Annotated in this window: 54 protein-coding genes, 4 tRNA genes and 2 rRNA genes (2 of these 60 running past the window's edge); 31 read left to right on the top strand and 29 right to left on the bottom strand. The window is 42.3% G+C overall.

The genetic code is table 11. The annotated features are described in order from the left end of the window. The 4 genes from ACP14V_RS11765 to ACP14V_RS11750 all read left to right on the top strand — a co-directional run. Window positions 1–377, top strand: partial view of a competence/damage-inducible protein A gene (locus ACP14V_RS11765; RefSeq protein ID WP_272610967.1) — the 3' portion only. It extends 871 nt beyond the left edge of the window; the window shows 377 of its 1,248 coding nt (coding positions 872–1,248); its start codon lies beyond the left edge, outside the window; the stop codon is at window positions 375–377. 73 nt (window positions 378–450) lie between these two features. Next, window positions 451–678, top strand: a complete 228-nt coding sequence (rpmB, locus tag ACP14V_RS11760) for a 50S ribosomal protein L28 (RefSeq protein ID WP_116219403.1) — start codon at window positions 451–453, stop codon at window positions 676–678. A gap of 27 nt (window positions 679–705) precedes the next feature. Continuing rightward, window positions 706–888, top strand: coding sequence for a 50S ribosomal protein L33 (rpmG, locus tag ACP14V_RS11755; RefSeq protein ID WP_031444791.1), 183 nt, complete (start codon window positions 706–708; stop codon window positions 886–888). A 40-nt stretch (window positions 889–928) separates the two neighbouring features. After that, window positions 929–1,081 carry a DUF4295 domain-containing protein gene (locus ACP14V_RS11750; protein ID WP_116219404.1) on the top strand — a complete coding sequence of 51 codons (153 nt, stop codon included), beginning with the start codon at window positions 929–931 and terminating at the stop codon, window positions 1,079–1,081. Between the two features lie 79 nt (window positions 1,082–1,160). Here ACP14V_RS11750 and ACP14V_RS11745 read toward each other — a convergent pair whose 3' ends face one another. Beyond that, a complete protein-coding gene (locus ACP14V_RS11745; protein ID WP_272610968.1) occupies window positions 1,161–3,044 on the bottom strand; it encodes an immunoglobulin domain-containing protein in 1,884 nt (627 codons plus the stop codon). A 228-nt stretch (window positions 3,045–3,272) separates the two neighbouring features. Between ACP14V_RS11745 and ftsY the strand changes: the two genes are divergently transcribed. The 3 genes from ftsY (at window position 3,273) to rimO (ending at window position 6,497) form a co-directional block, all read left to right on the top strand. Next, window positions 3,273–4,229 (top strand): signal recognition particle-docking protein FtsY, encoded by a 957-nt coding sequence (gene ftsY / locus ACP14V_RS11740; protein ID WP_272610969.1) that lies wholly within the window; start codon window positions 3,273–3,275, stop codon window positions 4,227–4,229. A 10-nt stretch (window positions 4,230–4,239) separates the two neighbouring features. Next, the gene (locus ACP14V_RS11735; RefSeq protein ID WP_424987382.1) at window positions 4,240–5,109 is read left to right on the top strand and encodes a DUF2911 domain-containing protein; all 870 of its coding nucleotides are present in this window, start codon (window positions 4,240–4,242) and stop codon (window positions 5,107–5,109) included. Between the two features lie 77 nt (window positions 5,110–5,186). Beyond that, window positions 5,187–6,497: a 30S ribosomal protein S12 methylthiotransferase RimO gene (gene rimO, locus ACP14V_RS11730; RefSeq protein ID WP_272610971.1), complete on the top strand. Its 1,311-nt coding sequence runs from the start codon at window positions 5,187–5,189 to the stop codon at window positions 6,495–6,497. Here the strand turns inward: rimO and ACP14V_RS11725 are convergent, their stop codons facing one another. From ACP14V_RS11725 to ACP14V_RS11710, 4 genes are read right to left on the bottom strand one after another with little or no spacing between them, the layout of a single operon-like run. Then, window positions 6,498–7,007: an SRPBCC family protein gene (locus tag ACP14V_RS11725; RefSeq protein ID WP_272610972.1), complete on the bottom strand. Its 510-nt coding sequence runs from the start codon at window positions 7,005–7,007 to the stop codon at window positions 6,498–6,500. Next, entirely contained in the window at window positions 7,004–8,161 is a 1,158-nt protein-coding gene (locus tag ACP14V_RS11720) for a serine hydrolase (protein WP_272610973.1), read from the bottom strand. The genes ACP14V_RS11725 and ACP14V_RS11720 overlap by 4 nt, the downstream gene beginning before the upstream one ends. Before the next feature lie 12 nt (window positions 8,162–8,173). Further along, a complete protein-coding gene (locus ACP14V_RS11715; RefSeq protein WP_136567257.1) occupies window positions 8,174–8,428 on the bottom strand; it encodes a hypothetical protein in 255 nt (84 codons plus the stop codon). A gap of 1 nt (window position 8,429) precedes the next feature. Next, window positions 8,430–8,882: an SRPBCC family protein gene (locus tag ACP14V_RS11710; RefSeq protein WP_272610974.1), complete on the bottom strand. Its 453-nt coding sequence runs from the start codon at window positions 8,880–8,882 to the stop codon at window positions 8,430–8,432. A gap of 63 nt (window positions 8,883–8,945) precedes the next feature. Here ACP14V_RS11710 and ACP14V_RS11705 point away from each other — a divergent pair, with 63 nt between their 5' ends. The 6 genes from ACP14V_RS11705 (at window position 8,946) to ACP14V_RS11680 (ending at window position 15,805) form a co-directional block, all read left to right on the top strand. Continuing rightward, window positions 8,946–9,869, top strand: coding sequence for a peptidyl-prolyl cis-trans isomerase (locus tag ACP14V_RS11705; protein WP_272610975.1), 924 nt, complete (start codon window positions 8,946–8,948; stop codon window positions 9,867–9,869). Beyond that, window positions 9,862–11,268, top strand: coding sequence for a peptidylprolyl isomerase (locus ACP14V_RS11700; protein ID WP_272610976.1), 1,407 nt, complete (start codon window positions 9,862–9,864; stop codon window positions 11,266–11,268). Before ACP14V_RS11705 ends, ACP14V_RS11700 begins: the two co-directional genes overlap by 8 nt. Window positions 11,269–11,272: 4 nt before the next feature. After that, window positions 11,273–12,226, top strand: coding sequence for an AAA family ATPase (locus ACP14V_RS11695; RefSeq protein ID WP_136567261.1), 954 nt, complete (start codon window positions 11,273–11,275; stop codon window positions 12,224–12,226). 103 nt (window positions 12,227–12,329) lie between these two features. Beyond that, window positions 12,330–14,597 carry an aconitate hydratase gene (locus ACP14V_RS11690; protein ID WP_136567262.1) on the top strand — a complete coding sequence of 756 codons (2,268 nt, stop codon included), beginning with the start codon at window positions 12,330–12,332 and terminating at the stop codon, window positions 14,595–14,597. Between the two features lie 80 nt (window positions 14,598–14,677). After that, window positions 14,678–15,238, top strand: coding sequence for a TlpA family protein disulfide reductase (locus ACP14V_RS11685; RefSeq protein ID WP_272610978.1), 561 nt, complete (start codon window positions 14,678–14,680; stop codon window positions 15,236–15,238). Between the two features lie 6 nt (window positions 15,239–15,244). Beyond that, the gene (locus ACP14V_RS11680; RefSeq protein ID WP_272610979.1) at window positions 15,245–15,805 is read left to right on the top strand and encodes a TlpA family protein disulfide reductase; all 561 of its coding nucleotides are present in this window, start codon (window positions 15,245–15,247) and stop codon (window positions 15,803–15,805) included. Here ACP14V_RS11680 and ACP14V_RS11675 read toward each other — a convergent pair. The 8 genes from ACP14V_RS11675 to ACP14V_RS11640 form a co-directional block, all read right to left on the bottom strand. Beyond that, window positions 15,792–16,256, bottom strand: a complete 465-nt coding sequence (locus ACP14V_RS11675; RefSeq protein WP_136567265.1) for a sterol desaturase family protein — start codon at window positions 16,254–16,256, stop codon at window positions 15,792–15,794. The genes ACP14V_RS11680 and ACP14V_RS11675 overlap by 14 nt on opposite strands. Continuing rightward, window positions 16,257–17,096, bottom strand: a complete 840-nt coding sequence (locus ACP14V_RS11670; protein ID WP_272610980.1) for a phytoene/squalene synthase family protein — start codon at window positions 17,094–17,096, stop codon at window positions 16,257–16,259. A 2-nt stretch (window positions 17,097–17,098) separates the two neighbouring features. Next, complete coding sequence (locus tag ACP14V_RS11665) at window positions 17,099–18,553, bottom strand: phytoene desaturase family protein (protein WP_272610981.1); 1,455 nt, start codon at window positions 18,551–18,553, stop codon at window positions 17,099–17,101. A 13-nt stretch (window positions 18,554–18,566) separates the two neighbouring features. Then, complete coding sequence (locus ACP14V_RS11660) at window positions 18,567–19,466, bottom strand: MerR family transcriptional regulator (RefSeq protein WP_272610982.1); 900 nt, start codon at window positions 19,464–19,466, stop codon at window positions 18,567–18,569. 161 nt (window positions 19,467–19,627) lie between these two features. Beyond that, window positions 19,628–19,711 (bottom strand) — tRNA-Leu (locus ACP14V_RS11655). A gap of 113 nt (window positions 19,712–19,824) precedes the next feature. Beyond that, a complete protein-coding gene (locus ACP14V_RS11650) occupies window positions 19,825–21,135 on the bottom strand; it encodes a TolC family protein (RefSeq protein ID WP_272610983.1) in 1,311 nt (436 codons plus the stop codon). A gap of 1 nt (window position 21,136) precedes the next feature. After that, window positions 21,137–24,220: an efflux RND transporter permease subunit gene (locus ACP14V_RS11645; RefSeq protein WP_272610984.1), complete on the bottom strand. Its 3,084-nt coding sequence runs from the start codon at window positions 24,218–24,220 to the stop codon at window positions 21,137–21,139. Continuing rightward, complete coding sequence (locus ACP14V_RS11640; protein WP_272610985.1) at window positions 24,217–25,293, bottom strand: efflux RND transporter periplasmic adaptor subunit; 1,077 nt, start codon at window positions 25,291–25,293, stop codon at window positions 24,217–24,219. Before ACP14V_RS11640 ends, ACP14V_RS11645 begins: the two co-directional genes overlap by 4 nt. Before the next feature lie 359 nt (window positions 25,294–25,652). Between ACP14V_RS11640 and ACP14V_RS11635 the strand changes: the two genes are divergently transcribed. Continuing rightward, window positions 25,653–27,716: a TonB-dependent receptor family protein gene (locus ACP14V_RS11635; RefSeq protein WP_272610986.1), complete on the top strand. Its 2,064-nt coding sequence runs from the start codon at window positions 25,653–25,655 to the stop codon at window positions 27,714–27,716. Between the two features lie 3 nt (window positions 27,717–27,719). Here the strand turns inward: ACP14V_RS11635 and ACP14V_RS11630 are convergent, their stop codons facing one another. After that, window positions 27,720–28,715: a hypothetical protein gene (locus ACP14V_RS11630; RefSeq protein WP_272610987.1), complete on the bottom strand. Its 996-nt coding sequence runs from the start codon at window positions 28,713–28,715 to the stop codon at window positions 27,720–27,722. Window positions 28,716–28,986: 271 nt separating this feature from the next. Between ACP14V_RS11630 and ACP14V_RS11625 the strand changes: the two genes are divergently transcribed. The 3 genes from ACP14V_RS11625 to ACP14V_RS11615 are packed head-to-tail and all read left to right on the top strand — an operon-like array spanning window position 28,987 to window position 32,635. Further along, the gene (locus tag ACP14V_RS11625; protein ID WP_272610988.1) at window positions 28,987–30,372 is read left to right on the top strand and encodes a glycoside hydrolase family 18 protein; all 1,386 of its coding nucleotides are present in this window, start codon (window positions 28,987–28,989) and stop codon (window positions 30,370–30,372) included. Beyond that, window positions 30,369–31,289 carry a ThuA domain-containing protein gene (locus tag ACP14V_RS11620; RefSeq protein WP_272610989.1) on the top strand — a complete coding sequence of 307 codons (921 nt, stop codon included), beginning with the start codon at window positions 30,369–30,371 and terminating at the stop codon, window positions 31,287–31,289. Before ACP14V_RS11625 ends, ACP14V_RS11620 begins: the two co-directional genes overlap by 4 nt. Window positions 31,290–31,312: 23 nt before the next feature. After that, entirely contained in the window at window positions 31,313–32,635 is a 1,323-nt protein-coding gene (locus ACP14V_RS11615; protein ID WP_272610990.1) for an amidohydrolase family protein, read from the top strand. Between the two features lie 23 nt (window positions 32,636–32,658). Here ACP14V_RS11615 and ACP14V_RS11610 read toward each other — a convergent pair whose 3' ends face one another. Then, the gene (locus ACP14V_RS11610; RefSeq protein ID WP_272610991.1) at window positions 32,659–33,267 is read right to left on the bottom strand and encodes an LpxA family transferase; all 609 of its coding nucleotides are present in this window, start codon (window positions 33,265–33,267) and stop codon (window positions 32,659–32,661) included. Window positions 33,268–33,579: 312 nt separating this feature from the next. Here ACP14V_RS11610 and pnuC point away from each other — a divergent pair, with 312 nt between their 5' ends. Both pnuC and ACP14V_RS11600 read left to right on the top strand, forming a co-directional pair. Further along, on the top strand, window positions 33,580–34,179 hold the full coding sequence (gene pnuC, locus ACP14V_RS11605) for a nicotinamide riboside transporter PnuC (RefSeq protein ID WP_272610992.1): 600 nt from the start codon (window positions 33,580–33,582) through the stop codon (window positions 34,177–34,179). Further along, window positions 34,148–35,176: an acyl-CoA dehydrogenase gene (locus ACP14V_RS11600; RefSeq protein ID WP_272610993.1), complete on the top strand. Its 1,029-nt coding sequence runs from the start codon at window positions 34,148–34,150 to the stop codon at window positions 35,174–35,176. Before pnuC ends, ACP14V_RS11600 begins: the two co-directional genes overlap by 32 nt. Window positions 35,177–35,294: 118 nt before the next feature. Here ACP14V_RS11600 and ACP14V_RS11595 read toward each other — a convergent pair. Next, window positions 35,295–35,367, bottom strand: a tRNA-Lys gene (locus ACP14V_RS11595). A 120-nt stretch (window positions 35,368–35,487) separates the two neighbouring features. Between ACP14V_RS11595 and ACP14V_RS11590 the strand changes: the two genes are divergently transcribed. After that, window positions 35,488–36,003, top strand: a complete 516-nt coding sequence (locus tag ACP14V_RS11590) for a shikimate kinase (protein WP_272610994.1) — start codon at window positions 35,488–35,490, stop codon at window positions 36,001–36,003. Here ACP14V_RS11590 and ACP14V_RS11585 read toward each other — a convergent pair. Together ACP14V_RS11585 and ACP14V_RS11580 are read right to left on the bottom strand one after the other, a co-directional pair. Next, window positions 35,995–36,492, bottom strand: coding sequence for a phosphoribosyltransferase family protein (locus tag ACP14V_RS11585; RefSeq protein ID WP_136567285.1), 498 nt, complete (start codon window positions 36,490–36,492; stop codon window positions 35,995–35,997). The genes ACP14V_RS11590 and ACP14V_RS11585 overlap by 9 nt on opposite strands. A gap of 36 nt (window positions 36,493–36,528) precedes the next feature. Continuing rightward, entirely contained in the window at window positions 36,529–36,900 is a 372-nt protein-coding gene (locus ACP14V_RS11580; protein ID WP_136567286.1) for an RNA-binding S4 domain-containing protein, read from the bottom strand. A gap of 78 nt (window positions 36,901–36,978) precedes the next feature. Here ACP14V_RS11580 and ACP14V_RS11575 point away from each other — a divergent pair, with 78 nt between their 5' ends. Beyond that, complete coding sequence (locus ACP14V_RS11575; protein ID WP_272610995.1) at window positions 36,979–37,926, top strand: FKBP-type peptidyl-prolyl cis-trans isomerase; 948 nt, start codon at window positions 36,979–36,981, stop codon at window positions 37,924–37,926. 68 nt (window positions 37,927–37,994) lie between these two features. Here ACP14V_RS11575 and ACP14V_RS11570 read toward each other — a convergent pair whose 3' ends face one another. Genes ACP14V_RS11570 through ACP14V_RS11560 form a run of 3 tightly spaced genes read right to left on the bottom strand, consistent with a single transcriptional unit; the run spans window position 37,995 to window position 40,477 of the window. After that, complete coding sequence (locus ACP14V_RS11570) at window positions 37,995–38,606, bottom strand: outer membrane beta-barrel protein (protein ID WP_136567288.1); 612 nt, start codon at window positions 38,604–38,606, stop codon at window positions 37,995–37,997. A gap of 53 nt (window positions 38,607–38,659) precedes the next feature. Then, window positions 38,660–39,613 carry a transketolase family protein gene (locus ACP14V_RS11565; protein ID WP_136567289.1) on the bottom strand — a complete coding sequence of 318 codons (954 nt, stop codon included), beginning with the start codon at window positions 39,611–39,613 and terminating at the stop codon, window positions 38,660–38,662. Window positions 39,614–39,631: 18 nt separating this feature from the next. Then, on the bottom strand, window positions 39,632–40,477 hold the full coding sequence (locus ACP14V_RS11560; RefSeq protein WP_272610996.1) for a transketolase: 846 nt from the start codon (window positions 40,475–40,477) through the stop codon (window positions 39,632–39,634). A 153-nt stretch (window positions 40,478–40,630) separates the two neighbouring features. Between ACP14V_RS11560 and tgt the strand changes: the two genes are divergently transcribed. From tgt to ACP14V_RS11535, 5 genes are all read left to right on the top strand, one after another. After that, complete coding sequence (gene tgt / locus ACP14V_RS11555) at window positions 40,631–41,761, top strand: tRNA guanosine(34) transglycosylase Tgt (protein ID WP_272610997.1); 1,131 nt, start codon at window positions 40,631–40,633, stop codon at window positions 41,759–41,761. Further along, window positions 41,761–42,843, top strand: coding sequence for an LptF/LptG family permease (locus ACP14V_RS11550; protein WP_136567292.1), 1,083 nt, complete (start codon window positions 41,761–41,763; stop codon window positions 42,841–42,843). The genes tgt and ACP14V_RS11550 overlap by 1 nt, the downstream gene beginning before the upstream one ends. 108 nt (window positions 42,844–42,951) lie before the next feature. Then, the gene (locus ACP14V_RS11545; protein WP_272610998.1) at window positions 42,952–43,905 is read left to right on the top strand and encodes an acetyl-CoA carboxylase carboxyltransferase subunit alpha; all 954 of its coding nucleotides are present in this window, start codon (window positions 42,952–42,954) and stop codon (window positions 43,903–43,905) included. Window positions 43,906–44,072: 167 nt separating this feature from the next. After that, window positions 44,073–45,620 carry a replicative DNA helicase gene (gene dnaB, locus ACP14V_RS11540; protein ID WP_136567294.1) on the top strand — a complete coding sequence of 516 codons (1,548 nt, stop codon included), beginning with the start codon at window positions 44,073–44,075 and terminating at the stop codon, window positions 45,618–45,620. Next, complete coding sequence (locus ACP14V_RS11535) at window positions 45,604–46,911, top strand: asparagine synthetase B (RefSeq protein WP_136567295.1); 1,308 nt, start codon at window positions 45,604–45,606, stop codon at window positions 46,909–46,911. The genes dnaB and ACP14V_RS11535 overlap by 17 nt, the downstream gene beginning before the upstream one ends. On the opposite strand, the gene ACP14V_RS11530 is transcribed toward ACP14V_RS11535, so the two are convergent. The 3 genes from ACP14V_RS11530 to ACP14V_RS11520 form a co-directional block, all read right to left on the bottom strand. Continuing rightward, window positions 46,908–47,795: a dienelactone hydrolase family protein gene (locus ACP14V_RS11530; protein WP_272610999.1), complete on the bottom strand. Its 888-nt coding sequence runs from the start codon at window positions 47,793–47,795 to the stop codon at window positions 46,908–46,910. The two genes, ACP14V_RS11535 and ACP14V_RS11530, sit on opposite strands and share 4 nt — an antisense overlap. A 78-nt stretch (window positions 47,796–47,873) precedes the next feature. Next, entirely contained in the window at window positions 47,874–48,383 is a 510-nt protein-coding gene (locus ACP14V_RS11525) for a YybH family protein (RefSeq protein WP_272611000.1), read from the bottom strand. A gap of 106 nt (window positions 48,384–48,489) precedes the next feature. Continuing rightward, window positions 48,490–49,281, bottom strand: a complete 792-nt coding sequence (locus ACP14V_RS11520) for an HAD family hydrolase (RefSeq protein WP_272611001.1) — start codon at window positions 49,279–49,281, stop codon at window positions 48,490–48,492. A gap of 99 nt (window positions 49,282–49,380) precedes the next feature. On the opposite strand from ACP14V_RS11520, the gene ACP14V_RS11515 reads away from it, so the two are divergent. Then, the gene (locus ACP14V_RS11515) at window positions 49,381–49,803 is read left to right on the top strand and encodes a secondary thiamine-phosphate synthase enzyme YjbQ (protein WP_272611002.1); all 423 of its coding nucleotides are present in this window, start codon (window positions 49,381–49,383) and stop codon (window positions 49,801–49,803) included. Here the strand turns inward: ACP14V_RS11515 and ACP14V_RS11510 are convergent. From ACP14V_RS11510 to thrS, 5 genes are all read right to left on the bottom strand, one after another. After that, complete coding sequence (locus ACP14V_RS11510) at window positions 49,800–50,456, bottom strand: SGNH/GDSL hydrolase family protein (protein WP_272611003.1); 657 nt, start codon at window positions 50,454–50,456, stop codon at window positions 49,800–49,802. The two genes, ACP14V_RS11515 and ACP14V_RS11510, sit on opposite strands and share 4 nt — an antisense overlap. A gap of 87 nt (window positions 50,457–50,543) precedes the next feature. Continuing rightward, the gene (gene rplT / locus ACP14V_RS11505) at window positions 50,544–50,888 is read right to left on the bottom strand and encodes a 50S ribosomal protein L20 (RefSeq protein ID WP_136567301.1); all 345 of its coding nucleotides are present in this window, start codon (window positions 50,886–50,888) and stop codon (window positions 50,544–50,546) included. A gap of 148 nt (window positions 50,889–51,036) precedes the next feature. Continuing rightward, window positions 51,037–51,234, bottom strand: a complete 198-nt coding sequence (rpmI, locus tag ACP14V_RS11500; protein WP_073181711.1) for a 50S ribosomal protein L35 — start codon at window positions 51,232–51,234, stop codon at window positions 51,037–51,039. 51 nt (window positions 51,235–51,285) lie between these two features. Continuing rightward, window positions 51,286–51,837 carry a translation initiation factor IF-3 gene (gene infC / locus ACP14V_RS11495; RefSeq protein ID WP_262709767.1) on the bottom strand — a complete coding sequence of 184 codons (552 nt, stop codon included), beginning with the start codon at window positions 51,835–51,837 and terminating at the stop codon, window positions 51,286–51,288. 36 nt (window positions 51,838–51,873) lie between these two features. Beyond that, window positions 51,874–53,814, bottom strand: coding sequence for a threonine--tRNA ligase (gene thrS, locus ACP14V_RS11490; protein WP_272611004.1), 1,941 nt, complete (start codon window positions 53,812–53,814; stop codon window positions 51,874–51,876). 664 nt (window positions 53,815–54,478) lie between these two features. Here thrS and ACP14V_RS11485 point away from each other — a divergent pair. From ACP14V_RS11485 to ACP14V_RS11470, 4 genes are all read left to right on the top strand, one after another. After that, window positions 54,479–56,004: ribosomal RNA gene (locus ACP14V_RS11485) — 16S ribosomal RNA — on the top strand. 112 nt (window positions 56,005–56,116) lie between these two features. Further along, window positions 56,117–56,190: transfer RNA gene (locus tag ACP14V_RS11480), tRNA-Ile, on the top strand. 157 nt (window positions 56,191–56,347) lie between these two features. Continuing rightward, window positions 56,348–56,424: transfer RNA gene (locus tag ACP14V_RS11475), tRNA-Ala, on the top strand. Window positions 56,425–56,602: 178 nt separating this feature from the next. Beyond that, window positions 56,603–56,710 (top strand): 23S ribosomal RNA (locus ACP14V_RS11470); it runs 2,708 nt beyond the window's last position. The 16S and 23S rRNA genes sit together here with 2 tRNA genes alongside, the layout of an rRNA operon.

The raw sequence follows: 56,710 nt of genomic DNA, 5'->3' as shown, positions 1-56,710 counted from the left end.
TCACCTCAATTCCTGGTGCATCCCAATACTTTAAGGGAAGTGTGGTAAGTTATGCCACGGAAACAAAAATTAAGTTGTTGGGCGTTCCAGAAGAACTGATCCAACAGTATTCTGTAGTAAGCGAGGAGGTTGCAGTGGCCATGGCCAAGAACGCCAAAACTATTTTAAATACGGATTTTGCCATTGCCACCACCGGGAATGCAGGCCCTACCAAGGGAGATTCAGATGCGGAGGTGGGAACTGTTTTTATTGCCATTAGCACACCAGAGCGTACTTTTGCGGAGAAATTCAACATGGGAAACCATAGGGAACGTGTGGTGGAGAAGTCTGTGAACAAGGCTTTTGAACTATTATTGAAAGAAATTTTAAATTTCTGAAAAAGAATTTTGTACGTCCCATTAAAATGGTATAAATTTGCAGCCTCAATAAAATCACTCAAAAGTTCGGGAGATGTCTAAAGTTTGTGAAGTTACAGGGAAGAAAGTGATGTTCGGGAACAACGTTTCCTTCTCCATCAATAAAACCAAGAGAAGATTCGATGTAAATATTTCCAAGAAGAAATTTTACATTCCGGAAGAAGACCGCTGGGTAACCTTGAACGTTTCGTCCAGAGGATTGAAAATCATCAACAAGAGAGGAATCTCTGCTGTGTTGAAGGAAATCAATTCCAAAAAATAAGTAGTCTAAGATCTTAAGTACGATACAATGGCAAAGAAAGGAAATAGGATTCAGGTAATTTTGGAGTGTACAGAACACAAAGAGTCTGGTATGCCAGGTACTTCAAGGTACATTACCACCAAGAACAAAAAGAATACGCCGGACAGGATGGAAATCAAAAAATTCAATCCTATCCTAAAGCGCATGACCGTTCATAAAGAAATTAAATAATAGGTTCTTTAAAAGTAAGACCTAATAAATAATATAAGCCATGGCAAAGAAAACAGTAGCAACCCTTCAATCATCATCAAAAAGATTGACCAAGGCCATTAAAATGGTTAAATCTCCAAAATCAGGAGCATATACATTTGTAGAATCAGTTATGGCTCCAGAAATGGTCAACGATTGGTTGAACAAGCAATAAGAATCGTTTTTTACGTTTCTTGAACAAAATTAAAAACCGCCTTAAAGGCGGTTTTTTTATGCGTTTTTATTATCGGTAATTAATCTTTGTTCACTCGATAGGTAATTCTTCTGTTGGTAATCACGGTGTCCACCTGAAGCGTTAGTGTAGCTGTATTGGATAATGTGTTTCCACAGATATAACCATCATTGGTCACTACAACCCGGTATTGGTTGTTGTGCTCGGTGGGTGTTGGGTTGGTGATGGATAGTGTGCTGGTAGTTGTTCCGGAATAAATCCCGGTGTCCGAAAGATCGTTCCAAGACCCACCACTGAAAACTTGCCATTGAAACTGATCTCCCGCCGAGGTTACCGATAAGCTGGTTGAACAGCCAGGACAGGTAGTTACATTGGCAGGTTGCGAGGAAATACTGGGAGCAGTACCTGCCTCTCTATAATCGAATGTGGTGTTGGAATCGTTGTCTGCTGGAGTGGTATAGCCGTCCGAGCCACTAGTGACCACACCATTGGCATCTACAGTAACAGGTAAGGGGCCTAAATAGCCGTCATCATTATCATCCGTAAAGCCAGATTCTACCACATCATTACAGCCATCACCATCAGAATCAGTAGAGTATGGGTCATAGGTGCCGTCAGCATCCGAATCCAATACAGAGTACGTTGGAATGGCATATACCGTATCATTATCTTCAATGCCATTGTATAATCCATTGCTTCCAGAGCCAGAGTTGGCCCCGTCGATGATTCCATCATTATTACTGTCGGAAACCCCTCCCAAGTTCAATACTCCAGATTCGACAATATCCAATATTCCATCATTATCAGAATCCAAATCCAACTCATTGCTGATGCCATCACCGTCGGTATCACATATGGCACTGGCAAACAAATCGCCAGTAAAACCTTCTGGCCCAGGCCCAGCTTGGTTGGTTACGGTAAAGGTGTTGTTATTGGCAGGAACCCATGTTATGGTATTAAAAGGAGTGCCTCCTTGGGCCTGCATCAATTCCAATGAAGTGGATGATGTACTTCTAGTACCGTATAAGTTTGCTTGACCAAACTCGTCTATGATCAATCGGAGCCTAGGTAATCCATTGGAGTTTGCTGTCCATGGAGAGCTGATGAAGCTGCCGTCAGATTGGAATACAAAGTATTCCTCACCGCCTCCAAGGGCACCATTTTCAAATTCAAGTACGGAAGGATGTACGGTGGTTCCATTGATGTCCAACTGAAAAGAGTTGTCCATGGACGAAAAATCGAGCCGCAGATATCCTGTATCGGTATGATTGATGACTACCGACCGTTCACCCACATCGGCCGACGTTAAAAATGAAGCACTGATCGAAGTGCAGTATTCCTCCTCATCCGTAATGCCATCGTTGTCATCATCCAAGTCCACAGCGTCACTGATACCATCGTTGTCCGTATCAATGACCGGGATTGAGGTAGCTGAAATTTCAACATTGTCAATATAAGCACGGTCGTTGCTTTGACTCCAATCAGCCCCTCCTTTTAAAAATCGTATAGTGGTATTGCTGGATATGTAGCTCGTTATGTCTTGACTAAAAGAACCGCTTGTAGAGCCTGCAAATGTATCTAAAGTGGTGTATGAAGAACCATCACTGGAAATTTGAACCGCCAAGGTCTCTCCTGATTCAAGACTGGAAGTTTGCCAATCAAAAGTGAGGGTTGCCGCAGTATATCCGCTCAAGTCGGCCCTTCTTCTAATGTTTTCGCTCCATATATAGCTAAACCTTAGTTCATCTCCGGTTATCCGTATGTAACCACTCGAAGCGGAGTTGTCATCGCCAGACTCAATCCAATTTGTGGCCCAATTTTGAGAGCCATTATTATTGGAATAAGAAACCGAACTAAAAGTGTCGGAAAAAGTATCTTGGGCGGAAACTGTTAGAGAAAACAGTGCCACTACTACCAAATATAGTTTGTTGTGAGGTTTTTTCATGGTAAAAGTTGAGAAACTAAACCACTATAAAAGTAGTAGAGTTGATGGAGGTGTTCTAAAATTTGTTGTGTAGCCGTGCATTTCATCGGTAAAACCTAGGGTGCATGAGGTTTACCAGCTTGTGTAGGAGGTTGTTTTCTGGAATTGGGGGATGTGGTAAAAGCCATTTTCTTTTAACAAAAATGGCCGTACTTTCCTATCTTTGGGGCTTGGAATGATGTATATCTAATGAGTTTATTCAAAAAAATATTTTCAAAAGAAAAGAAAGAAACCCTTGACAAAGGCCTTGAAAAGTCCAAAACCAGCTTCTTTGGCAAGTTGGGTAAGGCTGTGGCCGGAAAATCCAAGGTAGATGATGAGGTGTTGGACAGTCTTGAGGAAGTCTTGGTTACTTCGGATGTAGGAGTGAACACTACCCTAAAGATCATTGACCGTATTGAGGAGCGTGTTTCCCGTGATAAATATATGGGGACAGACGAGCTCAATACTATTTTGAGAGAAGAAATAGCCGGTCTTCTATCGGAAACCCATGTGGGGGAAGAGACTGAATTTTCCATTCCTTCGGATAAAAAACCGTACGTGATCATGGTGGTAGGCGTAAATGGGGTAGGAAAGACTACTACCATTGGCAAACTGGCCCATCAGTTTAAAAACCGAGGGTTAAAAGTGGTTTTGGGTGCTGCAGATACCTTTAGAGCTGCTGCCATTGACCAGCTGGAAGTATGGGCCAAGCGTGTGGACGTCCCCATTATTAAACAAAAGATGGGAAGTGACCCCGCATCTGTGGCATTTGACACCTTGAATTCTGCTGTGACAGAGAATGCCGATATGGTCTTGGTGGACACCGCGGGCCGACTTCATAACAAGGTCAACCTCATGAACGAGCTTTCCAAGGTGAAACGGGTAATGCAAAAGGTGGTACCCGATGCTCCGCATGAAGTTTTATTGGTGTTGGATGGTTCTACCGGGCAAAACGCCTTTGAGCAGGCCAAACAGTTTACCAAAGCCACAGAAGTGACCAGTTTGGCCGTGACCAAGTTGGACGGTACAGCAAAGGGTGGGGTGGTCATTGGAATTTCAGACCAGTTCCAGATTCCTGTAAAATACATCGGAGTGGGTGAAGGTATTGAAGATCTTCAAGTCTTTAACAAATACGAGTTTGTGGATTCGTTTTTTACTATGTAGCATGGCAACAATGGCAAGCAAATTGAAATTGGTGATCAAATTGTCAGTTTGGTGTGTTGTGATTGCTTCCCATGCGCAGATTACCTACCCCAAGGCCAGTCCTTTTTCTTTAGTGGTGCAGGAGGTAGGGTTATCTAAAATTACGGTTGAATATTCTCGTCCGGCAGTTCGGGGTAGACAAATTTTTGGTCATTTGGTGCCTTATGGGCGTATTTGGAGGGTTGGGGCTAATGAATCCACCAAAATTACGCTCAGTACAGACATGGAAGTCATGGGGAATCTATTACCCAAAGGAACTTATGCACTTTATGCTTTTCCCGAATTGGATGCTTGGGAAATTGCATTTCACACGAACACAGGTCACTGGGGAGATGGCCGAAAGGAATACGACCCTCAAGAAGATTTATTTCGGATAGCTATACGGGCCAAAGAAATACGGTATCATCAAGAAAATTTTTTAATTGATTTCGATTCTATTACGCACAATAAAGCCAATATGCGACTCCGTTGGGCCAATACGCAATTGGTAATTCCTTTTAAGGTGGATACCCATGTACAAATGGAAACTGAAATCCGCGAGCAATTGGTTAAAAACCCAACTGCCCAAACGTACTACGAAGCAGCTCGGTATTTGCAGGAACAAGGGAAGGATTATCCGCGAGCATTGGATTATCTTAACAAGGCCTTGGAATTGGGCGGGGACACCTATTATTTTCATAGGGTGAAATCGTTGGTACTGGCTAAAATGGGAGATTATGCTTCTGCTATTCAATCCGCTGAAAAATCGTTGAAAATCTCCAGTGAATTGGAAAAGGATGAATTTGTTCGGATGAATGAAGCCAATATAAAAGAATGGAGCACTTTGGTGCGAGAGCCTTAGCCCTAATTTTGTAATCTTCTTATAAAACCCTCTGGGAATAAACTTTCCCTTATTTTTGCATTTTATTTTCAAAACCTATGCGCACAAAATCGCTCAAAAAGAACAAAATCAATGTAGTAACGCTCGGATGTAGTAAAAATGTCTACGATTCTGAAGTGCTGATGGGGCAGCTACGGGCCAATAACAAGGAGGTTGTACACGAAGAGGAAGGCAATGTTGTGGTAATCAATACCTGCGGATTTATTGCCAATGCCAAGGAGGAGAGCGTGAACACCATTTTGGAATATGTGCAAAAGAAGGAGGCAGGAGCTGTGGACAAGGTTTTTGTTACAGGTTGTTTAAGTGAGCGCTATAAACCCGATTTGGAGAAGGAAATACCCAATGTGGATGAATATTTTGGGACCAGCGATTTGCCCAATTTATTAAAGGCTTTGGGGGCAGATTATAAGCATGAGTTGCTAGGGGAACGCTTGACCACTACACCAAAGAACTATGCCTATCTAAAAATTGCCGAAGGTTGTGATCGCCCTTGCTCTTTTTGTGCCATTCCCTTGATGCGTGGAAAGCACAAAAGCACACCTATCGAGGCATTAGTGACCGAAGCTGAAAAGCTGGCGGCCAACGGGGTCAAGGAGCTTATCTTAATAGCTCAAGACCTTACCTATTATGGATTGGATCTATATAAAAAACGCAATTTAGCGGAGCTGTTACGGGCGCTGGTAGAAGTAGAGGGAATTGAATGGATACGTCTGCACTATGCCTTCCCCACTGGATTTCCCATGGATGTGTTGGAGGTAATGCGCAATGAACCCAAGATTTGCAATTATATAGATATTCCACTTCAGCATATATCTGACAGCGTCTTAAAAAGTATGCGAAGGGGAACCACACAGGGCAAGACCACAAAATTGCTGCAGGACTTTAGGGAGGCCGTACCAGGAATGACCATACGTACCACTTTGATTGTGGGATATCCTGGAGAGACCGAAGCAGATTTTGAAACCTTGAAGAATTGGGTCAAGGAGATGCGATTTGAACGTTTGGGATGTTTTACCTACAGCCATGAGGAAAATACCCATGCCTATACCTTGGAGGATGATGTTCCCGAAGAAATAAAACAACAACGGGCCAATGAGATCATGGAAATCCAATCGCAGATTTCGTGGGAACTCAATCAAGAAAAGATTGGGAAAACATTCCGTTGCATTATTGATCGAAAGGAAGGCAATTATTTTGTGGGACGAACGGAACATGATTCCCCAGACGTAGATAATGAAGTCCTTATCGATGCCACTAAATATTATGTGAAAGTAGGCGAGTTTGTTGATGTTGAAATTGCAGATGCCTCCGATTTTGATTTATACGGGATTCCGGCAACCTCCAAATAACTACATATTTACAAATTCGAAACCGGACAAAGGGATGTCCCTTAGGTCGAACTCGGTCTCATTAAGTAGGATGCCATGTTCCAGATAGGCCTTTAAATTGGCTAGCCAGAAGGTCCAACCATTACTGCAACCATGATGTATGTTGAGTTTATTTTCTTCATCTGTTGGGATTTCAAACTGCCGTAAGGTCAGAAGGACTGCATTTTTGTGGTCTTCCAAGCTTACCGAAACCTTACAGCCCGTAAATGTATACTCCAAAAAATCTTTTCCGTTGGCTTGAAGTACTTTTCCGGTTTCCTGTCCATCCCAATTGTGCCATTTCCAAACATAATCATCGCCCGGTTGTATAAAATCTTCAGACAAGCGCTGTTTTCCATCTGAAGCATACGTGGCTTCCCTCAAAAACCATGAAGTTATTCCTTTGGAAGTTCCCCAGCACCAATACAGTTTTTCCATGGGGGCTTTGATAAAGATTTTTTTGTTGAAACTGTCAAAAGTGAGCTTGTTCATCGCTTTCGGTTTAGTTCATATTGATACAGTTCTCTTCCCAACTGCGCCAAGAAAGGTATTCCCACTTCATCATACTCATAGGCATCATCATTAAAAATGCCATCACTATTTACCAGAATAGTAGCAGTGATCATAAAGTCGATATTGTTTTTTGTGTCTTTTAAATAGGCGCAATCGGTTAGTGTGCCATAAGCATATCCAACTTTGTTATAGATTTTGATATGTTCTGGCATGGGGTCCGGATTATCACCAAACATGAAGAATTTCACATAACTGTCGTAATATTCTTGAGGATCGTAGCCCAATTTGCCTGGGAGCGTATGCATGGTCTCCAAAAGAAATTCACGCTGTTCCAAACTTAAGTTGAACCGTTCTTCTTCTGGAAAGGCATCAGGAAAGATTACCCGCTTTAACAAATCGCTTTGAGATTGTATGGGGAAGTAGTTTTTTAGGGAAAAATCAAAAGGCTCGGTTTGCAGGGAATCATCAGCATAGTATCCTTTTCCTTTTTTGATATGGTTTAATTGTAGTGGTTTTGCCGTTGTGTTTATAATGGATTTGCTTACCGAGGTTGTGGAATCATTGAGATAAATTACCAAGGGTTTGGTGGTCACATCGTCAGCATTTGAAGTGGACAGTCTATGTGAAATCCGAATTGGGTCAACCCCTCTCTTTTTCATCCGTCCATTAAGGTCATCTTGCCCTAAAAATTCCAGTAATCGGTTGTTGGCCGCATTATCGGAAACTGCAAAAATCTCCGAAACTGCTTTTGCAAAAGTGGTTTCAACCGAATCACCCTCAATATAGAAACGGGTATATAAGGAAAGTGTATCAGTCTCATTAAGTTTTTCAAGTGCAGCTACCGCCGCAGGAAACTTAACGGTGCTGGCAGGATAAAAATAATTGCCCTTGTCCACTTGAAAATCGTAATCGGTAAAAAGAATGCTGTCGTTACGCCGATCTATTTGGGTGTATCGTATCTGGACCTCGTGGGTGTCCAACTCATCCATCACCCTTTTTATGAGTGGATTTTCGGAACCCAGTACTTGATTTAGCGGGTTGGTGGAATCGGAACGGTTACAGGCAGTAAGTGCTAATACCAATAGACAAATCCCTAGATGTGCTTTATATGGGAAAAAAGGTAAATTCTTCATGCCTTAATTTTACTAAGTTTCCGAGTATCTCTCTCCGCGATTGGGCCTAAGAAGGCTGCGTACTTTTTTTACATGGTCTTCAGAAACCACCATAAAGACAATACTGTGCGATGGGCTATAATGTTCAACTCCCATTTTATGGAAGGTCACTTGTTCGGCAAGGGCAAATTCTTCCAAGTGTTTTCTGAAGTGTTCAGCGGTATGGGCGGCGTTGGGACCTCTAAAATCCCAGATGGCCTTTATTTTTGTATTCAATGCTTTTTCCATCTTATGAGTCAAGAACAGAGATTCCTTTTTCGGCGAAGGCCTTAAAATCTTCCATATATTTTAAAGACTGTTTTTTAAAGGCACCAGGCATTAAAAAACCCATAATTTTCATGCCCAGCCCAGAGAATTGAAATTCGCTTTGCGAAATCCATTTGGTTTTGCCATCCATTTCTTCAAAGTAGTTCTTTTGAATATTGTGAACCCCTTTTGCGTCATAAATGGTATGAAGTTCTTCGGGCAAGTTACGTTTTATAATGGTTTCCACCATTTCCAGCTCGCGTTTTCCCATTTTGTAGCTGAGGCTCATTTGGGCCCCTTCCAAGCCCGGGTTTCCGGAAAGATGTTCATAGTTAACAAGACCTTTTTGCCAATGCTTCATATTTTCTGGATCATCCAGCTTTTTAATGAATTCATCACGGGGAAGGTCCACAGTAACTTCTGTTGTATACTTCATTCCATCTGGTTTGCGCCAATATACTAAATTATCCTTTCTTTGCCCCTTACTAAAAATCTGTTAATGGGAAAGCAACCTGCTTGTGAGGGATTTAGTAATTGTTATTTTTGCGAAATGCATTCGCTCCAAAAAAATATTCTGATCCTGCTTTGCTGTTTGGCTGTGGTTTCATTTTCTGCTTGCAGCTCTTTTTTTAAGGAACAGGAAGAAAAAGAACCTTTGGCTCGAGTAGGTGACACTTTCTTGTACAAAGAAGATATAGCCACTCTGATCCAAGATGATATGTCTCCAGAGGACAGTACCTTGTTCGTGACCAATTACATTAACAATTGGGCGTCCAAACAATTATTGCTGACCAAATCAAAAATAAATCTTCCTGAAGAGAAATTGGCCGAGTTTAATCGTTTGGTTTCCGACTATCGTACGGATTTATACACTAGGGCCTATATTGAGGCATTGGTGCTGCAATCCAAGGATACCGCTATCACCCGTACACAGTTAATGAACTATTACGAACAGGAAAAGGAAAATTTTAAGCTCAATGAAAAGCTTGTACAGCTTAGGTTCGTGGGTATGCCCAGTCAATTTTTGGATATTGATGGGGTTAGGACCAAGATCCGGAACTGGAAAGAATCCGATAAAAGATATCTGGACTCTATTGCGGTACAATTCAAGAAAATACACTTTAACGATTCCATTTGGGTAAGTGCGTCCAGGGTGGTAGAGGTAATCCCCCCGCTAACCCCATCAAATGAAGGATCATACTTAAAAAAATCACAATTTTTTGAGCTACAAGACTCCTTAGAAGTATATTTGGGAATAGTGACCAACGTTCTGGAAGTCAATGATACAGCTCCATTTGATTATATTGAGCCTGATATACGCCAATTGATTTTGAACAGACGGCGATTGAATTACATAAAAAAACTGGAAACCGAAATCATAGATGAAGCCATTAAGAAGAAAGAATTTGAGGTTTATGAATAAAAAGATTAATGTTATTTGCACCTTGGCATTTTTTGCCGCATTCGGGATTGCAAATGCACAGGATACCGATGAGGCCCTTGGCACCAAGCGAGATACCACAAGCACTTCCAACAAAGTAAAGTTGGATGGAATTGCCGCTGTAATTGGGGATTATGTAATTCTTGAATCTGATATCGACAAAACATTGATAGATCTGAAGAGCCAAGGAGCTTCAACGCAAGATATTACCCGTTGCAGTCTTTTGGGAAAACTTATGGAGGACAGATTGTATGCCCATCAGGCCGTTCAGGACAGTTTGTTGGTTTCCGATGATCAGGTCAATGCGCAAAGTGACAGACAGATTCAGCAATTGGTGGCCCAGGTAGGTTCTATGGAGAAGGTGTTGAAGTTTTATAAGAAAACGGATATCGAAAGCTTTAGACAGGAACTATTCGAAATCAACAAGCTTAATATGTTGTCCGAGAAAATGCAGGGCAAGATTGTTGAGGAAATTGAGGTGACTCCGGAGGAAGTCCGCCAGTTTTTCTATAAAATCCCTGAGGATGAAAGACCTGTGTTTGGTGCCGAACTTGAGATTGCGCAGATTGTTAAGCAGCCTACGGCATCCGAGGAAGAAAAGCAGAAGGTGATAGATAGGCTAAAGCAAATAAAACAAGATGTTGAGGAAAACGATGCCAGTTTTAATGTAAAGGCCATCCTTTACTCCCAAGACCCAGGTTCCAAATCCAAAGGTGGATTTTATAGTATAACACGTGAAACAGGATTTTATAAAGAATTTAAAGATATAGCCTTCAGCCTTCAGGAAGGAGAAATATCAGAGCCGTTCGAGACCGATGCTGGATATCACATCATTTATATAGAAAAAATTAGGGGACAGGAACTGGATTTGAGACATATTCTATTGATTCCCGAAATACCCCAAAGTGCAATTGATGCTGCTGTAAAGGAACTCGATACCATTCGACAACAAATTTTGGATGGCAAGTATACCTTTGCCGATGCGGCCTTGAATTTTTCAGATGAAAAGGAGACCAAGTTTGATGGTGGTCTTTTGAGAAACCCCATCAATTTTGATTCCCGTTTTGAGTTGACCAAAATGGACCCTACCCTTTACAATCAGGTTAGGGACATTAAAGATGGAGAAATTTCAAGACCGCTCAGGGAAGATAATCCCAGAGGAGGAGCGCCCAAGTATAAGATCATGAAAATATCCAATAGGTATGATGAACACAAAGCGGATTTTGCAAAAGACTATCTAAAAATACAAGAGTTGGCCCTCAGGGAAAAACAGTTCAAGGCCATAAAAGAATGGATGGACGAGCATATCGAGGACACCTATATCCATGTAAACACCGAGAATAAGGATTGCGATTTTGCAAACAACTGGGTAAAGGAATAGATGCATGTCGGACGTTACAGCTGTTGAAAATCTTGTAAAAAAACATCAGGCTTTAAAAAATGAGATTGCCAAGGTCATTGTGGGCCAAGAAAAGGTAATCGAACAGATATTGCTCTCCATTTATACTGGGGGGCATTCGTTGTTGATAGGCGTTCCAGGATTGGCAAAAACCTTAATGGTAAATACCATTGCCCAAACCTTGGGATTGGATTTTAAGCGAATCCAGTTTACCCCTGATCTAATGCCCAGTGATATTTTGGGAAGCGAAGTATTGGACCAAAATCGGAACTTTAGGTTCATCATGGGCCCCATTTTTGGCAATATTATCCTGGCCGATGAGATCAACAGAACACCTCCCAAAACCCAAGCGGCACTTTTGGAAGCTATGCAGGAAAGAGCTGTGACCATAGCAGGAAAACAATACAAACTCAACAGGCCTTATTTTGTATTGGCTACTCAAAACCCGATAGAGCAAGAGGGGACCTATCCTTTGCCAGAGGCACAGTTGGATCGTTTTATGTTTGCCATTGAACTCACATATCCATCCATAGAAGAAGAGATTCAAGTGGTCAAGACCACTACAACGGACAACGAAGTAAAACTAAAGACCCTCTTCAGTGCGGATGAAATTATTGAGGTACAGCATTTGGTGAGGAGGATACCTGTTCCAGACAACGTAATCGATTATACGGTACGATTGGTCAACCGAACAAGGCCGGGGCTCGAAGGAGCTTCGGATTTCGTGAATAATTATGTGGATTGGGGAGCCGGGCCAAGAGCGTCACAAAATTTGGTGTTGGCCGCCAAGGCCCATGCTGCCATACACGGCAAGTTTTCACCCGATATCGAGGATGTAAAAGCTGTTTCCTTGGGAATTCTTCGTCACAGAATTCTAAAAAACTACAAAGCCGAAGCAGAAGGCATTTCAGAGGAAAAAATTATCTCCAAATTGTTATAAATATCAAATCTTCCCTATTTATTTAGGGTAATTCTAATTCTTTAATCGTAGGTATTTTAGTAAATTTACCAAATTACTAAAATCTTAAAAACTCGATTGTAGAATGGCATTTGATATTGACATGATTAAGGGCGTCTATGCTTCCATGGGGGAACGTGTGGATAAGGCCCGGGAATTGGTAGGAAGGCCTTTGACCCTTGCTGAAAAGATATTGTATTCGCATTTATGGGAAGGAACCCCGACCAAGAAGTTTACCAGAGGAAAAGATTATGTTGATTTTGCTCCAGATAGAATAGCCTGTCAAGATGCAACGGCGCAAATGGCCTTGCTTCAGTTTATGCAAGCAGGCAAAGATAAAGTGGCAGTGCCCACTACCGTTCACTGTGATCACTTGATTCAAGCTAAACAAGGTGCTGCGGCAGATTTGAAGCACGCCAACGAGACCAGTAGCGAGGTATTCGACTTTTTGGGTTCGGTATCCAACAAATACGGTATTGGGTTCTGGAAGCCTGGTGCGGGTATCATTCACCAAGTGGTATTGGAAAACTATGCATTCCCAGGGGGTATGATGATTGGAACAGACTCCCATACAGTAAACGCGGGTGGTTTGGGAATGGTAGCCATTGGTGTAGGTGGTGCAGATGCCGTGGATGTTATGGCAGGAATGGCTTGGGAATTGAAGTTTCCTAAGTTGATTGGTGTAAAATTGACCGGAAAGCTATCTGGTTGGACAGCACCAAAAGATGTTATCCTTAAAGTGGCTGAAATCCTTACCGTAAAAGGAGGAACAGGAGCCATTGTTGAATATTTTGGCCCAGGGGCAATTTCTATGTCATGTACCGGTAAGGGAACCATCTGTAACATGGGTGCAGAAATTGGAGCGACTACATCTACATTTGGTTATGATGAGTCCATGGAGCGTTACCTAAGAGCAACTGATAGGGAAGATGTTGCTGATGAAGCCAATAAAGTAAAAGAACATTTAACGGCAGATCCTGAGGTATATGCCAACCCCGAACAGTACTTTGACCAAGTCATTGAAATCAATTTATCTGAATTGATGCCATTATTGAACGGACCTTTTACCCCGGATTTGGCTACTGAAGTAGGAACAATGCGCGAAAAGGCCGAGAAAAACGGATGGCCTTTGGCAGTGGAGTGGGGATTGATAGGTTCTTGTACCAACTCTTCATATGAAGATTTGTCAAGAGCATCATCCATTGCGCAACAAGCATTGGACAAAAAGTTGAAAACCAAGGCAGAGTTTGGTATCAATCCAGGCTCGGAGCAGGTTAGATATACCACAGAACGAGACGGGATTCTTGAGATTTTTGAAAAATTGGATGCCAAAATCTTCACCAATGCCTGCGGACCATGTATCGGTCAATGGGCACGATATGAAGATCCCAAAAATGCTCCAAAGAACAGTATCGTGCATTCCTTCAACCGTAACTTTGCCAAGCGTGCCGATGGAAACCCCAATACGCATGCTTTTGTAGCATCACCAGAAATGACTGCGGCCATTGCCATTGCCGGTCGTTTGGATTTTAATCCATTGACAGATAAATTGATCAATGAAGATGGAGAAGAAGTTATGTTGGACGAGCCAACAGGATGGGAATTGCCACCAAAAGGTTTTGAAGTAAAGGACAACGGTTATATAGACCCACTTGAAGATGGAAGCGGAGTCAATGTCATTGTAGCACCCGGCTCGGAACGTTTGCAAATTTTGGAGCCGTTTGAGCCCATTACTCCAGCAAGCTTGAAAGGCATGAAACTGTTGATCAAAGCCTTTGGGAAATGTACTACCGATCATATCTCCATGGCCGGACCTTGGCTAAGGTATAGGGGACATTTGGACAATATTGCCAACAACACTTTGATTGGAGCAGTAAACGCTTACAACCAAAAAACCAATTTTGTCAAGAACCAGTTGACTGGGGAGTACGGAGGAGTACCTGATACCCAACGTGAGTATAAGAAAGCAGGGATAAAGACCATTGTAGTGGGAGACCACAACTATGGGGAAGGTTCCTCAAGGGAACATGCGGCCATGCAGCCACGCCACTTGGGTGTTGCGGCAGTTTTGGTGAAATCCTTTGCCAGGATACATGAGACCAACCTGAAAAAGCAAGGGATGTTGGCACTTACTTTTGCCAATGAGAACGATTATGACCTTATTCAGGAAGATGATACTTTCAACTTCTTGGATATAGATCAGTTTGCTCCAGACAAACCCTTGACCTTGGAAATCGTGCATGCAGATGGCAGCAAGGATACCATCAAGGTAAATCACTCCTACAACAATGCACAGATAGCATGGTTCAATGAGGGGTCTGCCCTGAACCTGATCAAAAAGGAGAATGCTTAAACTATTTTTAAGATAATTCAAGAAAACTCCTGATATTGCTGAAATATCAGGAGTTTTTAATTTTAACCAAATCCCTCGGAATGAAAATCAGTAAAAAGACTGTTCTTAATGTTGTACTGATTCTGTTTGTACTTTCCTTTTTTGTTACCCCTTTGGGGTATTATGGCAAAATCCTGCTTAACAAAATGCTGGCCATGTCACCTCCCGTGATAGAACAATCCGAGCGGGAAAAAATAACCGATTACGATTGGAAGCTTAAGGATGCAGATTGGAACATTTTCAATTTTGAAAAATCCAAAGGGAATGTGGTTTTCATTAACTTTTGGGCTTCATGGCGATTACCTTCCGAAGCTGAACTGTCCAGCATACAAGAACTTTATAACAAGTACAAGGGTAAAATGGACTTCTACATCATCACCAATGAAAACAGACCTCCAGTAGAGGCTTTTATGGAAGAGCACGAGTTTACGTTTCCATTGACGTACTTGATCATTGGAGAAAAAATGCCCGTGGATTCCAAGGAGGTTCCTTCTTCTTATTTGATCGATAAATCAGGAAATATTGTAATCCATAAGAAAGGAATAGCAGATTGGAGCAACAAAAAGGTGTACACCTTATTGGATGAATTGATAGCAGAATAACACCCAATGAAAGTTTCCAAAGAGCAAATTAGTAATGGCATATGGCTATTGGCCATTGCTTTGATACTTTTTACCCCGGTTGGGTTTCACCTTCGTGTGTGGGTAACCAAATTTATATCAGCTAGTGCCGATGTGGTATCGGTGGAAGAACAAAAAACATTGGCGGATTACCATTGGCGATTGGTTGATGTTGAAGGAAAACATACTGATTTCAAATCTTTTGAAGGTAAGGTGGTCGTGGTAAATATTTGGGCCACTTGGTGTCCTCCTTGTGTTGCCGAGCTTCCCAGCTTTGCAGAGCTTTACGAGGATTATAAAGATGAAGTTGTATTTGCTTTTGTGGCCAACGATGACAAGGATAAGGTGGAGCAATTCATCGAAAAGAAAGGATATCGACTACCAATCTATTTTCAGGTTTCGTCCATTCCCAAGGAATTGATGTCCAAAAGTATACCTGCTACATACATCATTAGTAAGTCTGGAAAAATAGTGGTCGATGAGAAAGGAGCTGCCAACTGGAATTCGGATAAAACAAGGACTTTGGTAGACCAGCTTATTTTGGAGTAGTTTGCCGTTTGAAGTACTTGAAAGGCACAAGAAGCATTCCAAAACATTCCCCTTCTTCTTTGCCTAAGTGTTTGTGATGTATTTTATGGGCTCTTCGAACCCCTTTGGCATACCAATTATTGGCATTTCGGAACAACTTGAAGCGTTGGTGTATAAAAATGTCGTGTACCAAAAAGTAAGCAATTCCGTAGGCTAGAATTCCAAAACCCAATGGCCAGCCATACCAAAACGAGGTATAGTTGCCCAGATAAAAGAGTATCATGCTCACCACGGCATAGAAAATAAAGAAAGCATCGTTACGCTCAAACCAAGAGTCGTGGTCCTTTTTGTGGTGATCTTTATGAAGGCTCCACAAAAAGCCATGCATCACATATTTGTGCGTAAACCAAGCCATAAACTCCATAAAGCAGAATGTGGACAAGAAAACAAGTATCCAAAGCGCTAGTTTCATTTATACCAATTGTAATTTATAGTTGAGGTACGAATGTGCCAAAAGTCCAAATTTTTGATAGTTGGGAACCCTAATCCGGGTATTTTTGATTTCCAAGGAGGGTGTTCCCTGTAACTTTTGGAGTAATTTTTTGTAGTACCGATAAGCAGTATAGACCCCAAACTTGGCTTGTTCCGGCAATTTTATGATACCTGAATATCCTACTGCCAAATCTGCCTTAATCTCATTCACGATTCTCTTTTTGGAGATTTCATCGAGCTCTGTCAAGTTGGTGTTGGGGAAATAGGTACGATCCAAGTGTTCGTAATCTGCTTTGAGGTCCCGGAGAAAATTTATTTTCTGAAAAGCAGAGCCCAAGGCCATGGCAGATTCTTTTAACTCTTCATACTTTTCCTTGTCGCCGTGTACAAAAACGCATAGACACATAAGACCTACCACATCCGCTGATCCATAGATATACTCTCGATATTCATCAAAAGTTTCGTAGGTTTTTTTGGTTAGGTCCATGCGCATGCTGTTCATGAACGATTCCACCAAATGAAAAGGAATATCGTAGGTATGATAGGTATGCTGAAAAGCATTCAGGATAGGATTTAGGCTGATTCTATCCGTAATAGCATGCTCCATATCATTTTCAAACCGGTTAAAAAGTGCTTCTTTATCGTACTCGTGGAAGGTGTCCACAATTTCATCGGCAAAACGCACAAAACCATAAATGTTGTAGATGTCTGAGCGAATGGATGGAGCCAACATCTTGGTGGCCAAAGAGAAGGAAGTGCTGTAAGATTGTGTAACAATTTTGCTACAGTTGTACGAAACATCATCAAAAATAGTCTTCATGATCAAAGTTTTTTAGTGATTAGATCAGCTACCAATTTTCCAGAGATTAGTGAAGGGGGCACTCCCGGTCCCGGAACAGTAAGCTGACCGGTAAAAAATAAATTTTTCACCTTGCTACTTTTGAGGTTGGGTCGCAGAAATGCAGTTTGCCGCAGGGTGTTGGCTAAACCATAAGCATTTCCTTTATAGGAATTGTACTGCTCCACAAAATCGTTTACACAGAAACTCTCCTTAAATATAATAGAATTTTTTACTTCTTGTTGGGTGCGTTTTTCAAATCTATCCATTACAATATCAAAATATTGCTCGCGAAGCTCGGAAGTATCTTCCAACCCAGGGGCTATTGGAACCAAAAAGAAACCGGTTTCACAGTTTTTGGGAGCCATTGTGGTATCGGTAATGGATGGAAAATTGGCATAGAACAAGGGTTCACTTGGCCATTGGGGGGTATCGTAAATCTCTTGGGCATGCTTTTCAAAGTCGGTATCAAAGAAAAGATTGTGATGTTCAACATTGTCCAATTTTTTTCGAAAACCGATATAAAAGAGTAGGGAAGAGGGTGCATAGGTTTTCTTTTCCCAATAAGCCTCTGAATATTGACGGTATCTCTGATCTAGCAAAGTTTCGGAATGGTGATAATCCGCTCCACTAACAACATAGTCCGAAATATGGTTTTTGCCATTGCTACGTATTCCAATGACTTCTTTATCCGATACCAAAATTTTGGCCACAGGACTATCGGTATGTATTTTCACTCCTAGTTCTTCGGCCAAACTTTTCATGGCCTTGATAATTTCATACATACCTCCTTTGGGATGCCATGTACCAAGACCAAAATCAGCAAAATTCATGAAATTGTAGAATGATGGTGTCTTGCTGGGCTTCGCACCCAAAAAAAGTACAGGAAATTCCAGGGTTGCAACCAATTTTGGATTTTTAAATTGTCTACGGACCTCTTGACTGATGGTCTTAAAAAACTGATCTACCCGCAGTACGGTCTCCTTGGTAACCAATTCCATTGGTGAAAGTCCAGGCCGAAGCACCACCTTGTTTATGGCTATGTTGTAATTCTCTTGCGCCTCTGAAATAAAATTTCTTAAATGTTGGCTGCTTCCGGATTCTATGCGTTCAAATTCTTCACATATCTTTTCCATACTATCGCCAATGGATAGGGTATCTTCCTCAAAAAAAACTTTGTAGGCTGGATCTAAGCGGTCCAATTGGTAGTAATCGGAGGTTTGCTTTCCGAAATCGGCAAAGAACTTTTCAAATATATCCGGCATCCAGTACCAACTAGGACCAATATCAAAAGTGAACCCATCTTTTATCAGTTGTCTAGCCCTACCGCCAATAGTGCTGTTTTTCTCAAAAACGCTTACATCCAGCCCTGCTTTGGCCAAATGGCATGCTGCTGAGAGTGAGGAAAAACCGGATCCTATGACAATGGCCTTTTTCATGGGTAAAGCAGCGTTATATGGATTCCATTAATTGGGCAATGGAACCATACGTTTTTACGTTTTTGGGAAGATCGTCTTCCGATAGCTCCTGTATCTGATGCCCCAGAACATGTAGCTTGGAGTCAGAGGGGAGTTTCATAATTTCTTTGAACCGATTGAAATAATCGGAGATTTCGTCTTTGGTGGGAGCCACCGTAAAGTAGGAGATAAAATCTATCTTGTGATAATACTTTACCAAGTCCATCAAGCTCTCCAAAGGCATACTTTGGCCCAAGTAAATGGATTTGTAGCCTTTGTTGATGATTTCGTAATTGACATACAACAACCCAAGTTCATGGATTTCATTTTCTGGGAGATAAAGTGCATAAATATGATCATCCCTTGAAACTTTCTCCATTTGAAGGGCTTCCGTGTTGCTGTAAATTTTTAGTTTGATGAGATTGCTGATGAAATGTTCGTGAGCCGGACTAATGGTGTCTGTTTGCCAAAGTAGCCCCAATTCATTCAGGAATGGGATAAAGACTTCATTGAATGTGTCACTAAACGATTTTTCAGACAGCAAACTGTCATATGTTTTCAGAAAAAGGGTTTGATCAAAATTGAGCATGGCCATTTTCAGGTGGTTCATTACATGGTCATTTTCCCTATCCTTGACCGTAATCTCCTTGACCAAATCCGGAATTTGGGATTCTTCCAGTTTTGCAATCTTTGAAATTTTGTATCCGTGATTGTATAACAGCGTTACGTTCAACAGTTTCTGAAGACTTACAATGTTATAGGTTCTAATGTTGGTATCAGTACGTTCAGGCGTGAAGAGCTTATATCTTTTCTCCCAAATACGGATGGTATGGGCTTTAATTCCTGAAAGGTTTTCCATATCCCGAATACTGAAAGATTTCTTTACGTTGTTCATCTTTTAAGTAAAAACATTAAACAAATTTACAATTTTAACCGAATTGACCTATTTTTTACCCATAAAATTTAAGGAAGAAGTTTGAACGTTGATATAGTTTTGGGTAAAAAATAAATGAGAAAAGATGGGATAAAAAAAACCGCAACATGGTTGCGGCTTTGTGCCCACGACTGGAGTCGAACCAGCACGTCCTTACGAACACTACCCCCTCAAGGTAGCGTGTCTACCAATTCCACCACGTGGGCCGGCTTTTCAACAACGATTGTATTGGGTAATCGTTGAGGGGCACAAATATAATTCTTTTGTAAAAACCTCACCGCACCAAATTGCATTATCGTTTGGAAAATATGCCTTAATGCTATAGGTCCAGATTTCCGGCGAGTTGTTTTAAGATGATTTCGGATACTTTGGCTTGAAATTTTGCATTACTGTGCCTTACCCTGGCATTGATATAGTTTAATTGAGCCGTTCTGAATTCAATGGTGGGAATAATACCAATTCGGTATTTCTCAACCGTGATGTCCAGGTTTTCCTTGGCAATGGTTTCATTTTTTTCCTCCAGTTCAATAAGGCTTATGTTGGTCAGGTAAGTTTGATAGGTGGTGCCCACCATGGCAATGAGGGATTGCTTTTGCTGTGCAATGGCGATTTCCGCATTTTCCACGGCCATTTTCCCCAACTTTTCATTGCGATTTTGGTTAAACCCATCAAAAAGGTTCAAGGTGGCCCCAAAGCCATAGTTAAATCCCCTGGAATCTGAACTCGTGGTAAAGCCCAAACTAGATTCGGTATGGCCAAAATTGTACCCCGTAGATACAAAAACGGAAGGGTACCGTGATGCTTTTATCTGTTTCAGTTGTAGTTCGCTAATCCTTTTATTGATAATCTCTGCCTGCAATTGGGGGTTCTCTACTGCCACCTTGTTTTCGAGCTCTTCAAGAATCAAGGCTTGATCTACAAAAATTTCAGGCGCTACCACAAAATCCATTTTTAGGTCCCGAGCCAATTGCTCGTTCAATAGAATCTTGGTGTTTTTATATAGTTCTTGTTGGCGTTGCATTTGGGTCTGGTCGGTGTTCAGGTCCACTTGCGCATTGAGCACTTCCAATTTTGAGGCTTTCCCAATGGTAAAACGGTTTTGAGCCAGTTCCACCCGTTGTTCGGATATGATCAAGGTACTGTCCAACGCAGACAATTGTTGTTGCTGCTGTACTAGATCGTAGTAAGTGACCAATACCTCGCCAACCTTGTTAAGAACAACTTGTTTTAATTCCGCTTCGCCTAACTTTTGATTTTCTTTGAGCTGTTCGTGGTTCGCAAACATGCGAAACCCATCAAAGATGGTCCATTCCAATGCCACCCCATAATTTAGGTTTCTGTTCTTGGCATTATCAAGTTCCACCTCGGTACCATCGGAACGAACCTGGGACAAATTTTGTCGACTATTGTTGTCTGCAACGTTGGCATCGACCTTTGGAAGCATTCCTGCTTGTCCCGGACTCACCGAAAGTTCGTCCATCTTAAGATCGTTTCGGGCCATTTTTACCTGATAGTTGTTTTCCAAGGCAATCTTTACTGCTTCATCAACCGTCAGAAGCTCTTGGGCCGTTCCGAAGAAGCCAACACCCAACCCACATAAAAGGATATAAAATCTTAAATAAATCCCCATACTACGATGCTTCAAGGATTTTGAATTCTGGTCGGATTACTTTTTTCTTGGACCACATTAAATATAGAGCAGGGATTACAAATAGAGTAAGTACCAAAGAGAACATGGTTCCGCCAATGATCACAACTCCCATACCTGTTCTACTGGCCGATGCAGCACCTAGTGAAAGTGCAATAGGCAGGGCTCCTAGTGCAATGGTCAAGCTGGTCATTAGAATGGGGCGCAAACGTGATTCCGAAGCCCTCATAATCGCTTGCATTTTAGTAAGTTCCTCATCTTCTTGTAGTTGATTAGCGAATTCTACAATGAGAATACCATTCTTTGTCACCAATCCAATAAGCATGATGGTTCCAATTTGACTGAAAATATTCCAGGTTTCCCCAAAAAGCCAAAGTGAGAACATGGCTCCCGCTACGGCCATGGGAACGGTAAGGATAATGATGAATGGGTCGATAAAACTTTCAAACTGTGCTGCCAAAATCAGGAAAATCAACAAAAATGCCAGACCAAAGGCAAAAATGGTGTTGGAACTACTTTCCACAAAGTCCCGGGACTCTCCACCAAGGTCGGTGGTGAACGTTTCATCCAAAACACGATCCTTAATGGCATTCATAGCGTCTATCCCATCCCCAATACTTTTGCCCGGGGCCAAACTGGCGGAGACGGTGGCAGACATGTATCTATTGTTGTGAAATAATTGGGGTGGGCTACTGTGTTCTTCGGTGGTGACCAAATTGTCAAGCTGGATCAAAAGACCATCCTTGCTTTTCACAAAAATTGAGGTGAGGTCCATGGGTTCATCACGATCCAATTTGTCAAACTGCCCTATAACTTGATACTGTTTCCCGTTCATCAAAAAATACCCAAATCGTTGGCCACTTAGCGATAATTGCAGCGTTTGGGCCACATCACGGACCGATACCCCCAAGCTTTCTGCTTTTTCACGATCTATGGATACGTAGAGCTCGGGTTTGTTGAATTTCAGGTTGACATCGGAAAAAGAAAATGTAGGGTCCTTTTCCACTTCAGCCATGAACTCGGGTATCTTCTCTTCCAATTTTTCAAAGTTCTTTGCTTGAATGATGAACTGGATGGGAGGTCCCCCGCGACGGTTCACTGAAATGGTTGGTCGTTCTGATGCGTTGGTTTTTCCACCTACAAAGGCCTTGGCCCATCTGCCTAGATCATCTGCAATTTCTTTTTGGGAACGTTCCCGCTCACTGGGGTCTACAAGGGCCACGTTGGCACGACCACTATTTACCGAAGATGTTCCAAACCCAGGAGAGGTGAGAACCAAACTCACTTTCTTTTCCGGAATGGAATCGTTTATGAGTTCTGTGATTCCAGTCATTAATTGATCCATATATTCATAGGAAGACCCCTCGGGTGCTGTTACGCTAAGCCTAACAAAACTCCGATCATCATATGGTGCAGTTTCTTTCTGCAATAGTGAATAGAACAGGACAATGAGTCCAATACAGCCAAACAAGATGGGAAAACTGAGCCACTTTCGTTTCATGAATTTACCCAATAGCTCGGCGTAGGATTTGTTCATGGCCACAAAATATTTTTCTGTGACTTGATAGAAACGGGATCTACTTTGTTTTCCGGGTTTGGTCAAATAGGCGTTCAGCATAGGGGTAAGGGTCAAGGAAACAAAGGCCGATACCATTACCGCTGCACCAAGGACTACACCAAATTCCCGGAAGAGGCGCCCTACGAATCCTTCCAAAAAGATTACAGGCAAAAACACTGCGGCCAAGGTTATGGATATGGAAATCACCGCAAAAAAGATTTCTTTGGATCCCTTTATTGCTGCTTCAATGGGATTCATCCCTTCTTCCACTTTTTTGTAGATGTTTTCAGTGACCACAATACCATCGTCCACCACAAGTCCTGTGGCCAGAACAATGGCCAATAGGGTCAAAACATTAATGGAAAAACCGAACAACCACATAAAAAAGAAAGTGGCGATCAAGGAAACGGGAATATCCAACAAAGGTCGGAGTGCCATGGACCAGTTTCTAAAAAATAGATAGATGACCAAGATGACCAACACAATGGATATCAAAATGGTCTCGGCCACTTCGGTTACGGCTTTTTTTACAAATACGGTATCATCAATGACCACATTTAGCTTAAAATCTGCAGGAAGGTCTTTTTTCAGTCTTTCGTATTCTTCATAAAAAGCATCTGCGATTTCAAGATAGTTGGTGCCGGGTTGTGGAACCACGGCGATGGCCACCATCGGTTGTCCCGAATCGCTCATTTTGGTCTCCATGTTCTCTCCTTCGAGACTTGCTTTTCCAATATCCTTAAGCTGTACCAATTTTTCACTATCGGCCAAGATGATGATATTGTTGAATTCCTCTTCGGTATTGAGGTTCCCCAGGGTCTTTACGGTCAACTCTGTATTTTTTCCAGTCAGTTTTCCGGACGGAAGCTCCAGATTTTGGGCCAATAGCGCGCTTCTTACATCGGCCACGGTAAGTCCGTATGAAGCAAGCTTTAAGGGATCTATCCAAAGCCGCATGGCATACCTCCGTTGCCCCCAAATCTGTACACTACTTACTCCTGGGATGGTCTCTATGCGCTGGGCAAGAACGTTTTCGGCAAAATCGGAGAGTTCCAGAATATTTTTGTTATCGCTTTGCACGGTCATCGAAATGATACGCTGTGCATCGGCATCAGCCTTTGATACTACAGGGGGAGCGTCCAAATCATCAGGAAGGCTACGGACCGCCTGCGAAACTTTGTCCCGCACATCATTGGCGGCATCTTCCAAATTTTTGTCCAAATCAAATTCAATACTGATGGAGCTGGAACCTTGTACACTGGAGGAGGTAATATTACGAATGCCATCAATGGAATTGATTGCCTTTTCCAAGGGTTCGGTAATCTGCGATTCAATGATATCCGCATTGGCACCCGAATAACTGGTCCGTACCGAAACCATAGCGGGATCTATGGATGGGAATTCCCGAACCCCCAAAAATGTGTAGCCGATTATCCCGAACAGAATGATGGAAATGTTCATCACAATGGTCAGAATGGGTCGCTTTATGCTTATGGTTGAAAGGTTCATTGTGCAGCAGTCAAGGGTTCAAAATCTTCCAAAACAACTTCGACAGGGGCTCCGTCTTTGAGTGCCATTACCCCATAGGTCAACACAGTGTCGCCAGGATGTAAATTGGATAGGACCTGAACGGCTTTTCCGGTTCGGGAACCAGTTTCCACATCTATTTCCCTGGCTTTTCCATCTTTAAGTACAAAGATTTTTTTCCCATTTTGAACAGGAATCAAAGATTCTGAAGGGACTAACAGGGCATCATCCAAAGTCTGTAAAGGGAGACTTACGTTGGCATAGGCCCCTGGATAGAGTTTTTTGTCCCTATTGTCCATTTTAGCCCGCATCCTTAACGTTCTGGTGGCGATGTCCACTTCAGGGTCAATGGCATAAATGGTGGCTTTGTATTCTTCTTTGGAGTCCGATGTGGTAAAGGAAAGTACAGTGCCCACCCGTACTTGGGAGGCATATTTTTCCGGAACTGAAAATGTTATTTTCAACTCATCGGTATTCACCAATTTGGCAATGGCCGTGGAAGGCGTCACATAAGTTCCCTTGGAAATGGCACGAAGGCCTATGGTTCCTGAAAAAGGTGCACGGACAGTAGTCTTGGACAATTGTGCGGCGATTAATTCAGACTCTGCATTGGCAGATTGAAAATCGGCACTGGCAATATCGTATTCCTCTTGGCTTATGGCTTGCTTTTCCAGAAGTAACTTGGCTCTCCGTTCATTTTCGGATGCCAATTTTTTTGCGGTAAGGGCCTTGGACAACTGCGCTTGCAATTCAATATCGTTCACTTTGAACAAAATCTGACCTTGGGAGACCCGGCTTCCTTCTTTAAAATTGATGCTTTCGACCACTCCGGAGATTTCGCTGCGTAAATCAATCTGTTCATTGGCTTCCAAAGTACCGGAAATGGAAATATTGTCCTTGAAAGCCTTGGGTTTTAAAATCATTCCTTTTACGGTAGTGATTCCAGGGGCTGTTGGACCAGAAATTTTAACTTCGTTGTTGGACTTGATTCTGTAGGCAATAAGAGCGCCCAATCCGATAACCAACAAGGTGTAAACAATATGTTTTGTTTTCATGAGTATTAATGAATAGCAAATACCACAAAAGCCCATAATTGGGCGTGCTCAAAGATAGCCCTTATGCCCTAATCTATAGGTTGGTGAAAAGATGAAATGTCATACTTTTCTGTAAACGTCCCAATACCGTGGGCCAACGACAATAACCCTCCCCTTAAATACCGAATTTAAGAATTTATAAGGAGGGCTTGGTGTAGGTCGATGATCTCTCCATTTCTTTACAAACCCCTGTAGAATCTATACTCCTTCAGATTGTATCAAAAAATGCACAAATTGTTATTTTGCCCGAAAAAAAATGATTGCCCTAAAAAGTTTATAATTTTACTTGTTTTAGCAGATAATATAACGGTGAACCTAAAATGAAAACCTCTCTTTTTTTAACTTTTTACGTTATTTCCCTATCCTTGGTCTTTGGTCAGAATGCCCAACAAGATTCCTTGAACGCCTTGGAAGAAGTTGTGCTCATAGAACAAGGCATAGAAAAAAGGGCGGTGGGCATAACACCATCCAGTTCCATTGGATTGAAGGATATTGAAAAGTTTGGTCCGTTGGATATCGCCACTTCAATGAACCAAATTTCTGGGGTGTATTTACTTTCCGGTGCACTGAACACGAACAGAATTACCATTAGGGGCGTTGGGGCGCGTACACCCTATGGAACCGATAAGCTTCGATTGTATTTTAACAACATCCCTGTGACCAACGGAACCGGTTTTTCTACCATAGAAGCATACGATCTTGAGAATGTGGGAGCGGTCGAAATCATAAAGGGTCCCAAGGGATCTTCCTTTGGGTCGAATCTGGGAGGAGCCATCATACTCAATACAAAGGCCCCTGAAGTAGGGAAAACGTTTTTAGTGAACTCCCTTACCGTAGGTTCATATGAAATGTTCAAGAACAATTTGGCCTTTAGGCATTCCGAAAAGAATTTTAACCTGAGTCTTAGCTATAATCATTTGAAAACGGAGGGTTACAGGCAGAACAATCAATTTGAAAGGGATGGTCTTTTGCTTTCGTCTTCTGTGGTTTTGGGGAATAGGAGCAAGTTGGATTTCTTACTTAATTATATTGATTATACCGCCGGAATCCCAAGCTCACTCAATCAAACCGATTTTGAACAGAATCCCACAAATGCGGACGGAAATTGGTTGGCTGCGGAAGGATTTGAGGCCAATAAATATACTTTGGCCGGGGTGACCCATACGTATGAGTTCAATTCGGTTCTAAGAAACAAGACGAGTATTTTTTATACCTACTTGGACCATTATGAGCCTCGTCCATTTAATATTTTGGATGAATTTACCAACGGATTTGGTCTTAGGTCTGTTTTCGATGGAAAGTTTCTTATGGGCAATTTTACCCTCGGAACTGAAATTTACAAGGATGAGTACCATTGGGGCACTTTTCAAAATTTGTTCAGGGACAATGAGGGCAATGGTAGTGTACAGGGTGATAGATTGAGCAATAATATGGAGTTTAGAAGACAATTGAATCTTTTTGGCACTTTTGAATTTCTTTTGGAGAAGAACCTAACAGCCCAAATAGGGTTAAGTCTTAATAAGACGAAGTATGATTTTAGGGATTTGTTCAACGCTGGCGAGGCCAATACTTCTGCCCAACGTGATTTTGATGCAATCCTATTACCTAGCTTGGAACTTCAATACCGATTGAAAAATGGTACCCTATATGCCAATGTGAGCAGGGGATTCTCCAATCCCGGTTTGGAGGAGACATTAACTCCGGAAGGTGTTATCAACCCGGACATTTCACAGGAAAAGGGTATAAACTACGAATTTGGTGGACAATTTAGGTTGTTCAATGAAGCGCTGCAGCTTTCAGCCACAGCTTATAGAATGCGTATCAATGATCTTTTGGTGGCCCAACGGGTCGGAGAAGACCAATATATTGGAACCAACGCAGGGAAAACTCGTCATCAAGGTTTGGAAATGGATGCCAGATATGCCATTTCGGTATCCAATGCATTTTTATTGACCCCTTACTTGAGCTATACCCTGAGCGACCATAGTTTTGTGGATTTTGTTGACGATGATTCCAATTTCAGTGGAAACCCACTTACAGGTGTGCCAAAAAACAGAATCAGTTCTGGTTTGGATCTAGTACATGATAGCGGCTTTGTATTTAATCTGTCCCATCAATATGTAGATGATATACCTCTCACAGATGCCAACACAATTTCCAGCGAATCCTATAATGTGATCAATGTTTCATCCAGATATAGCCTTGCCATGAACAAGAACCTAAAGTTGGGGTTCAATGCCGGGGTCAATAACGTATTCGATACCAATTATGCAGGATCGGTATTGATCAATGCCGTTGGGTTTGGAGGAAATCTGCCGCGATACTATTATCCTGCCAACGGTATAAATTATTACGGAAAAATTGGGGTTACCTACACCTTTTAAACTTTACAAGGTATAGAACGTGTAGGTTATTGTCCATGTGAATACCTCATCAGGAGCTACTTTTACATTAATGTAAGGTTGGGGACAAATCGTTTGTGGTGCCGACCAAACCGCTAAGGAGGATATGGGTTGGTCACATGTGATCCTCACCCCGATTCCAGCTTCCCTATTTTCCAGTCTGATGTCGTAATCCTTCGGGTCATTGGAGTCATAACCAAAAGCCGGACGAATCTGTGCAAAATCATCAATAAGTTCTTTGGTGAACACCACTTTATTGCCCTCAATTTTGGCATAGTCCTTTAAACCGGTCTTTTCCGCTGATGAAGCATAAGGGACACCATCCTTGTCGGTTAGCGTAAACGGAAAAATCACAGAATATCCCGGACCAATGGGGATGCCATCCATCACAAAAAAGTTATGGTTGTTCACCAAACTCTCAATAGGTAGTTTTCCGGTGTTTTTAAATCGATGTTGCAAAACCAATTGGGACTTATCTTTGATGAGTTTCACCTTTTTTTCATAGTTATACGAATACCCTTCAGAAGTTATCTCATGATGAAACGTAACGGCATTGGTTCGCACCTTGACTTTTCTTTTGCCGTAATCGATAATGTCGTAGGTTTTGGAAAATGAATGACTTTTTCCATCATCCTTTTTTAGTAAACCCACCCCAATCTTTAAAAAAACTTCGCCTGCCTTGGCTTGTTCAAAACCTACAGCCTTAAAATCTTCAACGGGGCCCATAATGGCATCGTGCGATAGAGGGTCATAATCTTTGAACCATTGTCCGAAATAGGTATGTCCTTTATATTCCAATTTAGGAATGACTCCAGCCCAATCAAACCGGGAAGCGCGGTAATATCCCTTATCCTTGTTAGGGAGGTAAAGGGCTGCAGTGATATTTTCATTATGTATTTCAACTTGTGGAGCTTGTTGTTGGGCCCATCCAAAAGTGGCTGGCAAACAAAAGAAATAGCTGAAGAATTTGAAGATTTTCATTTTGGGAAATGCTGGTTTCAACTCTAAATTTAGGCAAAGGTGAAACAGTTTTGGCGGTAATTGTCCAAAGTTGTTTCATATGATTCGTTTTCTGGGTTATATGTTTTAAAACCAAACTAGTCTGTATTATCAAGGATAAAACTATTGACCATCGGTTTTTTCTGGATTTATAACAAAATCGCAGTGGATTTTGCACCACCCATGTTGTATTTTTCAGTTCTAAATTATAGGTCTTGGTTGTATTTCCGAAACCATCAAATCAACACATAAAATGATAAGACTAGTTATTTGCTTGCTGCTATTGTCCACATCTTCCATTGGATGGGGGCAATTTGCCACAACAAGTCTACCCCGAATATGGGATCAATACCCTCCTGAGATTCAAAAATCAGGTTTTGGACTCCACGCTTCAAAACTGGCACAGATGGATAGCGATACAGCTTTGGAAGAAGTCTTGCTTTTTAGCGCCCATAATGGACACTACCCATATTTTGATCTTTTTAAAAATTACTATGTAATCTTGGATCATTATTCAAAGGAGGTACAGTATACCTCATCGGTTACCATTTCCACGGAACGGGAAATCCAATTGGAGGACCGTGATGCTGATGGTAGGTATGAACTCTATCGCGCCTATTTTAAAGATAATGTGTTCACAGTGGATGAAGAAGGTAACCATCTTGGGGTGACTTGGTTTTATGACAGTATCGAGTTCGATAAAAAAGTAGTGGTGGCATACGTTACCTCATGGAAAGAAGGCTTTCCGAACCCGGCATATGTAACCCACATCAATTACGCTTTTGGTCATGTTACTGATAGTTTTAATGGTGTTCGCATTGATAATGAGGAGCGTTTGCGGGATATAGTTGGGTTAAAGAAAGAATTTCCGTCTTTGGAAGTAATGCTGTCCATTGGTGGATGGGGAAGTGGTCGATTCAGCGAAATGGCTGCCAATAAGAATAATCGAGAGCAGTTTGCGGTTGATTGTCAACGTGTGGTGGAGGAATTTGGTCTGGATGGAATAGATATCGACTGGGAATATCCTACAAGCAGCTTGGCAAAAATATCAGCATCCCCTGATGATACGGATAACTTTACTTTGTTGATGAAAGATATTAGGGATGCCATAGGTCCACATAAATTACTGACTTTAGCTTCGGTAGCTTCTGGAGAATACATCAACTTTAAAGACATTATGCCCTATGTGGATTTTGTGAATATCATGGCCTATGATATGGGGATGCCGCCCAATCACCATTCGGCACTATACCGGTCTAAATTAACTGGAAATATTACATCCGAAGAAGCGGTAAATGCCCATTTAAATGCTGGCGTGCCTCTTGATAAATTGGTTATGGGCATGCCGCTTTACGGCAAAGGCGATCGCAGTAGGATTGGGGAAGTAGATTACAAAAGTCTATTGCGGCAAACCAAATACAAGGTCAAATGGGATGAGGACGCCAAAGTTTCCTATTTAGTCAACTCTAGGGGAGAAATGATCTATACTTTCGAGACTCCTGAATCCTTGGCACTAAAATGCCAGTTCATATTAAATAGAGGCTTAAGAGGCGGTATGTACTGGTCTTATGAAGCCGATGATGAGGAAGGAGCCATGTTAAAAATCATTTACAACACATTAAGAAATCAACGCCCATGAAAATTTTAAGGAAAACCCTATTGTATACATTACTGGTCTTCGGATGTATTTACCAAGCATCGGCCCAGAAAGCCATCAAGACCATGGTGGTTACGGGACAGGACGGAAACCATTGGTGGAAGGGCAGTAGCGATGCATTAAAACAGATATTGGAGAACACAGGACTTTTTTCGGTCGATATAGCGACCACACCCAATTGGGATGAGGACATCTCAGGTTTTGATCCAGATTTTGACCAATACGATTTGGTGGTTATAAACTATAGTGGAAAAACATGGGCTGAAGCTACACGGAAAAAATTTGAAAAATATGTTTCGCAAGGGGGCGGGGTGGTGGTTGTACATTCTTCTATTGTATCTATGGATGACTGGTTGGAATACAATAAAATGATTGGGTTGGGAGCCTGGAACGGGAGAAATGAGAAAGATGGTCCCTATGTGTATTGGCAGAATGATCGGATTGTTTATGATTATGCTCCTGGCAATGCGGGACACCATGCCCTACAGCACCCTTTTACTATAGTGCATAGAAAACCCGATCATCCTATTTTAAAAGGCCTTCCACCCGTATGGGAACATTTTAAGGATGAACTTTATGGGAAAACCCGAGGTCCTGCACAGCACTTGGATGTATTGGCCACTGCTTATGACGACCCTAAATTGGATGGCACGGGAAGACATGAACCCATGTTGTGGACTGTGAATTATGGCAAGGGAAGAGTATTTGTCACAGTTATGGGCCATGCTGGAAATGACCCTGAACTTAGATATTCTATGGAGTGTACTGGGTTTCAGGTAACTTTACAACGGGGAGCTGAATGGGCAGCTTTGGGAAAAGTCACACAAGGGGTTCCAAAAGATTTTCCAAGTGAAGGAACCATTACCCTCAGAAAACAGTTTAAGTATTTGCCCCGCTGAATCTTCAATAAAAAATTGGTAGTATGAATTTTCTAACTAACGCCTTTTTTAAAAATCAACACACATTTTCGTGGATTTTATCTGCATGCGTATTTTGTTTAAGTGGATGTAGACAAAACTCTCCAACCCAAGACCAAATAAAAGTTACTGCATTCGTTGGGGCCAACATCATTGATGGAACAGGAGCCGAAATCATCAAAGACGGTGTTCTATTGGTGGAGCAGGGTAAGATTGTAGGTGTGGGAACTAAGGATGCTGTCACAATTCCTAAAGGCGCTTCAATTGTGGATGTGAATGGAAAGACGATAATGCCGGGAATCATTGATGCCCATTGTCATGTAGGGGTGTCCAGTGGTATGCAATCAGGATATAGTAGGGAGAATGTTGTCAATCATCTAAATACCTATGCACGGTATGGAATTACCACTTTGGTTTCCCTAGGCGACGGAACAGGGATTTCCGCAGAGTTTCGAAACGCACAAAATGTACCTACCTTGGATAGGTCTAGGCTTTTTATAGCTGGGGAAGTCATCTCAGGGAATACTGAAGAAGATGTCAAGAAGATTATTGATCATAACGATTCACTCAAAGTGGATTTTATGAAAATCAGGGTGGATGACGTTTTGGGTACTTCGCCTAAAATGGCCAAAGACATTTACAAAACGGTAATTGAGTATTCCCACGAATTGGGGTATCGGGTGGCCTCACATATTTTTTATCTGGAGGATGCCAAAAATGTATTGCAGGCAGGTACGGATTACATAGCGCATAGCGTTCGGGATACATTGGTGGATGAAGAATTTATCAAGTTGATGAAAGAAAACAAGGTGTACTATTCCCCCACCTTGATGCGAGAAGTGTCCACCTTTGTCTTTGGGGGTGAACCCGATTATTTTACCGATTCTTTTTTTACCAAGGAAGTGGATGCTGCCACCATTGCGGAATTACGTAATCCGGAACGTATGGAAAGTATTGCCAATAGTGCTAGTGCCCAAGCATATAAGGCAGCGTTGCCCACGGCCATGAAAAACTTGAAGCTGCTGTCTGATGCGGGAGTTCCAATAGTTATGGGAACGGATAGTGGGCCTGCGGGACGATTCCCCGGCTATTTTGAGCATCTGGAAATGGAAATGATGGTAGATGCTGGCATGTCTCCCATGGAAGTGATCATGGCTTCCACGGCAAATACCGCAAAGGTGATGAAATTGGAAGGTGTTGGTTCCTTGGAAGAGGGCAAATGGGCAGATTTTATTGTTCTGGACAAGAATCCTTTGGAAAACATGGCCAACACAAGGACCATTTCCTCTGTCTGGATTGCCGGAAATAAGGTGCCGGATAAAAAGTAACGCCCTTTTACACCTAAAGAATTTTATAAAGGATGCTGTTCCACCAGTTCCAGTCTTTTCACAATGGTGTTTTTTTTCAAGAGTGTACCTGGGGACAAAACCGCATTGGCGCCTATTCGGGAATTATCACCCACCAATGCCCCAAATTTGTTGACCCCAGTTGGAATGATTTCGCCATCAAAATTTAGTACAATCTCCTTATTTGTCCGTTCATTGTAGTGGTTGGCCGCTATGGAGCCTGCTTCAAAATTTACATTTGAGCCAATGATGCTATTCCCAATATAATTTAAGTGTGCAATTGCCGTATTGGAAAACACCAAACTGCTCTTGACTTCTGTTGAAGGCCCAATTTTAACGGAACGATCCAAAAAAACACCTTCCCTAAAGTAGGCATGGGCCCCTACATGGCAATTTTCCATAATAATGGTGGGATTTTTAAAGGTGACCCCTTTTTCCACAACGACAGATTTATGGATGGCCACATCTTTTTCAATTTTAAAATCTGAACCAAGCAACGGTAAAATATCAAGGATGATTTCTTTTAAGTTCGTTGTGATCTCCCAGGGTGAGGCAAATATTTTTAAACGGTCATAAAAAGGAATATCAGCAATAAAATCCCGAATGTCTATCATGTATATTGAAGATTTAAGGAAATGACATTTTCTTTGTTTGGATACTAGAAAGGTATTTTAAGTATACCAAATGTAGATGCCCAGAACCCTTGTCCCTGCTAATTTAACGTATAAAATCCAATTTGTCCATGCAGGTTTTCATACCTTTGAAGCCTATATGGGGTGTCCTGGAGAACAGGGCTGAGATTATACCCGGAAGTTGACCACTTCGCACCTGATCCAGATCATGCTGGCGTAGGGATTTTGGCAAACGTGCTTTGCGCATGTTCCATTAGGGTTCCCATGGTTTTTGGACAATGATAACCCGATTGAATGGAATTACTTTCACAACTTACTTTATTGCAATGGGTGGGAACAGGCTTTGGTGTGATCCAAGTCCTTTTGGCCCGCCAGAATAATATCCATAACTATTTGTTTGGCATTGTTGCCATTTTGATCAGTATGTGGGTGCTGTATCAATCCAAATTGTATGCAGATATCCTGTTGAACCTATACTATCTCGTCATGAGTATCTACGGATGGTTCTATTGGAAAATGGGAAAGCAAAAACAGGAAACCCCAATTTCGTATTCCACCAAGAATGAGCATGGGATTGCCATGGGAATCGTTGTGGGCTGTTTTGTGTTGATGGCCTATTGGCTGGGGCAACATACCGATTCGGATGTTCCGTATTGGGATGCAGTGGTCTGTGCCTTTGCCTGGGCCGGAATGTGGTTGATGGCCAAACGAAAGATTGAAAATTGGATTTATTTGAACATCAGCAACCTGATATCCATCCCACTATTGATCTATAAAGGATTGTACATCTATGCAGGTTTAACGGCCTTTTTGTTCATCGTGGCCGTATCGGGTTATATCAAATGGAGAAAAATACTTGCAGATGAAACTGAAGGACAACATGCAAGGGTTTAGGGAGCTCTGTTTTGGAAAAGAAGAACTGCCAAAAGTGGTTCTGGATGGAATTGCCAAGGAGAACTTATGGAACTTATGGGTGCCCAAGTTGTATGGCGGATTGGAAATGACCTTGACCAATGGTTTGAAAACCTTAAAGCATTTGGCCCAAATGGATGGAAGCTTGGGGTGGACCGTGACCCTGTGCTCCGGTGCGAATTTCTTTATTGGGAACTTATCCAAAGAAACGGCGAATGACATATTCATTGACCCAAAAGAACCCATTTGTTTTGGGGGTAGTGGGGGAGTGTTCGGCACTGCCGAAAGAAAAGGGGAAGGATACACCATAAATGGAACCTGGAAGTATGCCACCGGTGCCCCGTATCTTACTCATTTTACCTTAAGCGCAAAAATTCAGGAGAGAGGAAAAGATGTGCTTGATGAAGAGGGTATGCCCTTGGTACGATCTTTTGTTTTGGACCGAAAGGATGTAAACATTATCCGGGATTGGAATACCATGGGATTGAAGGCAACCGCGACCCATTCTTTTGAGGTATCATCGGTATGGGTACATGAAAAGTATAGCTTTGTCTATAACCAATGGTACCATCCACAAAGCATCTTTAAAATCCCTTTTGGAGTGTTTGCCGATTTGACCCTTTGGGTCAACTATGTGGGTATGGCCGCCCATTTTTTGGAAGAAGCCAAGCTTGTAGTCAATAAAAGTGGGACATTGGATAAATTGGCCAGCGTGATTTCCCAATCAGATGCAAAGATTCTGAGCTGGGCAGGGCAGGCAGAGAATAAAATAAATTTAAGTGATGGGTTCCCTGAAGATTGGATTGGGGATATTCACCTTGAGGCTTCTACTTCTGTTAAGACAATCTCTGAGTGTATGATTGGTATATATCCTTTGCTGGGGATTAGGGGGTGTAGTGAGAAGCACCAATTAAATCAGGTGTTCAGGGACTATTTTACAGCCACGCAACATCATATTTTCAGTGCCAAAGTGGTATAAGGATAAAAATGGTTTTAATTTTTAGGGGAAGTGAGCCTCTTGGATCAAAATTTAAAATGCAAAAGAGCCCAAAAAACAAAATCCTGTACGTTGAAAAAACGTACAGGATTTTTGGAAGTGACCTGGCTGGGGCTCGAACCCAGGACCCTCTCCTTAAAAGGGAGATGCTCTACCAACTGAGCTACCAGGTCAAAATTTCAGTACTTGGCTGTTTCGCTAAGCGGGTGCAAATATAACATCAATAATCTATTTTCCAAAAGTGAATTAATGATAAATTTGTGTTTTTTTGAAATCGCTTTTAAAACAGATATATGAGAATAGTTTTGATAGGGTACATGGCAAGTGGAAAGTCTACCGTGGGAAGGTTGTTGGCCAGCGACTTACAACTAGATTTTGTGGATTTGGATGACTACATTGAAGAGCAACAAAAAAAATCCATAAAAACCATTTTTTCAGAAAAAGGAGAGATTTTTTTTAGAAAATTGGAGCATCAAATGCTCTCTCAAGTTTTGGATACCAGAAATAACATAGTGCTTTCCACAGGTGGTGGTACGCCGTGTTATTCAGGTAACATGGAGACTATTTTGGAAAAATCGGATGATTCCGTGTATCTGCAACTGTCCATACCCGCTTTAGTTGAACGACTACAAAAGGAAAAGGAGCAACGACCCTTAGTGAGAAGTATTGAAGATGCCGATTTGCCCGAATTTGTAGGGAAACACCTTTTTGAGAGGAGAGCATATTACGCCAGAGCCAAACACATTGTAGAATGTGAGGGCAAAAATCTTGAGGAAGTGGTTGCCGAAATTAAAAAAATGCTACTCTAAGTAGACAGAGTTGTTCTTGGGAATAAACTCTACTTTTATATGTTCATTTAAAGAGGTAGAGAGCGATATACCCTTAAAATCGGCCTTGATTGGATATTTTTTGTGGTTCCGATTTACTAGGACAGCAGTTTTCAATTGTTTTATGGGGGTCTTTAAAAAGTGGTGTACGCCGTAGATTAAAGTGGTTCCGGAGTTAAGCACATCATCCACCAAAACTATGGACTTGTCTTTGTAGGCTTCTTCAGGGATTGATGTCTCGACCCCACTCTTCAGGGGATTTTTCTTGTCCATTCCAACCTTGCACAACGTAATTTGGGCATCGGTTATTTTTTTGAGGATGTCTACGAGTTTTTTGGCAAAATCAATTCCCCCACCATTTATCCCAGCAATGATGATTTCTTTTTCATCCACATTGGTTTCATAGATTTGATAAGCAATCCGTTTTATTGTATGCTGAATTTGATCGTGGGTAAGAATAAGGTTCTTCATGAAATGGAATAATTCATCCAAAGATATAAAAACAGACTATTCAGATTCGTCCAAATAACCATCAATGTCCCTCCTGTCCTTTTTGGTAGGCCTTCCAAGTCCTTTCTTTCTATAATGGGTCTTTGCATGTGTGAGCAGTTCGTTATGCTCAAAGGCCTCTTTGGGGGTCGTGTCTTTCCGATAAATATCGACCAATTTGGCGCCAACTCGGCTTTCAGGAATGTCCAAAACGGTAAGCTGATAGTCTATTTGATTTTTCCGAAGAACAATCTTGTCCATTGGGAATACCTCTCTTGAAGGTTTAACCGCACTACCATTTACCTTTACCTGGCCTTTTTTAACAGCCGTGGAGGCAACGTTCCGGGTTTTATAGTATCTAATGCACCAAAGGTACTTGTCTATCCGCATGATCTCTGCAAATCTTTGTTAACGCACTGAGCAAAAATAGCGGAAAATTGTATCTTGCGCAGCTAAATGACACACTTGATGAGGTACGGGATTATTGTTTCTTTAGTTTTATTAATTACTTTTTTCTCTTGCAAGAAAGATGATGATGGGGTTGAGACTGTTCCACCAAGGGACTTATCAGAGGTAGCTTTGGAGAACGACAATGCGATAAAAGCATTTATGGAAACCCATTTCTACAATTACGAAGAGTTTCAAAATCCACCAGCTGGGTTCGACTATAAGATTAAGGTTGATACCATTGCAGGAGAGAATTCGGATAAGACCCCAATTTCGGAATCCCCTCTTTTAAAATCGGCAACTGCAACCGTTTCGGCTTCACAATTTGGTATTTCCGATGGAGAGGAAAACATTACCCATACCTATTACTATTTGGTAGCCAGGACAGGTGCAGGTGAAAATCCTCCTACAGTGGCCGATTCGGTTTATGTAAGGTATGAAGGCTACACATTGGATAGAACGTTTTTTGACAGTGCAATAAATTCAGGACGTTGGTTTGATCTTCAAGGAACTATAAGCACCTCTGGGGCCATTGCAGGGTTTAGACTTGGGTTGACCCATTTTAAGCCAGGAAACGGAATAATCGATAACCCAGATGGAACGTTTGAGGTTGAAGGTTTTGGTTCAGGTATAATCATTATGCCGGCTGGTCTGGCTTATTTCAATAGTAGTCAAGTAGGGGAGAGCTACGCCCCAATTGCATTTAATGTGAATTTGTTGGTGGTGAATACTGCGGACCATGACAGGGATGGAATACCGAGTATCCTAGAGGACAGAAATGGCAATAAAAACCTGTTTGACGATGATACCGATGATGACGATGTCCCTGATTATTTAGATGGCGATGATGATGGTGATGGAGTTTCCACGAGAAGTGAGATAACCAATGAAAATGGGGAAATCATTATACCTTACCCAGATGCGGATAATGATAAAATTCCAGATTATTTAGATCCCGATACTAAATGATTCAAAAGATATAGAATAAAAAAGGGCCCGTCTTTGACGGGCCCTTTTTTTATGGATTGAAATTTCCACTATAATTTTAAGGATAGTGCAAAGATAACTTGAGAAGGTCTGGAATCTACCCTTCCAGATATGTCCGTAATGTTGTCGCCAATAAACTCGGCCTCGTTCTTGGAGAAGCCTCTTTCATAGCGTACATCCAAACCAACTCTTCCCAAATTGACGCCTACACCGGTATTGAGACCAACCGTAAAGTCGTTCTGGACATCCTCCACCTCAAGGTCTCCCAAATCGTTTTTAAGGGTATACTGGAACGCAGGTCCTGCAAAAATGTGCAAAGGTCCAATGATTTTGTATCCCAATAGTACTGGTAGATCTAATTTTGAAATGTCGTAGTCTTGGGAATCACCATCCACCTCATAGCTACTTTTGGTTTTGGAATATACCAATTCAGGTCTAAGATAAATCTTTGGAAAATCCAATTTCCCCCAGAAACCCACATGGTAACCGGCCTTTCCTTCGCCGCCATCCACGATGTCCTGTCCGGAGTCGCCAACGGAACTGATCAAATCCCCGTTTTTGTTGTAGCTTAAACCTGCTTTAATACCAAATCCTGAACCGCTTTGGGCAATTGCGGCGGACCCCAATAGGGCCATTGCTGCCACTAGAAGTGTTTTTTTCATAAGTATTTCGTTTTAATGGATTGAAGAATATCACACAAAAGTGATACCGAAAATTATTTTCGCTTCAATACCCTTAAAACGGCAGCCTCAATAGCTTTATTGTTCAGCCCATATTTCTCCATAAGCTGGTCTGGGGTACCACTTTCCCCAAAAGTATCTTGGGTAGCCACAAACTCCTGTGGCGTAGGTAAATGTGATGCCAATACTCTGGAAACACTTTCTCCCAGACCTCCCAAGAAGTTGTGTTCCTCCGCGGTGACCACACATCCGGTTTTCTTGGCCGAAGCCAAAATGGCGGCATCATCCAAAGGTTTAATGGTGTGTATATTGATGACTTCAGCGGATATACCTTGTTTTTCCAAGCTTTCGGCAGCCAATAGGGATTCCCAAACCAAATGTCCGGTGGCAATAATGGTCACATCGGTACCTTCATTGAGCATGAGTGCCTTGCCAATTTCAAATTTTTGGTCCACAGGGGTAAAGTTGGCCACTTTGGGTCTTCCGAAGCGAAGGTAAACAGGACCATCGTGTTCGGCAATGGCAATGGTGGCGGCTTTGGTCTGGTTAAAGTCGCAAGGATTGATGACGGTCATGCCCGGCAACATTTTCATTAGACCTATATCTTCCAAAATCTGGTGGGTGGCACCATCTTCACCCAAGGTAAGCCCTGCGTGGGAGGCACAGATTTTTACATTTTTACCCGAATAGGCTATGGATTGACGAATTTGGTCATACACCCTACCTGTGGCAAAATTGGCAAAAGTGGAGGCAAATGGAATCTTTCCACCAATGGTCAAACCGGCGGCCATGCCCATCATGTTTGCCTCTGCAATCCCTACTTGAAAGAAACGTTCGGGATTCTCCTCAATAAAGGTTTCAATTTTTAAAGAACCAATCAAATCGGCGCATAGGGCCACTACATTGGGGTTGGTTCTACCCAGTTCTGTCATTCCAGCTCCGTATCCGCTACGTGTATCTTGTTTTCCTTGATCTGTATATTTTGTCATCTCGTGTGGTCTTCAGAATTAATAATCGCCTAAGGTTTCAGGGTTTTGTGCCAACGCAGTGGCCAATTGCTCATCGTTGGGAGCTTTACCGTGCCATGCATGGGTATGCATCATAAAGTCTACGCCATTACCCATCTCGGTGGTCATGACAATACATACTGGTTTTCCTTTCCCGGTTCTACTTTTAGCTTCCTTCAGTCCGGCAATTACTTGTTCCAAATCGTTGCCATTTTCAATTTCGAGGACATCCCATCCAAATACCTTGAATTTTTCAGCAACATCGCCCAAAGGCAATACATCTTCAGTGGATCCATCAATTTGTTGGCCATTTCGGTCCACGGTGGCAATCAGGTTGTCCACTTTATTGCCTGCGGCATACATAATAGCCTCCCAGTTTTGACCTTCTTGAAGTTCACCGTCTCCATGTAGACTATACACCAAATGGTCATCGCCATTGAGTTTTTTGGCCAATGCAGCTCCAATGGCCACGGACATTCCTTGACCCAATGACCCAGAAGCTACACGTACACCGGGCAGCCCCTCATGGGTAGTGGGGTGTCCTTGTAGGCGTGAATCCAGTAATCGGAACGTGTTTAGTTCGTCGATGGGGAAATAGCCCCTTCGTGCCAGTACACTGTAAAATACAGGAGAAATATGTCCATTGGACAAAAAGAAGAGATCCTCCCCGATTCCATCCATATCAAATCCTTCCTTGAGGTCCATAATTTCGTTGTAGAGGGCAACAAAAAATTCGGTACAGCCCAAAGAGCCTCCGGGGTGTCCCGAATTTACCTTGTGGACCATTCGTAAAATGTCCCTTCGTACTTGGGTCACTAAATCCTGTAATTCTTGTGTATTTGGCATTAGTATAAATTTAAAGCCCAAAAGTAACGGCATTCAGTGGGCTAAACAAGTGGAAATGGAAGATTTAATCAACGAGTTTGCACACAAACTTTATTTTTTTGTTAAGGAACGGGGAAAATGAGTTGGTTATATTTGCGGTCTTAAACAAGAACATTGAAATTCACCTTACTTCAAAAGGATAACAAGAGCAAGGCTAGGGCCGGGGAAATGATTACGGATCATGGTGCTATCCAGACTCCAATTTTTATGCCTGTAGGCACAGTGGCTTCGGTAAAGGGAGTGCATCAAAGGGAGTTGACCAACGATATCAACCCAGATATTATTTTAGGGAATACCTATCATTTGTATTTAAGGCCCGGAACCGGAATTTTGGAAGAAGCCGGAGGGCTCCACAAGTTTATGGGTTGGGAACGACCTATTCTTACCGATAGTGGGGGCTATCAAGTCTATTCACTATCAGGAAATCGAAAAATTAAGGAAGAAGGTGTAAAATTTAAATCACATATTGATGGTTCGCGTCATTTTTTCACCCCTGAAAATGTGATGGAAATACAGCGGACCATTGGGGCGGATATCATCATGGCTTTTGATGAATGCACCCCATACCCCTGTGATTATAATTATGCGAAACGTTCCATGCATATGACCCATAGATGGTTGGACCGTTGTATGGAACATTTGGAAAAGCTTCCGTATACCTATGATTATACCCAGACCTTTTTCCCCATAGTCCAAGGATCTACCTATAAAGATTTGCGTAAACAATCCGCAGAATATATTGCATCTGTGGGAGCGGAGGGCAATGCCATTGGTGGCCTTTCCGTAGGAGAGCCAGCAGAGGAAATGTACGAAATGGCCGAGCTGGTCTGTGATATTTTGCCAGAAGACAAACCGCGTTATCTTATGGGAGTGGGGACACCCATCAATATTTTGGAGAATATTGCCTTGGGCGTGGATATGTTCGATTGCGTTATGCCAACCCGAAATGCCCGTAACGGTATGCTGTTCACGGCCCATGGGACCATCAACATCAAAAATAAGAAGTGGGAAAACGATTTTTCACCGATAGATGAGATGGGCATCACTTTTGTGGATACTGAATATTCCAAGGCCTATTTGCGCCATTTGTTCGCTGCAAACGAGTATTTGGGCAAGCAGATAGCCACTATTCACAATCTTGGTTTTTATTTGTGGTTGGTACGAACCGCAAGAGAACGTATTTTAGCAGGGGATTTCCTGGAATGGAAAACCAGAATGGTAGAACAAATGGATAAAAGACTGTAATGCTCACCATACTTGACAAATACATCTTAAAACGTTATTTGATCACCTTTCTGGGGATGCTTATGCTTTTTGTTCCCATTGGAATCATGGCCAACTTGGCGGAAAAGATTGGAAAAATCATTGACAATGAGGCCCCCCTTGCCGAGGTGATTGTCTTTTATGGGAATTTTACTTTGGTGATCGGTAATTTATTGTTGCCCGTCTTTTTGTTTCTTTCCATTATATTTTTTACCTCAAAACTGGCCAGTAACACGGAGATTGTTGCCATTTTGAGTTCTGGAGTGTCCTATAGTCGTTTTTTACGACCGTATTTGATAGGGGCAACCATGGTGGCCATCCTTATTTTTATGATGGGGATGTTCATTGTTCCCCATGCCAGTATTGGATTTAATGAGTTCGAATACAAGTACTTTAAAAAAGGAAGACAGGTTCAGGTAACGGATAATATTTTTAATCAGCTTAACGAGAATGACTACCTCTACGTGAGCAGTTTTGATCCCAACCGGAAAATAGGGTACAATTTCACGTATGAGCATTTTGACTCCATCAAACAATTGGATTTTAAGATTTCGGCAAGTAATATCCGATGGATGGAAAAAGACAGTCTATACCGTTTGACCAATTATGTAAAACGAAAACTCCACGATGATGTGGAATACATTGAGACCAAAAGAAGACTGGACACCCTCTTTACGTTTAAAATGGAGGATTTAACCCCGGTTTCCTATGTTGCGGAAACCAAGAACCTTTTTGAGCTTAATGAGTTTATTGAAGATCAAAAACAAAAAGGGGCTTCCAATATAAATACATATGTGTTGGTCAAATATAAAAGATGGGCTTTGCCCATTGCCGCTTTTATCCTAACCATTATTGCCGTTGCCGTTTCTTCTGTAAAGCGTAGGGGAGGCATGGGGCTTAATCTCGCATTTGGTATTGGCGTGGCCTTTGTTTACATTTTCTTCGACAAGGTTTTTGGTACGTTGGCAGAGCAATCCGGTTTTTCACCCTTGTTGGCGGTAATCCTCCCCAACCTTATTTTTGGTGTTTTTGCCGTTTACATGCTCTTGAAAGCCAAAAGATGATGATCAATATAATCCTAATGTCTTAACGTTAAATGGTTTGCCTAATTTCTGTGGGTAATGCATAAAGTTTTATATTTGTCCCCACTATTTTTTAAGAACTGACTTTCCATGGAGTATTTAGATTTTGAACTTCCCATCAAAGAACTTGAAGACCAACTTCAAAAATGTATGGTGATTGGGGAAGAAAGTGACGTTGACGTAACGGAAACCTGCTCACAGATTGAAAAGAAACTGCAAGAGACCCGAAAGGAGATCTATAAGAATCTGACCGCTTGGCAACGGGTTCAACTTTCTAGACACCCCAATAGGCCATATACCATGGACTATATCAATGCCATCTGTGGAGATACGTTCTTGGAACTTCATGGCGATAGGAATGTCAAAGATGACAAAGCCATGGTGGGTGGTCTAGGAAAAATAGGCGATCAGACCTATATGTTCATCGGTCAACAAAAAGGATATAACACCAAGACCAGACAGTATAGAAATTTTGGTATGGCCAATCCAGAAGGATACCGAAAAGCGTTGCGATTGATGAAATCCGCGGAGAAATTCGATATTCCTGTAGTTACTTTTATTGATACCCCCGGTGCCTATCCAGGTTTGGAAGCAGAAGAAAGGGGGCAAGGTGAAGCCATTGCAAGAAATATTCTGGAGATGACCCGTCTAGAGGTCCCTATTATTTGTATTATAATTGGTGAAGGTGCATCAGGTGGTGCTTTGGGCATTGGCGTTGGAGATAAAGTATTGATGCTGGAGAATGCTTGGTATTCTGTAATCTCCCCAGAAAACTGTTCTTCCATTTTGTGGAGAAGCTGGGAGTATAAGGAAAAGGCAGCCGAAGCTCTTAAGCTAACCGCTTCGGACAGCAAAAAAATCAAGGTCATTGATGAAATCATTAAGGAACCCCTAGGTGGTGCACACGTGAATAGGGAAAAGACCTTTGAAACGGTCAAGAACAAAATTTCATCCCATTACGAAGAACTCAAAAAGTTATCACCAAAACAACTGATAAAATCCAGAATGGATAAATACGCCTCAATGGGCGTTTTCAATGGCTAATTCTTGTTTTTCAAAGGCTAACTTTTTTTATCAGGTTTTTTCCTCTGCTTTTTTTGCGTTATTAACAGAAATCGCAAGTTATTAACAGTAACTTTGTTCATTATCTGTGGAAATCGCATGATGTAAAATTAAAGTTAACTTAAGACCAATTAGCTACTTTCGCATTCATGGACAAACCTAGCCCAATCATCGGTCATAGAGTGGACAAATCAACCCTCATCAATCTAGAAAAAGGCAAAATACCGCCTCAAGCTGTTGATTTAGAGGAAGTTGTGCTTGGGGCTATGATGATTGATAAGAAGGGGGTGGATGAAGTAATCGATATTCTGCATCCAGATGCCTTCTACAAAGACGCGCACAGGTTTATTTACGAGGCTATCTTCAAATTGTTTGAAACTTCTGAACCTGTTGATTTATTAACTGTTTCAGCGCAATTAAAGAAGGATGGAAAGCTTGAAGCCGTTGGAGGGGACTTTTATTTGATCAAACTTACCCAAAAAGTGGCCTCTTCAGCACACATCGAGTTCCATGCGAGGATTATCCTTCAAAAATACATCCAAAGGAGTCTTATCAAAATTTCCAGTGAGATCATTGAAAATGCCTACAGTGATTCAACTGACGTTTTTGACCTTTTGGACGATGCTGAGGCCAAATTGTACGAAGTTACCCAAGGAAATTTGAAACGTTCCGCGGAAACGGCCCAAAACTTGGTGATCCAAGCAAAGAAAAAAATCGAGGAAATTTCAAATAAGGAAGGATTAAGTGGCATTCCTTCCGGATTTGATAAGTTGGATAAGCTGACCTCAGGTTGGCAACCCAGTGACCTTATCATCGTGGCTGCACGTCCAGGTATGGGTAAAACGGCCCTGACGCTTTCCATGGCACGTAACATTGCCGTGAATTCTGGTAACGCGGTAGCCTTCTTTTCTTTAGAGATGTCTTCCGTACAGTTGATCACCCGTTTGATTTCCTCTGAAACTGGGCTTTCTTCCGAAAAATTAAGGACAGGGAAATTGGAAAAGCACGAATGGGAACAATTGAACGTAAAGGTAAAGACCTTGGAAAAGGCCCCTTTGTTCATTGATGATACCCCTTCACTTTCCATTTTTGATTTAAGGGCCAAGGCAAGACGTTTGGCCTCGCAGCATAAAATAAAATTGATCATCATTGATTATTTGCAATTGATGACAGCAGGCGGAAGCCAAAAAGGAGGGAACCGTGAACAAGAAATTTCCACCATTTCCCGAAACTTAAAGGCATTGGCCAAGGAACTTAACGTGCCTGTGATTGCCCTGTCGCAGCTATCTAGGGCAGTGGAGACCCGTGGGGGCAGCAAGCGTCCGATACTTTCCGATTTGAGGGAATCCGGGGCCATTGAGCAGGATGCAGATATTGTATCGTTTATTTACCGACCTGAGTATTATAAAATTGACGAGTGGGATGATGAAGAGCGTACCCCCACACAAGGTCAGGCTGAGTTCATTGTAGCCAAGCACCGTAATGGAGGTTTGGATAATATTAGGTTAAAATTTGTGGGCGCTCTGGGTAAATTTGATAACTTGGATGACTTTGACTCCCCATTCGAATTCCAATCGAAGATGAATGCGGACGAGGAGAATCCCTTTGCAACCCCAAATCTTCCCAGTGCGGACGAGGCTTTTGGGAGCGCAATGAACAGTGACGATGACCCAGATGACAATGACGTGCCATTCTAATAAAGTTACTTTTCTGTCACCTCGAGCGCAGTCGAGAGGCGTCTTGCTTATTTTTTCTCTGCTCTTTTCCCTTTCCTCTTTCGCCTCTGTCATCTTAATTCCCATGGATGCCGAAAGTCAAGAAAATCACCTTAAAGCCTACGGGATTACTTATTGGGTACTTTCCAAACAGCAGAAGGTACAATGGCTCTTAAATTATCGTGGAGGTTCTTTCATGATGCCCGATGGCGAAGCTATTCGAAAAGAATGCCAGATTCGTGGGGTTTCCTTTGAGGTGCTGTCCGATGGGCAAGCGGAACAGATTTTGGATGAAATCAGTAGCCCATCCCAGAACCAAGATGCTGTTATTTTGGAAAAAGCTCCCAAGATAGCGGTATACTCTCCCAAAGAGAACCAACCTTGGGACGATGCGGTGACCATGGTGCTCACCTATGCGGAGATTCCATATATTACCGTGTATGACGAAGAGGTGTTGGGGGACAAGCTGGCATTGTATGATTGGTTACACTTGCACCATGAAGACTTTACGGGCCAATACGGAAGATTTTATGGAGCCTACCGAGCTGCTCCTTGGTATATTGAAGGAAAAGAGCAGGCAGAGGCTTTGGCACAACGATTGGGGTACTCAAAAGTATCCGACGAGAAACTAGCGGTTGCCCAAAAAATCAGGAACTATGTGATCGGTGGTGGGTTTATGTTTGCCATGTGCTCCGCCACGGATAGTTTTGATATTGCGTTGGCAGCGGAAAATGTGGATATCTGTGAGCCGATGTTCGATGGAGACCCTTCAGATGCCAATTATCAAGGAAAGTTGGATTACAGTAATACATTTGCCTTCACCAATTTTATTTTGGAACGAAACCCACTTAGATACGAGTTTTCTTCCATAGACATGACCAACAAAAGGGGTAATGTGCCCAAAGAATCTGATTATTTTTCATTGATGGAGTTTTCCGCCAAATGGGACCCTGTTCCTACCATGTTGACCCAAAACCATACCTCTTTGGTTAAGGGGTTCATGGGACAGACCACAGCCTTCACTAGGAGCGAGGTAAAACCAACCGTAATGGTGCTGGGTGAAAATAAAATTAATGGAGAGGCCCGCTACATTCACGGAATCAAAGGGAAAGGATTCTTTACATTTTACGGCGGGCATGACCCGGAAGATTACCAGCATAGGGTAGGGGACCCCAAAACTGAACTGGAGTTACATCCCACTTCGCCGGGATACCGTCTCATTTTGAACAATGTACTTTTTCCGGCTGCCCGAAAGAAAAAACAGAAGACCTAAACCAGTTTTTCCTTAAAAAAAGCAATGGTGCGCTTCCAAGCCAAATCCGCTGCAGCTTCATCAAACCGTGGAGTGGTATTATTATGGAATCCATGGTTTGCCTCAGGATAAAAATGGACTTCATACGCTTTGTCCAATTCCTTCAGCTTGGCTTCATAATCTGGCCATCCTTCATTGACCCTTTGGTCCAGTTCGGCATAATGGATTTGTAGGGGAGCATTTATTTTTTCAACGTCTTTATCATCGGGTTGCCCGCCATAAAAGGGAACGGCGGCAGCCAAATCAGGAACCTTTACCGCCATCATATTGGAAATCCATCCGCCAAAGCAAAAACCTACTACGCCCACTTTGCCATTGCAATCTTCATGGTTTTTAAGGTAGTTGTAGGCAGAGATAAAGTCTTCCAGCATTTCGTTGCGATCTCTTTGACGTTGTAGTGTTCTGCCATCATCATCATTGCCAGGATATCCGCCCAAAGGAGTGAGGGCATCCGGAGCCAAAGAAATGAAACCCTCCAGGGCTGCTCTTCGGCCTACATCTTCAATATAGGGATTTAATCCCCTGTTTTCATGGACGACCACTATGCCACCCATTTTGCCCGAAGCATTCTTGGGCTTGGAAAGCAATCCTCTGATATTACCCCCACCTTTTGGGGAGCTATAGGTAATGAACTTTGAATCCAACGAAGGGTCATCAGGTTGAACCACAAGGGTGTCCTTGTAATTGGGCATGATGAAACTCAAAAGGGAGGGCAGGGTAATCCCGCCAACCGCATAGAGCGATAGTTTTTTCATGAACTCTTTCCGATCTATTTTGTTGTGGGCATAGTCATCGTAGAGATCAAAAACTTCTTGTTTAATGTCTTCTTTTTTTAAAGCTGCCATGGATGTATGGGTTGATGAATTCCTATGAAGATACAAATAAAATCCAGCAATATTTCTACTATTGGTCTCTGTAAAGTATTAATCCGTAGTGTCCTTGGGTTGTCTTTTGGGCCATGCTTGACTGATCATATGGTTGGTTATTAACCATTCTCCATTTATTTTTTCATAGATTCTAAGATGATTGACGTACCGGTCATCCATTTTGCTTCCGTCTGGCCATTTTTGGTTCTTGCGGACATTTAATGATCTAACTGTTGCAATGGAATCATTCAGGAAGGTTATTTCATTTTCTCCGTAGTCATTTTCACCTGCCATGACAAAATCCAAATTAAAAATGAAACCCAGTAACTCCCGTAATTCAGTTTTACTTTGTACCCGATCACCAAAGGCATTGGTCCAATCTGTTCTGTCTGCATAATGTTTTAGAGCCAATTCCAAGTTTTTGGTTTCCCAAGCATTGTCCCATTCCTCAATGCTTTCATTGATTAGGGTTTTGGCATTGTCGTAATCAATTGAAGGTTCCGGTTTCTGGGTGTTACAGCCCATGAAAAGACCAAGTATTGCGAAGGTAAGTCCCAAACATTTCATAAGGTTGATTTTTTATTGGGTTGACTTTATAGGGGGAGAAACACCTTTTTTATAAAAGGCTGCTAATCATAAAGATATATAAAAAATCAATCTGTAAAATGGGATATTAGATAAGTTTCTCCAAAACCTTTTCCACGCCAAACTCATTATTGCTCGCAGTAGTGTATTGGGCTATTTTGAGCACGTTGGGGTGGGCATTGGCCATGGCAAAACTATAGTTGGAAAGCTGTAGCATCTCCAGATCATTGTTGTAGTCTCCAAAAACCATGACCTCGTTGGAGGTGATTTGGTGTTGGTCCATGACTTTTTGAAGGGCATAGCCCTTGTGTGCATTTTGATGTGAAATATCTACCCAATTTGCTCCGGACACCTTCACCTTTAGGGAATCTTCCAAAGAACGAACGGCCGGATAGATATATCTTTCGGAACTTTCAAAATGGTAAATGGCAATCTTTAGGATTTCAGTATCCACCTTGGTTTGGTCTTCCACCACTTCAAACTCGGAATAGTATTCCTTGAGTAGTTTCAAAAAATCATCAGAATCAGGATTGGCAAAGGCACCATTTTGGCTGCAAAGCACAGGATGTGCATTCCTCAAGGGCTGTACAACGTCCAAAATGCGGTCCACTTCAGATTTAGTGATGGGCGTAGTAAGCAATACTTCTCCTTTCTGTTTCACTAAAGCGCCATTTTCTGCAATAACAATGATATCGTCCTTTATGGAATGCAATTTGTCCACCATGCTGTTATATTGGCGACCACTGGCGGCTACAAAAAGGATATCCTTTTTTCTAAGCTCGTCAAAAATTTCAAAAAAACGGGGGCTCACTTCGTGATTGGAGTTCAACAAAGTACCGTCCATGTCGGTTACCACCATTTTGATTTGCGATAAATCCATTGTCCAGAAATTAAGCTGCAAAGGTATTTCTTATTGGGTGAATGCAAGAATCACTTTTGGTAAACTTTATATTAATTTAGTACCGCACTTTATATATCCATGGATTTTTACCAAAAAGAACTACAACTACAATCTTATCCCCGAGGATTCCATCTGATTACGGATACGATTTTGGACACCATTCCTGAATTGAAAAAGATAAGGGTGGGAATGTTACAGGTATTCATAAAACATACTTCGGCCAGTTTAACGATCAATGAGAATGCCGACCCCACTGTCCGAATAGACTTTGAAAGCCATATGAATCAAATGGTTCCTGAAAATGCATCGTATTATGTGCATACCTATGAAGGTCCAGATGATATGCCAGCACATATTAAGGCCTCATTGATGGGCACTTCGGTACAGATTCCCATTACCCAAGGAAAACTGAACCTTGGGATTTGGCAAGGTATCTATCTTTGTGAACATCGTAACCATGCTTCGGGAAGAAGGTTGGTGGTTACGGCTTTTGGTGACTAATACCTTTTTTTGACGATTTTTTTGGCCCAGGTCTTGTACATTTTCCCTGAAGGATGAAGACTGTCGGATGCAATCAATGAACGGTTGAAGGCTGCTTTTTTGGATAAGTTGGTGATTTCTATAAACTGTACATTATATTGATTGGCCACGTCTTTTATAATGGAGTTGTAAGTCAGTAATTCTTCAGTAATCTTTTCTTTATCCTTAAAACGGGCAAAGGGAGTAACACTCCAATCAGGTATGGAAAGGACAAAAACATTATTGGGATTATTGTTGGCCAACCGGATGGCTGTCTCCAATAAGGCAGGAAATTCAGCTTTAAAAGTTTCAAGAGGTAGGCCTTGATATTGATTATTTACCCCTATTAACAGGGAAACCAGTTTGTAATTGGAATTTAGGTTTTCAGAATCAATTTGCCTTATCAGGTCTGTGGTGGTCCATCCAGCCTTAGCTACTATTTTTGGTGGGGTAACAGGGATTTTCTTTTTGTTTAATATGCTGACCAATTGTGCTGGCCACCCGTTGCGTTGTAACTCACTAGTACTTTCCGTATAACTATCTCCCAATGCTAAAAAAGTGATACTATCGTTCTGCCCGAACAATGCAGTAAAATTCATCAGAATTAAAAAGAAGATTAAAAAGAATTTTGCCATGATATACAATTTATGGACACCATAAAATACAAAAATCCCGCTCAATTGAGCGGGATTTTAATAAGCGGGGTAAGTTTATATTGATTTTTACTTTACTCTGTCCACGATGGCTTTGAAAGCATCGGGGTGGTTCATGGCCAAATCCGCAAGAACTTTTCTGTTAAGCTCTATTCCGTTGGATTTTACTTTGCCCATGAATTGGGAGTAAGACATTCCGTGCAAACGGGCACCAGCATTGATACGGGTGATCCACAATGAGCGGAAGTTACGTTTTTTGTTTCTTCTGTCGCGGTAAGCATATAGCATTGCTTTTTCTACCGCATTTTTGGCTACTGTCCAAACGTTTTTACGTCTTCCGAAGTAACCTTTGGCTTGCTTCATCACTTTTTTTCTTCTAGCTCTTGAAGCAACTGAATTTACTGATCTTGGCATAATGTTTCATTTTTTTGTAGCAGGCGGTCGAGAATGATGAAGTTTTAAGTTGTAAATGCTAAATGATTTTTTCTGAACTTAAAACTAAAAACTTAACACTTTAAAGAGCCTGACTCCATGGTTATTAAATAATGTACCGGTTGAACAATTATTTTAAACGTAATTGTTCTTTGATGCTATTCACATCGGATTCATGAACCAATGTGGAATGCGTCAACTTAAGCTTACGCTTTTTGGATTTCTTGGTCAAAATGTGACTCTTGAAAGCGTGCTTTCTTTTGATTTTACCAGAACCTGTAAGCTTAAAACGCTTCTTGGCACTGGATTTTGTTTTCATCTTAGGCATTTTCCTAGTATTTAACTCCGCTTATTATATGCTGAACTTAGTTCAGTATTTTTATTTCTTATTGGTTTTTGGCGCAATGAACATGGTCATACGCTTACCTTCCAATTTCGGCATTTGCTCCACTTTTCCAAGTTCTTCCAGTTCTTGGGCCAGTTTCAGCAATAATATTTCACCTTGGTCCTTATATACAATGGACCGACCTTTGAAAAAGACATAGGCCTTTAGTTTGGCACCATCCTTTAGGAATTTTTCCGCGTGTCGCTTCTTAAATTCATAATCATGGTCATCTGTTTGTGGGCCAAACCGTATTTCCTTGATGACTACTTTGGTGGCTTTGGCCTTTAGGGCCTTGTCCCGTTTCTTTTGTTCGTAAAGAAACTTCTTGTAGTCTATAATCTTGCAAACGGGAGGATTGGCGTTGGGTGATATTTCCACCAAATCCAATTCCTGCTCTTTTGCGATATCCCTTGCTTTGGAAATGGGGTAAACTCCCATTTCAACATTGTCCCCTACCAGCCTTACCTCGGGGGCTTTGATCTTTTCATTGATATTGTGAGGGTTTTTGTTTTCCCTCCTGGGTTGGGGCTTAAATCTTCTTCGTATTGCTATGACGTATACTTTTTAATTAAACTCAATTTTTTAGAACGACTTTAAGGTACTATTTATTTCAGTAGATACCAAGTCGGAAAATGCATCGGTGCTCAAACTTCCCAAATCTTCGCCCCCGTGTTTCCGTACCGATACGGTTCCGGATGCTTCTTCCTGCTCTCCAACAATGAGCATAAACGGGATTTTTTGAAGTTCTGCCTCACGGATTTTTTTCCCTACCGTTTCATTCCTCTTATCAATGAGCGCGCGAATTTCGTGATTTTCCAGTGAATTCAAAACTTTTTCCGCATATTTTTCATGTTTCTCACTGACGGGCAGAACAATAGCTTGGGTTGGAATAAGCCATAAGGGGAAATTTCCCCCGGTATGTTCCAGTAGCAAAGCTACAAAACGTTCCATACTTCCAAAAGGGGCACGGTGGATCATTACCGGTCTGTGCAACTCATTGTCACTCCCTTTGTAGGTAAGGTCAAAACGTTTGGGCAGGTTGTAATCTACTTGTATGGTGCCCAATTGCCAGTTTCGACCCAAGGCATCCTTCACCATGAAATCCAACTTGGGGCCATAAAAAGCGGCTTCACCACTTTCAATCACATAATTCAATCCTTTTTCCTCTGCAGCATTGATGATAGCCTGTTCCGCTTTTTCCCAATCGCTCACATCACCAATGTATTTTTCAGGATTGTCCAAATCCCTTACGGATACTTGGGCCGTGAAATTGTCGAAACCCAAAGAGTTCAATACATATAAGGATAGGTCTATCACATTTTTGAACTCTTCGTTCAATTGTTCCGTAGTACAAAAAATGTGGGCATCATCCTGAGTGAATCCACGTACACGGGTAAGCCCGTGGAGCTCTCCGCTTTGCTCATATCTATATACGGTGCCAAATTCAGCATAGCGCTTGGGTAAATCCTTATAACTAAAAGGAGTGCTGTTATAGATTTCACAGTGGTGTGGGCAGTTCATGGGTTTCAGTAGAAACTCCTCATCCTCCTTAGGTGTATGGATAGGCTGAAAACTGTCTTCTCCATATTTGGCATAGTGGCCAGAAGTCACATAAAGTTCCTTTTGGCCAATGTGTGGGGTCACCACCATTTCATACCCGGCCTTTTTCTGGGCTTTCTTTAAAAATTGTTCCAAGCGCTCACGGAGTGCGGCTCCTTTGGGTAACCATAGGGGAAGACCCTGCCCTACCTTTTTGGAGAACGTGAACAGTTCCAGTTCCTTGCCCAGTTTTCTGTGATCACGCTTTTTGGCCTCTTCCAATAGCTCCAAATACTCGGTAAGCTCTTTTTGCTTTGGAAAGGAAATACCATATACTCGGGTCAATTGTGTATTGTTTTCATCACCTCTCCAATATGCTCCGGCCACACTCAATATTTTAATGGCCTTGATGATGCCTGTATTGGGGATATGTCCACCGCGACATAGATCAGTAAAGGTACTATGGTCACAGAAAGTTATGGTGCCATCTTCCAAATTTTCAATAAGCTCAACTTTGAACTCATTGTCTTGGTCCTTATAATATTGAAGGGCATCCGCTTTGGAAACACTGCGCATCTTATAATCATGTTTACCTCGAGCAATTTCCAATGCCTTCTTTTCAATGGTTGGGAAATCCTTTTCGGAAAACGTGTGCTCCCCAAAATCCACATCATAGTAGAATCCGTTTTCAATGGCAGGTCCAATGGTAAGTTTAATTCCTGGGTACAATTCCTCCAAGGCTTGGGCCACAACGTGTGAAGTAGAGTGCCAAAAAGCTTTTTTGCCCTCTCTGTCGTTCCATGTATATAAAGTGAGGGAGCCATCTTCGGTAAGTGGGGTCACGGTTTCCACAACGGTGTCATTGAATTTGGCCGAAATGACATTCCGGGCCAATCCTTCACTAATGCTTTTGGCAACCTCCATGGGTGTGGTGCCTTTTGAAACTTTCTTTACCGCGCCATCGGGCAATGTGATTTCTATCATTCGTCTCCTTATTTTTGAGATGGTGCGCAAAGATACTATCTTGAGTTGATGCTACAATGCTTACCTTATATATATGTATTAATTTTCTACATATGATAAGATGATTTTGAAGTTCAAAAAAAGTTGTATTTTTATCTGCTTTGTTTTCAATTAGTTGAAAGTTAATGTGTCCGGAAGGCAAAAAAACTCTTGTTTATTTAGGAAACGGTGTTACATTTGCAGCCCGAAAAACAACAAAGGGTTTGTTTTTTAGGCAAGTTCAGAAGCTCATTGATATACTGTTTTGATAAGTCGGAAAGGCTGAGAGAATTATTTAAAAAAGCATTGTGTAATCAAAAAAAGCATTTTACATTTGCAGCCCGAAAAACATCAAGGTGTTTCAGGGGAAAGTTCATGTAAAAAGATTGTTTTTGAGGTCAAGAAAATGTTTTGAAATTTTTTTCAAAAAAGCTTGCCGGTTTAAAAAACAGTTGTACATTTGCACCCGCTTAACCAAAGAGGTATAGCGGTTGAAGCCGAAAGAAGATTGATTTTAATGAAATTGGGGTTCGGTTTTTGAATAAAGAAGTTCATATACATATTGTAACGACAGCGTAAAGAGAATAAGAACCATTTTGATGCGGGGACTCTGGTTTCCGGGTGTCGGACAGACATTCAAGGAAATACAATGAAGAGTTTGATCCTGGCTCAGGATGAACGCTAGCGGCAGGCCTAACACATGCAAGTCGAGGGGCAGCGGGGAAAAGCTTGCTTTTTTGCCGGCGACCGGCGCACGGGTGCGGAACGCGTATGGAACCTGCCCCTGTCAGGGGAATAGCCCAGGGAAACTTGGATTAATGCCCCATGGTACCGCGATATCGCATGATATTGTGGTTAAAGATTTATCGGACAGGGATGGCCATGCGTACCATTAGCTTGATGGTGGGGTAACGGCCCACCATGGCAACGATGGTTAGGGGCCCTGAGAGGGGGATCCCCCACACTGGTACTGAGACACGGACCAGACTCCTACGGGAGGCAGCAGTGAGGAATATTGGACAATGGTCGGGAGACTGATCCAGCCATGCCGCGTGCAGGATGACTGCCCTATGGGTTGTAAACTGCTTTTATACGGGAAGAAACGCACCTACGTGTAGGTGTCTGACGGTACCGTAAGAATAAGGACCGGCTAACTCCGTGCCAGCAGCCGCGGTAATACGGAGGGTCCGAGCGTTATCCGGAATCATTGGGTTTAAAGGGTCCGTAGGCGGGCCGTTAAGTCAGGGGTGAAAGTCTGCGGCTCAACCGTAGAATTGCCTTTGATACTGGCGGTCTTGAGTCATGGTGGGGTTGCCGGAACATGTGGTGTAGCGGTGAAATGCATAGATATCACATAGAACACCGATCGCGAAGGCAGGTGACCAACCATGTACTGACGCTGATGGACGAAAGCGTGGGTAGCGAACGGGATTAGATACCCCGGTAGTCCACGCCGTAAACGATGGATACTAGCTGTGGGGACTTCGGTCTCCGTGGCCAAGCGAAAGTGATAAGTATCCCACCTGGGGAGTACGTTCGCAAGAATGAAACTCAAAGGAATTGACGGGGGCCCGCACAAGCGGTGGAGCATGTGGTTTAATTCGATGATACGCGAGGAACCTTACCAGGGCTTAAATGCAGGCTGCATGGGGTAGAGATACCCCTTTCTTCGGACTGCCTGCAAGGTGCTGCATGGTTGTCGTCAGCTCGTGCCGTGAGGTGTCAGGTTAAGTCCTATAACGAGCGCAACCCCTACCGTTAGTTGCCAGCATGTCAAGATGGGGACTCTAACGGGACTGCCGGTGCAAACCGTGAGGAAGGTGGGGACGACGTCAAATCATCACGGCCCTTACGTCCTGGGCCACACACGTGCTACAATGGCCGGTACAGAGGGAAGCCACCCCGCAAGGGGGCGCGGATCTATAAAACCGGTCACAGTTCGGATCGGGGTCTGCAACTCGACCCCGTGAAGCTGGAATCGCTAGTAATCGGATATCAGCCATGATCCGGTGAATACGTTCCCGGGCCTTGTACACACCGCCCGTCAAGCCATGGAAGCCGGGAGTGCCTGAAGTCCGTCACCGAGAGGAGCGGCCTAGGGCAAAATCGGTAACTAGGGCTAAGTCGTAACAAGGTAGCCGTACCGGAAGGTGCGGCTGGAACACCTCCTTTCTAGAGAAAGAGATGCCCGGAAGTTACGGGTCCCGCACGAGGTGGTCCTAAAGATCTTTGTGCTGTCGTTTATGATATGTTTTTTTGATATAAGGCAATTTTAGGCCAAGACAGTCTCATAGCTCAGCTGGTTAGAGCGCTACACTGATAATGTAGAGGTCGGCAGTTCGAGTCTGCCTGAGACTACGAAAGCGGCGAAGCCGCAAGTTGAAAGTTATAAGTGAAAAGTTGAAAGTTCACGAATGGCTTAAGTTCATTGAGTATTGAAATCAGGAAATTCTAGGTGTTGGGTTACCGTTATGTAGTACTGTTAACTGATAACTGTTAACTGACCACTGATAATGGGGGATTAGCTCAGCTGGCTAGAGCGCCTGCCTTGCACGCAGGAGGTCATCGGTTCGACTCCGATATTCTCCACCACGGCAAGTGTCGTCCACGGTGATTTTTATTGCCGGTGGCGGCCCGCCACAAGTTCATTGACATATTGGGACGGAGCGTGATGGTTTATACCATCATGGCGAAGTCAAAAGAAGAAACACGAAGTAGAATAGAATATATAAGGATTACGAGAGGGCATATGTACTTTAGGTACATGATGCGACAAGCAAAAGAAGGGCGTATGGGGGATGCCTGGGCTCTCAGAGGCGACGAAGGACGCGATAAGCTGCGAAAATCCACGGGGAGCTGCACATGAGCATTGATCCGT

The sequence above is a fragment of the Flagellimonas alvinocaridis genome (genome assembly GCF_965248585.1).
In the GTDB taxonomy this organism is placed as follows: domain Bacteria; phylum Bacteroidota; class Bacteroidia; order Flavobacteriales; family Flavobacteriaceae; genus Flagellimonas; species Flagellimonas alvinocaridis.
Note: the sequence above shows the minus strand (reverse complement) of the source record. Positions and strands in the feature narration are given on the sequence as shown.

Excerpts from the sequence above, each read along its gene's own strand:
- ACP14V_RS11695 (WP_136567261.1), top strand. The coding sequence starts at position 11,273 with ATGTCGGACGTTACAGCTGTTGAAAATCTTGTAAAAAAACATCAGGCT.
- ACP14V_RS11645 (WP_272610984.1), bottom strand. The coding sequence starts at position 24,220 with ATGAACCTTTCAACCATAAGCATAAAGCGACCCATTCTGACCATTGTG.
- ACP14V_RS11615 (WP_272610990.1), top strand. The coding sequence starts at position 31,313 with ATGAATTTTCTAACTAACGCCTTTTTTAAAAATCAACACACATTTTCG.
- ftsY (WP_272610969.1), top strand. The coding sequence starts at position 3,273 with ATGAGTTTATTCAAAAAAATATTTTCAAAAGAAAAGAAAGAAACCCTT.
- ACP14V_RS11745 (WP_272610968.1), bottom strand. The coding sequence starts at position 3,044 with ATGAAAAAACCTCACAACAAACTATATTTGGTAGTAGTGGCACTGTTT.
- ACP14V_RS11520 (WP_272611001.1), bottom strand. The coding sequence starts at position 49,281 with ATGGATTTATCGCAAATCAAAATGGTGGTAACCGACATGGACGGTACT.
- ACP14V_RS11565 (WP_136567289.1), bottom strand. The coding sequence starts at position 39,613 with ATGACAAAATATACAGATCAAGGAAAACAAGATACACGTAGCGGATAC.
- ACP14V_RS11570 (WP_136567288.1), bottom strand. The coding sequence starts at position 38,606 with ATGAAAAAAACACTTCTAGTGGCAGCAATGGCCCTATTGGGGTCCGCC.
- ACP14V_RS11665 (WP_272610981.1), bottom strand. The coding sequence starts at position 18,553 with ATGAAAAAGGCCATTGTCATAGGATCCGGTTTTTCCTCACTCTCAGCA.
- ACP14V_RS11545 (WP_272610998.1), top strand. The coding sequence starts at position 42,952 with ATGGAGTATTTAGATTTTGAACTTCCCATCAAAGAACTTGAAGACCAA.
- ACP14V_RS11640 (WP_272610985.1), bottom strand. The coding sequence starts at position 25,293 with ATGAAAACAAAACATATTGTTTACACCTTGTTGGTTATCGGATTGGGC.
- ACP14V_RS11635 (WP_272610986.1), top strand. The coding sequence starts at position 25,653 with ATGAAAACCTCTCTTTTTTTAACTTTTTACGTTATTTCCCTATCCTTG.
- thrS (WP_272611004.1), bottom strand. The coding sequence starts at position 53,814 with ATGATAGAAATCACATTGCCCGATGGCGCGGTAAAGAAAGTTTCAAAA.
- ACP14V_RS11720 (WP_272610973.1), bottom strand. The coding sequence starts at position 8,161 with ATGAAGAATTTACCTTTTTTCCCATATAAAGCACATCTAGGGATTTGT.
- ACP14V_RS11685 (WP_272610978.1), top strand. The coding sequence starts at position 14,678 with ATGAAAATCAGTAAAAAGACTGTTCTTAATGTTGTACTGATTCTGTTT.
- ACP14V_RS11550 (WP_136567292.1), top strand. The coding sequence starts at position 41,761 with ATGCTCACCATACTTGACAAATACATCTTAAAACGTTATTTGATCACC.
- ACP14V_RS11630 (WP_272610987.1), bottom strand. The coding sequence starts at position 28,715 with ATGAAAATCTTCAAATTCTTCAGCTATTTCTTTTGTTTGCCAGCCACT.
- rimO (WP_272610971.1), top strand. The coding sequence starts at position 5,187 with ATGCGCACAAAATCGCTCAAAAAGAACAAAATCAATGTAGTAACGCTC.
- ACP14V_RS11625 (WP_272610988.1), top strand. The coding sequence starts at position 28,987 with ATGATAAGACTAGTTATTTGCTTGCTGCTATTGTCCACATCTTCCATT.
- ACP14V_RS11530 (WP_272610999.1), bottom strand. The coding sequence starts at position 47,795 with ATGGCAGCTTTAAAAAAAGAAGACATTAAACAAGAAGTTTTTGATCTC.
- ACP14V_RS11575 (WP_272610995.1), top strand. The coding sequence starts at position 36,979 with ATGAGGTACGGGATTATTGTTTCTTTAGTTTTATTAATTACTTTTTTC.
- ACP14V_RS11710 (WP_272610974.1), bottom strand. The coding sequence starts at position 8,882 with ATGAAGTATACAACAGAAGTTACTGTGGACCTTCCCCGTGATGAATTC.
- ACP14V_RS11590 (WP_272610994.1), top strand. The coding sequence starts at position 35,488 with ATGAGAATAGTTTTGATAGGGTACATGGCAAGTGGAAAGTCTACCGTG.
- ACP14V_RS11660 (WP_272610982.1), bottom strand. The coding sequence starts at position 19,466 with ATGAACAACGTAAAGAAATCTTTCAGTATTCGGGATATGGAAAACCTT.
- ACP14V_RS11700 (WP_272610976.1), top strand. The coding sequence starts at position 9,862 with ATGAATAAAAAGATTAATGTTATTTGCACCTTGGCATTTTTTGCCGCA.
- ACP14V_RS11535 (WP_136567295.1), top strand. The coding sequence starts at position 45,604 with ATGACGTGCCATTCTAATAAAGTTACTTTTCTGTCACCTCGAGCGCAG.
- dnaB (WP_136567294.1), top strand. The coding sequence starts at position 44,073 with ATGGACAAACCTAGCCCAATCATCGGTCATAGAGTGGACAAATCAACC.
- ACP14V_RS11620 (WP_272610989.1), top strand. The coding sequence starts at position 30,369 with ATGAAAATTTTAAGGAAAACCCTATTGTATACATTACTGGTCTTCGGA.
- rpmB (WP_116219403.1), top strand. The coding sequence starts at position 451 with ATGTCTAAAGTTTGTGAAGTTACAGGGAAGAAAGTGATGTTCGGGAAC.
- ACP14V_RS11725 (WP_272610972.1), bottom strand. The coding sequence starts at position 7,007 with ATGAACAAGCTCACTTTTGACAGTTTCAACAAAAAAATCTTTATCAAA.
- ACP14V_RS11600 (WP_272610993.1), top strand. The coding sequence starts at position 34,148 with ATGAAACTGAAGGACAACATGCAAGGGTTTAGGGAGCTCTGTTTTGGA.
- rpmG (WP_031444791.1), top strand. The coding sequence starts at position 706 with ATGGCAAAGAAAGGAAATAGGATTCAGGTAATTTTGGAGTGTACAGAA.
- ACP14V_RS11585 (WP_136567285.1), bottom strand. The coding sequence starts at position 36,492 with ATGAAGAACCTTATTCTTACCCACGATCAAATTCAGCATACAATAAAA.
- ACP14V_RS11525 (WP_272611000.1), bottom strand. The coding sequence starts at position 48,383 with ATGAAATGTTTGGGACTTACCTTCGCAATACTTGGTCTTTTCATGGGC.
- ACP14V_RS11510 (WP_272611003.1), bottom strand. The coding sequence starts at position 50,456 with ATGGCAAAATTCTTTTTAATCTTCTTTTTAATTCTGATGAATTTTACT.
- ACP14V_RS11680 (WP_272610979.1), top strand. The coding sequence starts at position 15,245 with ATGAAAGTTTCCAAAGAGCAAATTAGTAATGGCATATGGCTATTGGCC.
- ACP14V_RS11690 (WP_136567262.1), top strand. The coding sequence starts at position 12,330 with ATGGCATTTGATATTGACATGATTAAGGGCGTCTATGCTTCCATGGGG.
- pnuC (WP_272610992.1), top strand. The coding sequence starts at position 33,580 with ATGGAATTACTTTCACAACTTACTTTATTGCAATGGGTGGGAACAGGC.
- ACP14V_RS11580 (WP_136567286.1), bottom strand. The coding sequence starts at position 36,900 with ATGCGGATAGACAAGTACCTTTGGTGCATTAGATACTATAAAACCCGG.
- ACP14V_RS11515 (WP_272611002.1), top strand. The coding sequence starts at position 49,381 with ATGGATTTTTACCAAAAAGAACTACAACTACAATCTTATCCCCGAGGA.
- ACP14V_RS11750 (WP_116219404.1), top strand. The coding sequence starts at position 929 with ATGGCAAAGAAAACAGTAGCAACCCTTCAATCATCATCAAAAAGATTG.
- ACP14V_RS11675 (WP_136567265.1), bottom strand. The coding sequence starts at position 16,256 with ATGAAACTAGCGCTTTGGATACTTGTTTTCTTGTCCACATTCTGCTTT.
- rpmI (WP_073181711.1), bottom strand. The coding sequence starts at position 51,234 with ATGCCTAAGATGAAAACAAAATCCAGTGCCAAGAAGCGTTTTAAGCTT.
- ACP14V_RS11610 (WP_272610991.1), bottom strand. The coding sequence starts at position 33,267 with ATGATAGACATTCGGGATTTTATTGCTGATATTCCTTTTTATGACCGT.
- ACP14V_RS11735 (WP_424987382.1), top strand. The coding sequence starts at position 4,240 with ATGGCAAGCAAATTGAAATTGGTGATCAAATTGTCAGTTTGGTGTGTT.
- ACP14V_RS11670 (WP_272610980.1), bottom strand. The coding sequence starts at position 17,096 with ATGAAGACTATTTTTGATGATGTTTCGTACAACTGTAGCAAAATTGTT.
- ACP14V_RS11705 (WP_272610975.1), top strand. The coding sequence starts at position 8,946 with ATGGGAAAGCAACCTGCTTGTGAGGGATTTAGTAATTGTTATTTTTGC.
- rplT (WP_136567301.1), bottom strand. The coding sequence starts at position 50,888 with ATGCCAAGATCAGTAAATTCAGTTGCTTCAAGAGCTAGAAGAAAAAAA.
- ACP14V_RS11560 (WP_272610996.1), bottom strand. The coding sequence starts at position 40,477 with ATGCCAAATACACAAGAATTACAGGATTTAGTGACCCAAGTACGAAGG.
- ACP14V_RS11650 (WP_272610983.1), bottom strand. The coding sequence starts at position 21,135 with ATGGGGATTTATTTAAGATTTTATATCCTTTTATGTGGGTTGGGTGTT.
- ACP14V_RS11715 (WP_136567257.1), bottom strand. The coding sequence starts at position 8,428 with ATGGAAAAAGCATTGAATACAAAAATAAAGGCCATCTGGGATTTTAGA.